This is a genomic window from Haloferax sp. Atlit-48N (genome assembly GCF_003383015.2).
Taxonomy (GTDB): Archaea; Halobacteriota; Halobacteria; order Halobacteriales; family Haloferacaceae; genus Haloferax; species Haloferax volcanii.
The window spans coordinates 486,085-542,187 of sequence record NZ_CP137689.1; the positions used below are offsets into that span (position 1 = coordinate 486,085).

A 56,103-nucleotide genomic window follows, 5' to 3' on the forward strand; every position below is an offset into this window, starting at 1 on the left:
AGACGTTCCCCGGCACGGAGGGCATGTACACGCTCCACATGGACTCGTTCCTCTACCCGGCCGACAACCCGACGCCGGAGGCGTCGAAGACCTGGGCGGCGTTCGTCGGCAGCCCCGAAGCGCAGATCGCGTTCAACCAGTACAAGGGCTCGATTCCGACGCGAACCGACGTGAGCATGGAAGAGTTCGGACCGTACCTCCAGGAGACCGCCGAGGACTTCGCCAACGCGGAGTACCGTCCGCCGAACCTCCAGCACGGCCTCGGTGTCCCCTCCGAGACGATGACGGCGCTCAACGAAGTCATCTCCTCGGAGTTCACCGGCCCGTACAACGTCGACGCCGCGACGCAGGGGTTCCTGGACGCGGTCTCGAACTGAGCCCCAAGAAATGTCGAATTTTTACCAACGAGTGCGCCGCGCGATTACTCCCGGCTCGGCTGACGACCAGCGGGTCAACGATGCCGGCGGCGAGCGCGATGCAGTCCGCACCGACGGCGGCGTCGTGAACGAGGACTCCCGGAGTCCGGACTCCGAATCGGGGCCGTTGGACCGCCTCGCCGCGGGAATCGACGGACGGCTCGGGAGCGACTTCCTCGAATCGTCGATTTTCTGGGTCCCGCCGTTCCTGCTGATGGGGCTTTTCGTCTACGGCGCGGTCATCTGGAACTTCCTCATCTCGCTGACCGACTACCAGCGGTTCGCGAACGCGCCGGACTACTCGAACCTCGACTTCGAGATGTACACGCGGGCGCTCGCGGACTCGGGATTCATCGACGCCGCGGTCAACACGTTCATACTGCTCGTCGCGTTCACGGCGGGGACGCTCGCGGTCGGTCTCATACTGGCGATTCTCATCGACCGCGGAATCCGATTCGAGAACTCGTTCCGGACGATCTATCTGTTGCCGATGAGCCTCTCGTTCGTCGTGACGGCGCAGTTCTGGCTGTGGATTTACAACTACAACAACGGAATCGCCAACCGCGTCATCGGTCTCGTCGGCGTCGGCCCGATTAGCTGGCTCGGTAATCAGGCCATCGTCCTCTGGGCGGTCATCTTCGCGTTGATGTGGCAGTTCTCCGGGTACGCGATGGTCGTGTACCTCGCCGGACTCCGCGCGATTCCGGACGAACACTACGAGGCGGCGAAAGTCGACGGCGCGTCGACGCTGAAGATGTACTGGCGGGTCATCATCCCGCAGTTGAAGGGCGCGACGATAAGCGCCGCCGTCGTGCTGATGGTGTTCGGCATGAAGGCGTTCGACTTCCTTTACTCGCTGGTCGGCGGCTACCGGCCGCCGAACGGTGCCGACATCTTAGCGACGAAGATGGTCCGCGAGGCGTACGCGAACCTCAACTGGGCGTACGGCGCGGCGATTGCTATCGTCCTGTTTGCGATGGCGCTCGGCGTTATCGGCCCGTACCTCGTCTACGAGTACCGGAGGAACAACCTATGACAGACGACACGCTTCGAACGGACGGCGGAACGGCGACGTTCACGGCCCGACTGCGCCGGAACGTCGAGCAGATGACGATAGAGGACGCCGGTCTGTACGTCGTCCTGCTGTTGGCGGCGGGGTTCTATCTCGTCCCCATCGAGTCCGGACTGGTCACGTCGATCAAGACCGGGACCGCAATCGTCGAGACCGCTCCGTTCGCCCCGCCCGGGCCGTCCGGGTTCACGCTGGAGAAGTGGCAGGCGGCGGTCGAAGCCCTGCTACGCGGGATGGGCAACAGCATGCTGTACGCCGTGCCCGCGACGGTCATCTCGGCGTTCGTCGGCAGCATCACGGCGTACGGGCTGACGATTCCCGACTGGAAGCAGTCGTACAAGGCGCTGGTCTTGGCGCTCATCATCGCGGGCATCTTCATCCCGTACCAGGCCGTGTTGGTGCCGCTGACGCAGTTCTGGTCGCAGTGGGCCCAGCTCACCGACCTGCTGTCGTTCGTCTGGGCGCTCGGTGTTCCGAACGACTACGTCGGCATCGTCGAACTCGTGGTGACCCACGTCGCCTACGGGATTCCGATCTGTACGCTCCTGTTCCGGACGTACTACAAGACGATGAGCGAGGAGATGATCGAGTCCGCGCGCCTCGACGGGGCGACGCTCCGGCGGGTGTACCGGCGGATCGTCTTCCCGCTTTCGGGACCGATGTTCGCCGTGGTCCTCATCTACCAGTTCACCCAGATTTGGAACGACCTCCTGTTCACGCTGGTGCTCGTCTCGACGGAGTCGAGTCCGGCGGCCCCCGTCGTGTTGATTCTCGCGGGGCTCGGCACCTCGCTCGAGGGACAGGACTTCGCGCTCCGGATGGCCGGGGCGTTCTTCGCGGCGCTCCCGACGCTCGCGGTGTACATCTTCTTCGGCGACGAGTTCGCCGAGGGGGTGGCGGCGTGACGCGTCGTCACGGCGACGCGACCGCCGTCGAGACCGTCTCGCACGGCGACCGCGGCCACCGGCGGCGACTCCCGGCGCGGCGCGGAACCGACAGCTCACCAACGATACCTACTCAGAGATATGGCAACGCTTGAACTCGATTCGATAACGAAGACGTTCCAGGACGGCGACGACGAAATCGTCGCTGTCGACGACATCTCGATGTCGATTGACGACGGGGAGTTCCTCGTCGTCGTCGGTCCGTCGGGCTGCGGCAAGTCGACGACGCTCCGGATGATTGCGGGCCTGGAGACGATTACGTCGGGCACGATTTCGCTCGGCGACCGCGTCATCAACGACGTGGCCTCTCAGGACCGCGACATCGCGATGGTGTTCCAGTCGTACGCGCTGTACCCGCACATGACCGTCCGCCAGAACATGTCGTTCGGTCTGGAGGAATCGACCGACCTCCCGGACGACGAAATCGGTCGGATGGTCTCGGAGACGGCCGACCTGCTCGACATCCCGAGCCTGTTGGACCGGAAGCCGAGCGACCTCTCGGGCGGCCAACAGCAGCGCGTCGCACTCGGTCGCGCCATCGTGCGCGACCCCGAGGTGTTCCTGATGGACGAACCGCTCAGCAACCTGGACGCGAAGCTCCGCGCGCAGATGCGGACTGAGCTCCAGCGGCTCCAAGACGACCTCGGCGTCACGACCGTCTACGTCACCCACGACCAGACGGAAGCGATGACGATGGGCGACCGCATCGCCATCCTCGACGGCGGGGAGCTCCAGCAGATTGCGACGCCGCTGGAGTGTTACCACGAGCCCGCAAACCAGTTCGTCGCGAGCTTCCTCGGCGAGCCGTCGATGAACTTCTTCGACGTGACTCGCGAGGGCGACCGCCTGGTCGGTGACTCCTTCGAGTACCCGGTCGGCGCGGAGATACGCGACGACATCGGCGACGTGACCGACCTCGTCCTCGGGATTCGACCCGAGTCCGTCGAACTCGTCGAGGCCGCGAGCGGCGACCACGACTTCGAGATGACGGTCGACGTCGTCGAGCCGATGGGCGACGAGAACACGCTGTACCTGTATTTCGAGCCCGACGCGGACCCCGAGACCGCAGAGACGCTGGTCGCGACCACGGACGGCCTCACGCGCATCAGTCCGGGCGAGACGGTCGTCGCGCAGATTCCGGAGGAGGCGATCCACCTCTTCGACGGCAGGACGGGCGAAGCGCTCCACAATCGGTCGATGGAAGAAGCCGCACAGCAGATCGACCTCGGCTAACCGCCCCGTCTTTTTCGGTCGTTCGACCCCGCGCCGTTTCTCTTCTCACCAGGGGGTGGTCCGGCCGACGCCTTCGGCGACGAGCGCCGCGGCGGCGACGTGAGCGTACGCACACCAGCCGAGCGCCAGGAGGGCGGCGACGCTCCGCGAAATCGTCGCCGCGAGCGCGCTCCACGCGAGGACGACGAGGACGGCCGCGCCCACCCACGCGAAGAAGTACGTCCCCGAGGCCGCCCCGCGAAGGGCGTCTCGACGGAGCCCCGCGCGGAGTCCCTCGTGAACGCTCACGGCGGTCGCGGCCGGAAAGAGATACGCGCAGACGACCGTGACGAGCAGCGCGACGGTCGCGAGCATCGCCGTCGTCACGCCGGTCAGCACGGCCGGAATCGAGCCGGTCGCGGTCACGTAGCCGACGGCGACGACGGTGACCGCGGCCGGGAGGAGGTAGACGGCGGCGACGCCGACCACTCGCCCGGCGAGTCTGAGCGTCTCGGTCGTCGCCAGCGGGGGAAAGCCGTCGCCGGCGAGCACGCCGCCGACGAGGCCGAGGAAGACGACGAGGGGGACGACCGCGGCGAGCGCCGGGGCCAGAAACGTGAGGTCTGGCCACAGTCGCGCTGCGAGTCGGAGGAGCGTCCCACCGACCAGCAGCGCGACGAGACACGTCGCGGTGCCGTCCACTCGCGCCCGGTCCGCGAACGGGTACCGGAGGGCGTCGACGAACACGTCACTCACTCCGCGCGCGGTCGGTGACGCCGCGCGCCGGCGAGTCGTCGGCCGGGCTGAACACAGGTCGGAACACGGCTATTCGCTCGACGGCACCGCGCAAAAGGGTGTTGATCGCACGCCTGAGCGCATCCGACGCCGTCGCGCTCGCGGTGCGCGACGAGGGCGGAACGGTCCCGCGAGACTGGGACTCCGTTCGCGGTGACCGCGCCAGCGTGCGAGTGCGCCCCCCTTCTGACAGGCTCCCACGAGGCAGCTCCCGGCCGACGGACAGTATCGTAATGAATATGATAGTTACTGCGACACGGTCGCCACCTCACGGCCGTCTCGACCGAGTCCGTGCTGCCACTTCACACGCTTCAGTCGCCGTTTTAGAAGCGATAATCCGATATCGACAAACGAGATTTTAGGCCACACGAAAAATTGTTCGTTCTCGGATAAGTATTAAGTGGTCGCAGTCCCAACTACCAGTCGAGATGAGCACACAGAAGTCAGTCCTCAAGGAAGCAGGCAGCGTCGGCGACAACCCGGTTCGACTCGACACCGAGAAAGCCGAGCAGATTATCGAAGCGCTGAACACCGACCTCGCGGACGCGTACGTCCTCTATCACCAGCTCCACAAGCACCACTGGAACGTCGAAGGTGCCGAGCACCTCCGCATCCACGAGTTCCTCCAGGAGGCCTACGAGGAAGTCGAGGAGGCCGCCGACGAAATCGCGGAGCGCCTCCAGTCCATCGGCGGCGTCCCCCACGCCAGCATGCCCGCGCTGAGCGAGGCCGCGACGGTCGAGCCCGAAGACGAGGACGTCTACGACATCCGCACCTCGCTGTCGAACGACCTCGAAATGTACGGCGACATCATCGAGAGCTACCGCGAACACATCGAACTCGCCGCGGGTCTCGGGGACCACGCGACGGCGCACATGCTCCGCGAGCAACTCATCGAAATCGAAGAACACGCCCACGTCATCGACCACTACCTCGAAGACGACACGCTCGTTCAGTAAGCGCCGCCGCCGACGCGTCGGAGGACGCCGTTTTCGTTCCGACGTTCGACGCTTTTTCCCGCGGTGATTCCCGCGACGCGTAGCTCCCGTACTCGTCGCGCTCGCGTCCCGAGCGCGCCCGTTCGAACGGGACTACCGCGTCACGTCGATAGTCACGTCGCTCGAAATCCAGCCGTCGCTGTTGCCCGACTCCATGAACACCGACTTCCCCGGTCCACCCTTGCAGACGGATATCTCGGGGGAGTCGGGTCGGTCGGGCTCCGACACGGATTCAGAGTTCGACTGCGTACCAGCGGCCATTGCGATGCTTTAGGGAAACCTAAAACAAAAAGGGTACGGTTCCGTCGCGGCAAATCAGTGCTATTTGTTGACGAGCATCAAGGCTCGTTCGGATTTACGCCGATGCGTTCAGCTCGCGGGGTTGTCCGGGGACGACGTCGATTCCGACCCAGCCGCCTGACGCGCTCCGTCGCGGTCGCCGTCGCCGCGAAGCAGCGTCGCCGAGAGGCGCTCGGCGACCGTCGGGCTGACGTTTCCGACTAGTTGCATCGCCTCGCCTTCGTGGTCGTTGACGCCGAGCACGTCCCGGCAGAACCGCGAGAGGATTTGGTAGGTGTCGTAGAGGTCCGCGGCGGCGTCGCGCCCCTCCGCAGTGAGCGTCGCGCCCTCGTAGGGCTCGTAGTCCACGAGTCCCTTGGCATCGAGGTTCTGGAGGCGCTCTGTCGCCGCGGGCGGCGAGCGGTCGAGCGCGTCGGCGACGTACCCCGGCGAAATCGGTGACTCCTCGTCGTCCTCCCGCTCGGCGATGTACAGCGTGAGGAGATACTGCGGCGCGCCGATCATACGCGGCGGACGAGGTGGTCGCGCACGGCTCGCTGACAGTCCGCGCAGCTGTCGTCCACGCGGGTCGCGGCCGCCAAGACCGGGTAGTCGGTCGCGCGGTCCTCGTAGAGGTACGTCGCGAGGAATCGGTGGTCAACTTCGACCGCCGCGGTGTGGTGGGTCGCCCCGTTGAGGTGTCGCTGTCGCTCGCGGACCAGTCGGTCGCACGCCTCGCGGTGGCCGGCGAGCGTCTCGTGACGCCGCCGGAGGGCGTCGAACCCCAGCTCCGAAAGCGGCGTCTCGTCCGCCCGTGCCACCCAGTCTTCGCACTCGTCCAGCACGGCGAGCGCCGCCCGAAGCGACCGCTCTTCGCCGTCGAGCGCCCGGCACATCCCGTCGAGACCTCGCTGTCGCTCCGTCGCCGCCGACACGACCGCCTCTTTGACCGCCGGCGTGAACCGGCTCCCGGCGTCCGGGGAGAGCGCCGTCGCGACCTCCGGGCCGAACTCCTCGCGTATCGTCACCGCGAGCGGTTCGGATTCGCTCACGTCGGAGACGCTGTGCGGGCGTATCGTCTCCGCGAACAGCTCGCGGACCCGCCGTCGACCCTCGTCGGCGGCGTCGTCTCGTCGGGTCGCCGCCGCCACCGACGCGGCCCCGCACGCGGTCGCCCGGGTGGTCCCGGCCGGGGGGCGCGCCGACTGCGCGGCGAGCTTTCGCACGCGGCGTTCGAACCGCTCGACGGCCCGTCGCTTCGCCAGCACCTGTTCGCGCTCGCTCGCGACGCGGTCAAGCGCGTCTCGGACGCCCGCGGCGCAGTCAGCAACCACGTCTGCACCTCCGAACATCCGGCGCGTCCGACCGCGACAGTACACTCGGACCGGCGGGTTCGACGCCGAGGCACTCGCGCATGGTCAACACTCACCCGCGACGGTTCCGCCACCGCACGCGAGCGCGCCGTGTCGGTTCGGTCTCGACGACCGGTGCGACTCCTTGTCGGCCATACCATTTAGGCCAACCTAAAACAACATAGTGTCTTCGGTTTTTAGGGCATCCTAAACAGAGGTCGCACGGCGGTCACGCGGTCACTCCTCGGGCCCGTCCGGTCGATTCCCCTTCGGGACGCCCCACCCGAGTTCGGTGAGCGACGCCACGCAGACCGCCGCGACGACGACGTGCATCACCATCAACACGAGGACGCCCGGCACGGTCGCTCCGGGGTCGACGTACAGGAGCCCGATGTCGGGGAGGAACGACGCCACGAGCACCGCGACAGCGACCCTGAAAAACGTCCGGTCCGCGTCGGTGACGCGGCCCGTGAGCAGTCCGTAGACGAGCGTCGCCGCGACCGCGCCGGCGGCCGAGAGGAACACGACCGGCGGGTACGAAAGCGGTGCGAACGGCTCGACGAGCCCCGTTCCGAGGACGAGCGTCAACAAGAGCGCGTTCGCGACGCTCGCGACCGCCGCGGTCGCCAGCCCGCGACGCGCGAGGTCCGTCCACGTCGGGCGGACCGAGGGTGTCACGGTTGCCATGCTATGATGTAGCACGCCACGGGTGATGAATCTACGCGTCTTCGGTGACTCGTGACGCTCCGCGAGTCCGACGCGTGGGTCGAACGCGGTCGGGGTGGTACCCCGACTCAGTTCCCCGATTCGGCCCCCCGATGCAGTCCGCTGACTGCCTCCCGGCGTCAGTTCTCGGTCAGGAGCCGACGGAGCACGTAGTGGAGGATGCCGCCGTGTTCGACGTACGTCACCGCGGCGGGCGTGCCGACCTGCGCGGTCACGTCGAACTCGATTTCGGTCCCGTCGTCTTTCGTGGCGACGACGGTCAGTTCGTCGTTGACGTCGAGGCCGTCGTCGAGGCCGCGGATGTCGAACTGCTCGGAGCCGTCGAGGCCGAGCGACTCCCACGAATCGCCGTCTTCGAACTGGAGCGGGAGGACGCCCATGCCGACGAGGTTGTCGCGGTAGATGCGCTCGTAGCTCTCGGCGATGGTCGCGCGCACGCCGAGGAGGTCGGTGCCCTTCGCCGCCCAGTCGCGGCTGGAGCCGGTCCCGAACTCGACGCCCGAGAGGACGACGAGCGGGGTCCCCTCCTCGCGGTAGCGCTGGCTGGCCTCGAAGACGGTCGTCTCCTCGCCCGTCGGGTGGTGAATCGTGTAGCCGCCCTCCACGTCGTCGAGCATCTGGTTTTCGATGCGGACGTTGGCGAACGTCCCGCGCATCATCACCTCGTGGTTGCCGCGGCGGGAGCCGTAGGTGTTGAAGTCCACGGGATCGACGCCGTGGTCCACGAGCCACTGGCCGGCCGGGAGCTTCGACCCGAACGGTCCGGCCGGGCTGATGTGGTCGGTCGTCACCGTGTCGCCGAGCGTCAGGAGACAGCGGGCGTCCTCGATGTCGGAGACGCCGGGTTTCTCCAGCGGGAAGTCCGTGAAGAACGGCGGCTCGCGGATGTAGGTCGACTCGTCGTCCCAGTCGTACACGTCGCCGGTCGGCGCTTCGAGCGCCTCCCAGCGCTCGTCGCCCTCGAACACCTCGGCGTACTTCTCGCGGAACATCGACGGGTCGACGCTGTCGTGGATGGTCTCTCGTATCTCGTCGGCGTCCGGCCAGATGTCCGCGAGGTAGACCGCGTTGCCCTCGTCGTCGGTGCCGAGCGGGTCGGTTTCGAGGTCGATGTCCATCCGCCCGGCGAGGCCGTAAGCGACGACCAGCGGCGGACTGGCGAGGTAGTTCGCGCGAATCTTCGGGTGGATGCGCGCCTCGAAGTTGCGGTTGCCGCTGAGGACGCTCGTCGTCCACAGCCCGTGTTCGTCGATGGCGTTCTCGATGGGTTCCGGGAGCGGTCCGGCGTTGCCGATGCAGGTGGTACAGCCGTAGCCGACCACGTCGTAGCCGAGCGCTTCGAGATGGGGGAGCAGGCCGGCCTTCTTCAGGTACTCCGTGACGACGCGGCTCCCCGGCGCGAGGCTCGTCTTCACGTACTCGGGCACGTCGAGGCCCTTCTCCAGCGCGTTGCGCGCGAGGAGGCCCGCGGCGACCATGACCGACGGGTTCGAGGTGTTCGTACAGGAGGTGATGGCGCTGACGACGACGCTCCCGTGGCCGATTTCGACCGTCTCGCCGCCGAGGTCGACTTCGACGCGTTTCGTCAGCTCACCGAGGTCGGGTTCTTCCGGGGCCGCCTCGGGCGTCTCGGTCAGCGTCCCGCCGTCGCCCGCGAGTTCGCCGTCGTCGCCTCCGCCCCCGCCCTCGCCGAGCCAGCGGACGATGGCCTCCTCGTCCACGTCGGCGACATCGTCCTCGAACTCGCCGTAGAGCAGGTTTCGGAAGTGCGTCTTCATGTCGCCCATGGCGACGCGGTCCTGCGGGCGCTTCGGCCCGGCGAGGCTCGGTTCGACCGCCGAGAGGTCCACGTCGACCGTCTCCGTGTACTCGGGGTGTTGCTCGCCGAAGAGGCCCTGCGATTCGAGGTACTCGCGGACGAGTTCGATGTGTTCGGGCTCGCGGCCCGTGAGTTCGAGGTAGTCCAGCGTCGCCTCGTCGACCGGGAAGACGCTGATGGTCGACCCCTGTTCGGGGGCCATGTTGGAGATGGTCGCCCGGTCGGGGACAGACAAGTTCCCCACGCCGGGGCCGAAGAACTCGACGAACCGGTCGACGACGCCGACCTCGCGGAGCTGTTCGGTGACGTGTAACACGAGGTCGGTCGCGGTCGCGCCCTCGGGGAGTTCGCCGTCGAGTCTGACGCCGACGACCTCGGGGAGCTTCATCGTGATGGGCTGGCCGAGCATCGCCGCCTCGGCCTCGATGCCGCCGACGCCCCAGCCGACGACGCCGATGCCGCCTATCATCGGCGTGTGGCTGTCGGTGCCGACGAGCGTGTCGGGGAGGAGCCAGCGGTCGCCGCGCCACTCGCGGTCGTGGACGACCCGCCCGAGGTGTTCGAGGTTCACCTGGTGGACGATGCCCGTGCCCGGCGGGACGACGCTGAAGTTGTCGAAGGCGTTCTGCGCCCACTTGAGCGCCTTGTAGCGCTCGGCGTTGCGCTCGTACTCCAGTTCGACGTTCTTCTCGTAGGCGTCGGGCGAGCCGAAGAAGTCCACCTGCACGCTGTGGTCGATGACGAGGTCACAGGGAACTTCGGGCTCGACGAGTTTCGGGTCCTCGCCGGCGCGGTCGGCGGCCGACCGGAGCGCCGCGAGGTCGACGACGGCGGGCACGCCAGTCAGGTCCTGCAACACGACGCGAGACGGCGTGAACGGGACTTCGACGTTCGGCACGTCCGGCTCCCACGAGGCGGCGTTTCGCACGTCCTCCTCGGTGACGATGTCGCCGTCGACGTTTCGCAGTACGGACTCCAGGAGGATGCGGATGCTCACCGGGAGCCTGTCGAGTTCGCAGAGGCCCTGTTCTTCGAGTACGGTCAGGTCCGCCATCTTGTACGTGGTTCCGTCGTGTTCGAACTCACGGATGGCGTCCAGTGTCTCAGTATCGCTCATGGTCGACCGATAGGGTCTCCGCGGGCTTGAATGCGGGACTCGTTCTCACACCGTCGGAATCGGGGCGAACGCGGGGCGTCGCGGCTCTCGGAACCGTTTCGACGCCGGGGGTCGGCCGCCGCGACGCCGGCTACTCCTCGGGGACGCCCGCGACGCCGACGAACTCGTCGACCTCGTCTTGGACGTACCGGCGGACGCGCTCGCAGTAGTCCCACAGGAGGTCGTTGAACTGCTCGCGCTCCGGTTCGGTCAGGCTCTCGCCGCCCCGCGACCACGACGACGGAATCTCCGGATGGCGGGTGCAGACGACCGAAATCGGGTGGTTCTTCGGATGGCCCATGACGACGGCGTACTCGTCCGTCCCCCAGAGCCCGTCGTCGCCGTCGCCCGCGAGTTCCGCGTCCACCTCGTCGAGAAGCTGCCGCTCCTCGGCCGTGACGGCGGCGTCGTCACCGGCGAACAGCTCGCGGTACGCCCGGTCGCGGGCCGTGTACGTCCACCCGTCGAGTCGCTCCCGCGCCTCGCGGAGGAGTCGTCTGTCAGCTTCCATGCGTATCAACAGGCGCGCCGAGGCCATAGGCGTACGCCCGCCTGAAGCGCGCGACCCCGGCGTCGGGTGGACCGCACCCGACGACGACTGTGCGTCGCTCACTCCCGCGCCGCGGTCAGCTTCTCCCCGAGTCGGTCGGCGTCGACGCGGAACTTGAACGCTGGTCGGCCGTCGACGTAGACGTAGGGCACGCGCTCCCCGTACTTCTCGCGGAGTTCCTCGTCGCTGTCGACGTTCACGAGGTCGATATCGACCGTGACATCCACCTCGTCTGCGACCTCGCGAACGGTCGCTTCGGCCTCGTCGCAGAGGTGACACTCCGTGCGCGTGTAGATGACGATGGGGACGGCGTCGCTCATCGTCCGATGTCGTCGCCGCGGCCTGTTGAGTCTTCTCGTCGTATCTTATCAGATTACAAATTTGTTTCTAAATCGGGTCTGTTTGAGTTTTTAATCTAACAGTATCGGGTGTCAGAGTTAGAACCCGTCCGAGAAAACGGCTGACTCCGGCGTCGTATACGTCTCATCGAATCGAATATGTTAATTTTTGTCTGTTGATAATACGTCGTAAATTTTCTAACTCAGAACCGAATACATAACGAACGAGTACAATTTATGACAGTCGATACTGACGCACCCGAGGCGGACGGTCGAAACCGGTTCGTCTACGTGACGGCCGCGCTCGCCGCCCTCAACGGACTGCTGTTCGGGTTCGACACGGGCATCATCTCGGGCGCGTTCCTCTACATCAGAGACGCGTTCACGATGACGCCGCTGGTGGAGGGCATCGTCGTCAGCGGCGCGCTGGCGGGCGCGGCACTCGGCGCGGCGCTCGGCGGCTACCTCGCAGACCGATGGGGGCGCAGGCGGCTCATCCTCGTCAGCGCCGTCGTCTTCTTCGTCGGCTCGCTGGTGATGGCTATCGCGCCGACCGTCGAGGTGCTCGTCGTCGGGCGACTCATCGACGGCGTCGCCATCGGCTTCGCCTCCATCGTCGGCCCCCTGTATCTCTCCGAAATCGCGCCGCCGAAGATTCGCGGTTCGCTGGTCTCGCTGAACCAACTCGCGGTCACGGTCGGCATCCTCTCGTCGTACTTCGTCAACTACGCCTTCGCCGACGGCGGGCAGTGGCGCTGGATGCTCGGCACCGGCATGGTGCCCGCGGTCATCCTCGCGGCCGGGATGGTGTTCATGCCCGAGAGCCCCCGCTGGCTGGTCGAACACGACCGGGAGTCGAAGGCCCGCGACGTGCTCTCGCGGACCCGCACCGACGACCAGATTCGGGCCGAACTCGCAGAGATTAACGAGACCATCGAGGCGGAAGACGGCGGCCTGCTCGACCTCCTCGAACCGTGGATGCGCCCGGCGCTCGTCGTCGGCGTCGGCCTCGCCGTCCTCCAGCAGGTCACCGGCATCAACACGGTCATCTACTACGCGCCGACGATTCTCGAATCGACCGGCTTCGAGTCCTCGGCGTCCATCCTCGCCACGGTCGGCATCGGCGTCGTCAACGTCGTCATGACCGTCGTCGCGGTCGTTCTCATCGACCGTCGGGGCCGCCGCCCGCTGCTTTCGGTCGGCCTCGCGGGGATGACGCTCACGCTCGTCGCGCTCGGCGCGGCGTTCTACCTGCCGGGCTTTTCGGGCTTCGTCGGCACGGTCGCCACCGGGAGCCTCATGCTCTACGTGGCCTTCTTCGCCGTCGGTCTCGGCCCGGTGTTCTGGCTTCTCATCTCCGAGATTTACCCGCTGAAGGTCCGCGGGACGGCCATGGGCGTCGTCACGGTGTTCAACTGGGTGGCGAACCTCGCGGTATCGCTCGCCTTCCCCGTCATGGTCGCAGAAATCACGACCGCGGGGACGTTCTGGGTGTTCGCGGCGCTGAGCGCCGTCGCGCTCGCGTTCACCTATCGGTTCGTCCCCGAGACGAAGGGGCGGTCGCTGGAGGCCATCGAATCCGACCTCCGGGAGAATGTGCTCGGCGGGTCGCCGGACGGGTCGTCGGCCGGGACCGTCTCTGACGACGACTGAGGGGACGCCGACGCGCGGCCCGACCTCTCGCGCGCTGGGCGGCGCGCCGCGGTCCGTCCTCAGCCTCGACGATGCCCGTAACGTCGTCGCTCGCAGCACCGAGTCGTCGACGCTCGGGGGTCGCGGGTCGCGCGAATCTCCCAGTAGATGGTTCTTGTGGCCGACGCCCGGCTGACAGCTGTCGCCAATCCGCCCCGAAACGCGGGTGACGGGAGTCCTGTCGGGTGATTCGGTCGCGGTCGACGTTTTTGATTTCGATACCGGAGGCGAACCGTTGATATAGGAGAAGCGACCAGTCACAAACCGATCGAATCCTCGTATGGCGACAACATCCGAACCCGGACTCTCCGAGACGCGTATTCACGAGGTACTGAGTAACGACCGCCGTCGGATGGCCATCGAGTACCTCCAAGACGGCGACCTGACGCTCCGCGAACTCTCGGAGCGCATCGCGGAAGCCGAGACCGGGGAGTCGCCGCCCCCGCGGAACATCCGGCAGAGCGCCTACGTCTCGCTGCAACAGACCCACATCCCGAAACTCGCCGAGCTTGACATCGTGAACTACGACGAGGAGTCGAAAGTCGTCTCGCTGGCCGAGGCGGGCGACGTGACGGTCTACATGGAGGTCGTCCCCGAGGGCGAACTCTCGTGGAGCGAGTACTACGCCGCCCTCGCCGCGCTCGGCATCGTCCTCATGATTGCCGTCGCCGTCGGCGTCCCCGTCATCTCGGCCGTCGGCGCGCCCGGTCTCGGCTCGCTCGTCTTCGCCGTCCTCGGCGGCTCCGCGGTCTACCAGCGCTGGACCCAAGAGGACTGACGCGCCTCGTCGCCCGGCTTTTCTGCCGAGCCCTTCGAACTCGACCGGCCGCCCTCCCGTCGGTATCGGTCGGCGGTGAGATTTAGGTCGCAGCCGCCACGATTCGGCGTATGCGCGACGCTCCCGACCCGGCCGGACCGCCGACGGTCTGCGACGACTGCGGCGCGAGACACTCGTTTCGACGGCGGTTCGTCACCGGCGGCGGCTGGCGAACCGTCTACCGGTGTTCGGAGTGCGGTTCCCGCGCGTCGAGCGACGGCGACGGCGACGAGTGACCGAGTGGACCGCGGCGGGTCGGCGTCGCCGCCCGCGACGCTGCGGCGTCAGCAGTAGGTGTCGCGCATCGTCCGCGCGAACAGCCCTTCGCGGTCGAGCGCGATGGCGACGAGGACGAACTCCTCGTCGAGGGGGCGCAGGACGAACACCTCGCGGGGCGCGTCCGGCGCGTCGGTCTCGTCGTCGAGGCGGTCCAAAAGCGGGTCCACGGGGACGACGCCGTCGCCGAACTCGTCGAACAGGTCGCGCGCGCCGGGCTGTTTCGCGAAGACGTAGAGCACGGCGTTGGGGTCGCCGTCGGTCCCGTAGGTGACGCGCGACCCGATGGCCTCGCCGTCGCCGGTCGCCCGCCACGTCTCGCGGGCGGCCTCGAACAGCCCCGTCGCGGCCCCGACGAACCGGAACCGGGTCCGGTCGCGGACCGACAGTTCCTCGAACCGCGGGTCGCCGTCGTCCCAGCGCAGCGTGGCCTCGATTTCGTTGCCGGGTTCGAGCGCCGACACGCGCGCTGCGAGGTCACCGTCGTAGCCCGTTCGCGGGACGTAGGTCGGAGAGTAGGCGTCGTCGGCGTCGGTCTCGACGGCCGGGTCGGTCCAGTCGACGCGCTCGTCGGGGAGTTCGAGCAAGAGGAGTTCGTCTCCGTCGCGCGGACTGCGATAGACCCGAAATCGGCCGGCCGTCGTGACCTCCATGTCCGCGGCTACTGGACGAACGGAAATACGCCTGCCGGTCGCCCGGCGACCGCGGGGGGTCGTCGTCGGTGGGTCGCCGGGGGAGGTCGCCGCCGGCGGGTCGTCGCCCGCGCACCTCGGCGCTCGCTCAGTCGTCGTCGCCGAAGGACGCGACCGCGCCGCGGAGACCGGCGTCGGTGTCGGAGCCCTGTTCCGTGACTCGCCACCCCGACAGCCCCATCGCCACGAGGATGAGCGGCGAGAGGAAGCCGAGGAAGTAGTAGGGCGCGTACTGGAGCGTCGGCACGCCGAGCACGTCGGCCATGTACGCGCCGCCGGTCCCCCACGGGATGAGCGCGCTCGTGGTCGTCCCCGCGGACTCGATGGCCCGCGAGAGGTTCCGGCTTTCGAGGTCGAAGTCGTCGTAGAGGCCGCGGAAGCTCATCCCGGGGACGACGATGCTCATGTACTGGTCGGCCGCGATGGCGTTCATCGCAAGCGACGAAGCGGCCGTCCCGACCGTCAGCGAGGCGACCGAGGTGAGCACCCGCCGGAGGTGGTGTGCGAGGACGGCGATACAGCCGGTCCGTTCGAGAATCCCGCCGAGCGACAGCGACGCGAGGATGACCGTCATCGTCCACGCCGACCCGAGCAGGCCGTCGGAGGCGAGCAGCGAGTCGACCGTCTCGACGCCCGTCGAGGGCGCGGTGCCCGCGAAGGCGACGTTCCACGCGCCGACGAAGGTGTCGACCGCGACGGAGCCTTGGACGAACAGTTGGGTGAACGTCCCGGCGACAACGCCCGCGACGATAGACGGTAAGGCGGGATACCCCCGGAGCGCGAGGACGAACGTCACGACGAGCGGCGCGAACACCAGCGGGGTCACGGCGTACGACCCGGCGATGGCCGCCTGCATCTCCGCGACGCGCCCGGCCGGGATGCTCCCGCTCGCCGTGAGGCCGAGGGCGGCGTAGGCGACGAGCGAGATTGCCAGCGCGATGGCCGTCCCGACGCGCATCGTCCGGACGTGGGTCAGGAGTTCGGTGTTCGTGACGGCGGCCGCGAGGTTCGTCGTGTCGGAAAACGGCGACACCTTGTCGCCGGTGTACGCGCCCGTCAGAACCGCGCCGGCGGTCATCGCGTCGGGCATCCCCAGCCCCGAGCCGATGCCGATGAAGGCGACGCCCAGCGTCGCGGCGGTCGTCCACGACGAGCCGATGGCGAAGGTGACCACGGCCGAAAGCAGCGTCGCCACGGGGAGGAACACCGCCGGCGACAGGAAGTCGAGGCCGTAGTAGATGAGCGCGGGAATCGTCCCCGCGGCGGTCCACGTCGAGATGAGCATGTAGACGACGAGCAGGATGAGAAGCGCCGACAGTCCCATGTTGATACCGTCGCGGATGCCCGCCGAGAGCCGGGTCCACGGCAGCCCCAGCCAGTAGCGACCCACCGCGCCGGTGAGGATGATGCCCCACAGAAGCGGCAACTGCGGGTCGAGCCCGAGCCAGATGACGCCGACGCTCAGGAAGACGAGCATCCCGACGACGGGGACGAGCGCCTGCGCGAGCGACGGCCGCTCGGCCTCCGGGATGTCGTCGTACGTCAGCGGTTCGAACGAGAGTGTTGCCATTACCGAAAGCGGATATCGTCGTGGCGGGTTTGAATCTGACCCTTCGACTGTGACGGAAAATCGTTATCGTCGGTCGGTCGTCCGATTTCGCTGACGGGTCGGCGCGCGACTGCGAGCTACCGCGGGTGACTGCGCGCTACCGCGAGATGCCGTCGCCCTCCTCCGCGACGACGCGCTCGACGTCCTCGGGGGTGACGACGGCGATGTCGCCCTCGACGGTCCGCTTGAACGACGCCGTCGCCGAGGCCCACTCCAGCGACTCGGTCACGCTCCCGCCGTCGAGGTGCTTCGCGAGGAAACCGCCGACGAAGGCGTCGCCGGTGCCGATGGCGTCGTACGTCTCCGCTTCGTAGACGCCCTGTTCGGACACCGCGCCGTCGGACACCGCGAGCGACCCTTCCTCGCCGCGGGTGACGACGACGGTTTCGATGTCGTAGTCATCGGCGAGCCCGCGGGCGACCGACTCGGCGTCGCCGTCGCGCCCGAGGACGGTCGCCGCGTCGCGCTCGGCGGCGAAAAGCAGGTCGACCGAGTCGAGCAGGTCGCGGTAGACTTTGGCCGCCTCGCCGGGCGACCAGAGTTTCGTCCGGTAGTTCAGGTCGAAGGCGGTCGTCGTCCCGGCGTTCTGGGCCGCGTCGAGCACGTCGGCGGTGGTCTCGGAGAGCGTCTCGGAGAGCGCGGGCGTGATGCCGCTCGTGAAACACACCTCGGCGTCGCGGACGGCGTCGAGGTCGAACTCGCCCGTCTCCAGCGTCGTCACGGCCGCGTCGGCGCGGTCGTAGACGACGTTCGTCGGGCGCGGTGACGCCCCGTGTTCGAGGTAGTAGACGCCCTGTCGGGCGTCCGCGTCGTCGGTCCAGACGACGCCGTCGGTGTCGACGCCGTGGCTCCGGAGTTCGCTGACGATTCGCCGGCCGAGCGGCGAGTCCGGGAGCTTCGAGAACCACGCGGCGTCCCGGCCGAGTCGGGCGGCGGCGACGGCGACGTTCGACTCCGCGCCGCCCGCCTGCACTTCGAGTTCGCGGGCGGTTTCGAGTCGCTCGCCACGCGGCGGCGACAGCCGAAGCATCGTCTCGCCGAAGGTCACGAGTGCTGTCATGGACGGCCGTTCGCGGGCGCGATATAAACGTCCGGCGTTGCCGACGAGGTTCGCGCCCGCGGTTGATTCGGTCGCCCTTCCGGCCGGCTCACGCGGCCGTCAGCCGCCGGACGAGATAGATGAACGCGATGGGGATGCTCAAGAACGGAACCGCAATCAGGTAGTAGACGGGCGAGGGAACCCAGTCGCTCTCGCGGGCGAGGTCCAGTCGGTCGGCGTGCAGCGCTAGCGGGCCGACGACCACGGCGGCCACGGTCCCGTAGAGCCGAATCGCCTGCCCGACCGCGTCGGCCCACGGCGGCACGCTCGGTCCCGTCGCCGCGGTGAAGAGATACGAGACGACGAGCACCAGCGGCCCGAAGCAGACGCCCAGAACGACCAGCGGGTTCATCGCCTCCACCGTCTCGGTGCCCGGACTTGAATCCTCGCCGCGGCTATCGGTTCCGAGAATCGGGATCGGTGGCGAGACCAGCGTCACGAGACGGCCGACCCGACTCGACCCGCCCAACGCGACCCCCTCGGACTACTCCTCGCGTCGCCGCCCGCCGTGACCGGGGTAGTCGCGCTCGAAGCGCGAGGCGATTTCGTCGCGGTCGAACTCGACGATGACCGGGCGGCCGTGGGGGCAGGCGTAGGGGTTCTCGCAGTCGTCGAGCGCCGCGAGCAGGTCGAGCACGGAGCCCTCCCGCAGCGACGTGTTGCCCGTAATCGAGGGGTAACACGCGAGGTCCGACAGCAGTTCGTCGGCGACGGCGTCGACGGTCTTCCGGCCGCCGTCGACCTCCTCGCGGACGAACGCCGTCAGCGCGTCGCGGAGCAGTTCGGGGTCGAGCGCGGCGTCGAACACCGCCGGGACGGTGCGCACCGAGACGGTCCGCTCGCCGGTCCGCCCGGCGTGGAAGCCCACCTGCGCCAGCGCCTCGCGGTACTCCTCGAACAGCGCCGCCTCCCGCGCGGTGAGTTCGAGGGCGACCGGCTCGGCCAGCGCCTGCGTCGGCGTGTCGCCTTCGACCTCGCCTCTCAGGCGCTCGTAGTTCACGCGCTCGTCGGCGGCGTGCTGGTCGACGAGCACCAGTCCCTCGCCGGTCTCGGCGACGATGTAGGTGTCCGCGAGTTGGCCGATGATTCGCATCGACGGCAGCGAGTCGAACTCGGGTGAGAGATCCGCCTCCTCGCCGGAGAGGTCGCGCTGGGTCGTCGGCGCGGCGATGCGCGAGGGAGGGCTTCGGGGCGCGTTGTCGTCCGCCCCCGAGTCGGCCGACGACGCCTCGTCCGGTGTCGACCTCGATTCGCTCCCGTCGTCGGTCGAAAGCGACGACTGCTCGGTCGTCTCCGGCCCCGGCGCGAGGTCGTACTCGCGGGGCGGCGTCGGCGGCGCGGACGACGGCACCGAGGTCGGGCCGGACGACTCCGTAGTCTCGGCGGACGCACCGGAGTCGTCGCCGGCAGCGGGGTCGCCGGACCCGACGCCCGAGTGTCGTTCAGTTGCAGGTGTGGTGTCCGTGTCGGCGTCGTCGGTCGCCTCCGGGCCGTCGGTCGCGGTCGAGTCCGCCCGAGCGCCCGATTCGCGGGCCTCCCGCGCCGACTGCACGTCCCGCGCGGACGGGGCGTCGCCATCCTCCGATTCGTCACCCGACTCCGAGTCGGGGACCTCGTGAGGGTCCAGTTGCGCCGCGTCGGCGTCGCCGCTCGACGAACCGGGTTCGATGGCCGCTTCGTCGGCTTTCGACCGGCCTCGCGGGGCCGACGACCGGACGAGGCCGTGGCTTAACAGGGCGTCTTCGACCGCTTCGGTCACCTCGCGTTTGACGCCGGCCTCGTCGTCCCAGCGGACCTCCATCTTCCGCGGGTGGACGTTCACGTCCACGGCGTCGGGCGCGACCTCGACGAACAGCACCGCGAAGGGGTAGCGGTCCGCGTCGAGTTGGCCGCCGTAGGCGTCGAGGACGGCCTCGCGGAGCACGCGGTCGGTGACGTAGCGGTCGTTGACGAACGTCGAGAGGTAGTCGCGGGTGCTCCGGGTCGTCTCGGGGTGGCTCACGAGCCCCGAGACGGAGACGCCGGGTGGGTCGTGGTCCACGGGGACCATCGACTCCGCGACCTCGCGGCCGTACACCGAGAGCACGGTCGACTGGAGGTCGCCGCGGCCCTCGGTGGCGAACACCTCGCGGTCGTCGTGTTCGAGCGAGACGGCCACGTCCGGGTTGGCGAGGGCGTAGTGGGTGACGACCGCGTTGACGTGGTCGAACTCGGTCGCCGTCGTCTTGAGGAACTTCCGGCGGGCGGGCGTGTTGTAAAACAGGTCGTCGACCTCGACGACCGTCCCCTCGGGACAGCCGGCGGGTCGAATCGACTCGACCTCGCCGCCCTCGTACTGCAACTCGGTGCCCACGTCGCCGCCGCGGGGCTTCGACCGGATGGTCAGCCGCGACACCGCGCCGATGGTGTGGAGCGCCTCGCCGCGGAAGCCGAGGGTGCCGACGCCGGCTTCGAGGTCCTCGATGTCGCCGATTTTGCTCGTCGTGTGCTCGCGGACGGCGAGTTCGAGGTCGTCCTCGCTCATGCCGACGCCGTCGTCGCGGATGCGGACGCCCTCAACCCCGCCGGCGTCGACGGCCACGGAGATGCGCGTCGCGTCCGCGTCGAGGCTGTTTTCGAACAGCTCTTTGACGACCGAGGCCGGTCGCTCGACCACCTCGCCGGCGGCGATGCGCTGGATGGTCTTCTCGTCGAGCTGTTTGATGTCGCTCATTCGCCGTCACCGCCGTCGAGTTTCGACTGCCACGCCTGCACCTTCGCCATCAGGTCCAGCGGCGACGTGTCGTTCACGTCGGTCGATTGCAGTTCGTCGAGGACGGCTTCCGTCTCCGGGTCCAGCGCGGGTTCGGACTCGGAGTCGGACCCGGTCCCGGCGCGGTCCGCTTCAGCACTCCCTTCGACGGCCGCGGCCGCGTCCACCGAGCCGTTGCCGGCCGCACCCGTTCCAGTCGCGCCGTTCGCGGGCGCGCCGGAGCCATCCGAATCGTCGCCGTCGCCGCCAGAGTCGCCGGCTTCGGCAACCTTCATCTGGCCGCTCCCCACGTCGAAGACGGCCTGCACGGGCTCCGAGGTGCCGGAGCCCTTCGCCTCGATTGCCTTCTCCTCGCGGAGTCGGTCCAGCACGTCGCCGGCGCGGTCGACCACCGGGCGCGGAACCCCCGCCAAATCTGCGACGTGAATCCCGTAGCTCCGGTCGGTCGGGCCGTCGACGACGGTTCTGAGGAACGTCACGTCGCCGTCGCGCTCGTCGGCCGCGACGTGGACGTTGGCGACGCGGTCGAGGTGGTCCGCGAGGCTCGTCAGTTCGTGGTAGTGCGTGGCGAACAGCGTCTTCGCGCGCACCTCGTTGTGGAGGTACTCGGTGGCCGCCCACGCGATGGAGATGCCGTCGTAGGTCGCGGTTCCGCGGCCCACCTCGTCGAGGATGACGAGCGAGTCCTCGGTGGCCGAGTGGAGGATGTTCGAGAGCTCTTGCATCTCGACCATGAACGTCGAGCGGCCCTGCGCGAGTTCGTCCAGCGCGCCGACGCGGGTGTAGATGCCGTCGACGACGCCGACGGTCGCGGAGCGAGCGGGCACGAAACTGCCGACCTGCGCGAGGAGCGTGATGAGCGCCGCCTGCCGCATGTACGTCGATTTGCCGGACATGTTCGGTCCGGTGACGATGAGGAAGCCGCGCTCGTCGTCCATGCGGAGGTCGTTCGGGACGAAGTCGGTCGTCGTCTCCACGACCGGGTGGCGACCGGCCTCGATGTCGAGCGCTCCGGCCTCGGTGAGTTCGGGGCGCGTCCACCCGTTGCCGGCGGCGTGGGTGGCGAGCGACGCCAGCGCGTCCACTTCGGCGATGGTCCGGCCCACGTCTTGGAGGAGTTCGGCGTGCCGGGCCACGCGCTCGCGGAGGTCCTCGAACAGTTCGTATTCGAGGTCGCCGCGGGCCTCTTCGAGCCGGAGAATCTCGCGTTCTTTCTCCTCTAACTCCTCGGTGACGAAGCGTTTGGAGTTCTTGAGCGTCTTTATCTGCCGGTAGTGGTCCGGCACCTGGTCCGCGACCGACTTGCCGACCTGGATGTAGTAGCCGTCGGTCTTGTTGCGGTCGACGGTGACGTGCGAGAGGCCGTGGTCCCGCTTTTCGCGGTCAGCGAGCGTGTCGAGCCACGACTTTGCCGACTCGTGGCGCTCGATGAGGTCGTCGAGTTCGTCGTCGTAGCCCGTCCGGAACAACCCACCTTGCGTGACCGTCTTCGGCGGGTCCTCGGCGAGCGCGTCGGCGAGGTCCGTCCGGAGGTCGGCCGCGGCGTCTCGGTCGGGCCGCGAGACGACTTCCGCGAGCGGGGAGTCCGCGAGTTCGGTCCCCTCGATGGCGTCGGCGAGGGCGGGAAGCACCGAGAGCGTGTCGCGGACCGAAAGCAGCTCTGACGCGCCGGCGCTCCCGGACGCCGACCGGGAGGCGAGGCGTTCGAGGTCGTACGCCCCGTCGAGCACCTCGCGGACGCGCTCGCGGGCGAGGGCGGCCGACGCGAGCGACTCCACGGCGTCGTGTCGGCGGGCGAGTTCGTCGCGGTCGCGTCGCGGTCGAGTCAGCCACTCGCGGAGGAGGCGGCCGCCGGGCGAGGTGACGGTGTGGTCTATCGTGTCGAACAGCGACCCCGAGCGGTCGCCGTGCATCGTCTCCGTGAGTTCGAGATTGCGCTGGGTGGTCGCGTCGAGTTCGAGCAGGTCCGACGGGTGGTAGACTTGGAGGCGCGTCATCGACCGGAGGACGCCCGCGCCCGTCTCCTCGACGTAGGCGAGGACGCCGCCGGCGGCGCGGGTCGCGAGGTCGGAGTCGAGGCCGACGCTATCGACCGTTGACGCGCCGAACTGCTCGCGGACGGCGTGGCGGGCGCGACCCGGCGCGAACGCCTCGGTGGAGAAAAGCGAGAAGGAAGCGTCGGTGGCCTCGCGCAGCCGCGAGAGCGTCTCGTCGTCGCTCCGCAGTTCCGGGCCGGGGAGGACCTCGACGGGGGCGAAGCGGTAGAGTTCGGCCGCGGCGTCGTCGACGGTCGCGGCCTCGGTGACGAGGAACTGGCCGGTCGTGATGTCGGAGAACGCGAGGCCGACGCCGTCGCCGTCGGTCACGACGGCCGCGAGGAACTGCGCGTCGGCGCGGGAGGTTTCGAGGAGCGTGCCCGGCGTGACGACGCGCTTTACCTCCCGGCGGAGGTCGCCGGACTCGGTTTCGTACTGGTCGGCGACGGCGACCCGGTAGCCGCGCTCGACGAGCGCCTTGAGGTAGGGCGTCAGGTCGTTCAGCGGCACGCCCGCCATCGGGTACGACGACCCGTGCGAGGACTTCTGGGAGACTTTGAGGTCGAGTTCGCGGCCGACCGTCTCGGCGTCGTCGGCGAAGAACTCGTAGAAGTCGCCGCACTGCATGGCGAGCAGGTCGGCGTCGGTCTCCTCTTTCAACGAGAGGAACTGTCCGACGATTCCCTGAGTAGTCATGTCCGCACGTGGGCGGGCCGGCGGATAAAACGCTACGATGCCCCGGCCGACGGGGTCGCCGCCGCCTCGACTCGCGGCGGCCCGACGCGGCGACGCCTCGATGTGGCGTGTGATACCGCGTCCATACTTCGCGTCTAATGTTGGACGATTCTTCCAAAAATACAGCGTCTGATAATCGGCGGCCCAAAATTATATACGGGAGTTGTCTCGGGCAATCTGTGACAGTCAGGCACGATAGACGAACGTTTCTCCGCACGGCCGCCGGCGCGGTGGGGCTCGGCTCGCTGTCCGGGTGCGTAGGAACGTTCGGAACGGAGTCCGGGGAGCCCGTTCGATTCGGGGCGATGTTGCCCGTCAGCGGGTCGCTGGAGCAGGTGGGAACGCACGGCAAGCGCGCCGCCGAGCAGGCGGTCGAGGACATCAACGGGGCGGGCGGCGTGCTCGGCCGGCCGGTCGAACTGACCGCCGTGGACACGGAGGGGTCCGCGTCGGTCGCGACCGACCGCTACGCCTCGCTGGCCGACGCGGGCGTCGTCGGCTTCGTCGGCGGCCTCGTCAGCGACGTGTCGCTCGCGCTCGCTCCGAAGGCGGCCGACGACGCCGTCATGGAGATGTCGCCGGCGAGCACGAACCCCCGGCTCTCGGACGCCGGGCGGGCCGACGGCCGGAAGTTCTTCGGCCGGACCGTCCCGAGCGACAGCCTCCAGGCGACCGCGATGGCGAAGATTCTCGACGCGCCGCAGTACGCCGACGCCGACCGGGTCGCCCTCCTCACCGTCGACGGGGCCTTCGGCTCCGACCTCGGCACCGCGCTCGGCGACCAACTCGACGCGGAAGTCGTCACCGAGGTCAGCTACGACCCGAGCGCGGAGGCCTTCGGCGGCGTCATAGACGAGGTGTTCGCTGACTCGCCCGACGCGGTCGGCTTCGTCAGCGTCCCCGGACAGGAACGGGGCGTCCTCGACGCCTACGGCGCGTCCGACCACGAGGCCCCCTGGGTCTTCTCGGCGGGCCTGTTCGACGGCGAGATTCCGCCCTACTACGAGGGGTTTTACAGCGCCTCGCTGTCGTCGGTTCGGACCGACGGCTACTTCCATCTCACCCAGCGGCTCTCCGACATCGCGCCGCTCCAGCCCTACGCGGCGAACGCCTACGACGCCCTGTTCCTCATGGCGACGGCGGCGGAGTACGCCGGTGAGGCGTCGGGGCCGGCCATCGCCGACGCTCTCCAGACCGTCTCGGGCGGGACCGGCCACACCGTCTCCGTCGGCGAGTTCGACCGGGTTCGGACCCTCGTCGACGCCGGCCGCGAACTGAACTATCAGGGCGCGTCGAGCGGGGTCGACCTCACGGAAGCGCTCGAACCGCTGAGTTCGTACCTCGTCGAGCGCGTCCGCAACGGCTCGGTCGAGCAGGTCGAACTCCTCCAGCGCCAGTTCTTCGAGTCCGGAGGCGGACGATGAACCCGTTTTCGCGGCTGACGAGCCTGCTCGAACGGGCGCTTCCGAACGTGATTCGCCGGCGCTACGCGGCGAAGTTCGGCGTCGTGCTCCTCCTCATCGCGGTCGTCATGGGCGGCGCGGGCGCGTACATCCACTTCGACACGAAGTCGGTCGTCGAGTCGCAGACCGAATCGCAGATTCGCGGCGCGGCGTCGACGGAGGCCAAGTCGGTCTCCGACTGGGTGACATCGAAGGAGTCGACCGTCTCGTTCCTCGCTGAATCGCTCGCCGACCAGCCGGCGGGCACCTCGGCGGCCGACCACCAGCGGTGGCTCGAAGGGAAGCTCATCCAGCTCTCCGGCGACGTTCGCTCGCTCCACTACGTCGACGCCGACACCGGCGCGGTCGTCGCCAGCACGACCGACAGCGCGACCGGGCAGTCGCTCGACTCGCTGTCCGCGCCGTGGACCGACGACGCCGCGGCGCTGGCGTCGGGCCGGTCCGTGACCGTCTCCGCGCCCTACGAATCCGGCGGCGAGCCGGTCGTCGCGTTCGCCGCGCCCGTCTCCGGGGCCGACGGCGCGGTCGTCCTGACGGCGTCGCTCGAAGCCGGCTCCCACCAGTTCGAGTCGCCCTACGCGACCGGTGACACCAAGGTCGTCACCGAGTCCGGAACCATCCTGTTCGACAACCGCAAGGCGTCCATCCTCGACGAGTACGCGGCCGCCGACGGCTCGTCAATCGAGGCCATCGACGCCGCGATGTCGGGGCAGACCGGCTACGAGGTCGTCTCCGCCCGCACGGGCATGGAGCCCGGCGAGTACGCGATGGCGTACGCGCCCATCACCGGCACCGACTGGGTGGTCACCTACCACGTCCCGGCCGAGCGGGCGTTCGCGCTCCAGTCGCACGTGACGACGAACGTGATGTTCCTCGTCGCGTTCGCCGTCGGCGCGCTGTTCCTCGTCGGGGCGACCATCGGTCGCGGCACCGCGCGGTCCCTCTCGGTCGTCGCCCGCAACGCAGACGACATCGCCAACGGCGAGGTCGACGGCGACCTCCCGAACACCGCCCGCATCGACGAGATGGGCCGGCTGTACGACTCCTTCGAGTCGATGCAGGCGTACCTGACGACCGTCGCCGGGCAGGCCGAGGCGCTCGCGGACAAGCGCTTCGACGACCCCGTCCTCGACGAGGATATTCCGGGGTCGTTCGGCGAGTCGATGGGGCAGACGCACACGGAACTGGAGGCCCTCATCACCGAACTCGAAGCGACGGCCGCCGAGTTCAGCGAGACGATGGCGGACGCCGCCGACGGCGACCTCACGCGCCGGATGTCCGAGGACGCCGACAACGACGCGATGAACGAGATGGCGCGGTCGTTCAACGACATGGCCGACGAACTCGAAGCGACCGTCGCGGAGGTCGTCGAGTTCGCCGAGACCGTCGCCGCGGCCAGCCAGGAAGTCACCGCGAGTTCTCAGGAGATAGAGCGCGCGAGCCGGCAGGTCAGCGAGTCCACGCAGGTCATGGCCGAGGGCGCGCACGAACAGCGCGAGAACCTCCGGCAGACGACGAGCGAGACGAGCAACCTCTCTGCGACCATCGAGGAGGTCGCCTCCTCGGCGAGCGAACTCGAACGCACGGCCCAACACACCCTCGAAGCGAGCGAGGACGGCCACGAGGCGGCCGCCAACGCCATCGACACCATCGAGACCGTCGAGACGCAGACCCGCCGGACGGTCGACCGCATCGAGGACCTCGAAGGCGACATGGCCGAAATCGGTGACATCGTCGAACTCATCACCGACATCGCCGAACAGACGAACATCCTCGCGCTCAACGCGAACATCGAGGCCGCCCGCGCGGGCGAGGCCGGCGAGGGCTTCTCGGTCGTCGCCAACGAGGTCAAGGAGCTCGCCGGCGAGACCAAGGCCTCCGCCGAGGAAATCGAGGCGACCATCGAGGAGGTCCAAGCGAAGTCCGCGGCGTCCGTCTCCGAGATGCGCGAGACGCGCGACGCCGTCGACTCCGGCGTCGACGCGGTCCAGACCGCCCGCGACTCGCTCGACACCATCGTCGAGAACGTCCGCGAGACGACCGACGGCGTCGACGAAATCAGCCGGACCACCGACGAGCAGGCCGCCTCGACCGAGGAGGTCGCGTCGATGATGGACCGCGTCTCGGATATCAGTGACGAGACCGCCGAGCGAGCCGAATCGGTCGCGGCCGCGGCCGAGGAACAGACCGCCTCGCTCAGCGAGGTTTCCGACGGCGCGGACCGCCTCGCCACACAGTCCGAGCGGCTGATGTCGCTCGTCTCCGAGTTCACCGTCGACCACGACGCCGCGGACCGCGACGGTGCGCGCACCGGCGCTGACACCACTCCGTCCGCCGAACTCGACGCGCCGACGACCGACGGCGGCCTCGACGGCGACGGACCCGATGACGATGGCATCGACGACGACGGCCCCGACCGCTCTGCCGACGACCGTTCCGACCGACTCGACTGACGCCGCGACCCGCCGCCGAAGCGCGGCCTCGCGGCCGTCCGAACCGTCGGTTCCCGATTCGGCCCTCCCGCGCGACCACCGTTTTTCTCGACTGTTTCGCGTCCCGCAGCCGGCTGTCGGCTGTGACCGTTTTCGTACCACCTCAGTCTCACAGTTGATAATCCGGAGCGTAGCGTTATACCGGCAATCTGCGTGAGGGGAGATATATGGACCTGCTTTCGCGACTCGCGGCGCTGGTCCCGGGGGTCGGGGCTCGGACGCGGACCGACGGCGGCGCACAGGCTGACGAACGAGGGACGGTCGCGGCGGCGGCCGAGCAGTTGCACGCCGGTGCCCTGCTCGACGGCGTGGGGACGCCGGTGTTCGTCCTCGACGCCGACGGGCGGGTCATCGCGTGGAACGACCCGATTACGACGCTCACGGGCGTTCCCGCGGCGGAGGCGCTCGGGTCGGAGCACGTGAGCGAACTGTTCTACCCGGACGGCCGGCGGGCGAAGACGCTCGCCGACAAGGTGCTCGACGACCCGCGGAGCGCCGACGAGGTCCACGGCCTCGACGTGGTCGACGAGGCCAGTCGGCTCTACCGCGACGCCAGCACGATGACGGACCGACACGGCGCGGAGCGCCACATCGCCTTCACCGCCCAACCGCTGTTCGAGGGCGACGAACTGGTCGGCGTCGTCGAGGCGGTCCACGACCGGACCGACGCGGTGGAGAAACAGCGGGCGTCCGAGGCGCTCGTCGAGGAGGTATCGACCACCATCGGGAGCCTCACCGCCGGCGACCTCTCGGCCCGGGCGTCGTTCACGGACGACCGCGGCGTCCTCGAAGACGAGACGCTGGCGGTCGTCTCGGACCTCAACGAGATGGCGACCCGGTTCGACCGCCTCGCCAGCGAGGTCGACGCTACGACCGCCGACCTCGGCGGGGCGATTCAGCGGGCCGCGACCGCCGCGACCGACATCGAATCGCAGGTCACGGAGCAGGCGGACCTCCTGTCGACGGGCGCGGAGGAGATGCAGGAGCTTTCGGCCAGCATGGAGGAGATAGCGGCCACCTCCGACGAGGTCGCCTCGGCAGCGAACCAGGCCCGCGCGGCCGCCGAGAACGGCCACGAGGCCGGCCAGAGCATCCGGTCCGCGACCGACCAGGTCATCGACATCTCCGACGAACTGCTCGACAGCGTGACCGAACTCCAACAGCGCATGGTCGTCATCGAGGAGGTCGTCGAGGTCATCGCGGAGGTCGCAGACCGGACGAACCTGCTCGCGCTCAACGCGAACATCGAGGCCGCCCGCGCCGGCGAGGCCGGCGAGGGCTTCTCCGTCGTCGCCGACGAGGTCAAACAGCTCGCGAACCAGACCCACGAGCACACCGAAGAAATCGCGGACAGCATCACCGAGATTCAGGAACAGGCCGACGAGACGGTGCTGGCCTCCGAGCAGTCGCACGAGCAGATTCAGGTCGCCTCCGGCGAAATCGAGGACGTGCTCGCCTCGCTTTCCGAAATCGCCGACGCCGCGGATTCCGCGGCCAACGGCATCACCGAGGTCGCTCGCGCGACCGACTCGCAGGCGACGAACATCGAGGAGGTCACGAGTACGATTCAGATGGCCCAAGAGCACGCGACCGCCGCCGAGGCGTCGACGACCGACATCACCGACGCGACCGCCGACCAGACGGTCGCCCTCGACGCGCTCGCTGACCGGGTGGACGCCCTCGTCGGCGGCGACGCGACGGCGGTCGAGGAACTGGACGCGATGGACTTCGACGACGCGGCCGGCAGCGCGGACGCCGACGCGGATGCCGACTCGGTTCGCGCGGCGACCGACGGCGGGTCGGACGACGAGTTCGGCGGGTTCCAGTTCGACCGGTAGCGCACCCGCCGAGTCGGTCACGGGTCGGAGTCCGCGTTTCGTTCCGCGGCCGTCTCTCCGCACTCCGGCACAACGGGTATCCGTGTCGGATTCGTCGGCCAGCACGCTGCGGGTTCTCATCGCCGTCGAAATCATCATCCAACAGATACTTGGTCGATAGCGGAACTCGGTTAGAACGATGTCCGAGTCGAATCTCTCTGGTCGTGTCGCCCTCGTGACGGGAAGCAGCCGCGGTATCGGCGCTGAAACGGCGAAATTGCTCGCTGACCGCGGCGCGAAGGTCGTTATCAACTATCGCGCTAGTGAGACGGAGGCCCACGCGGTGGCCGACGAAATCCGCGACGCCGGCGGTGAGGCGCTCGTCGCGCAGGCCGACGTGACAGACGCGTCCGCGGTCGAGCAGATGGTCGAGGGGGTCATCGACCGCTGGGGGCGAATCGACGTGCTCGTCAACAACGCGAACATGCCGTTCGCGACGAAATCGTTCGAGTCGATGACGTGGGACGAGTTCTCGTCGAAACTCGACGCCGAACTCAAAGCCGCGTTCACCGTCTCGAAAGCGGTGTTGCCGCAGATGGTCGAACAGGAGTACGGCCGCGCGATATACGTCTCCAGCGGCGCCGGACAGAGTCCCTCGCCGGGGTTCATCGCTCACGGCACGGCCAAGAGCGGCCTCGACGCGTTCGCCAAGTACATCGCCCAGGAGTACGGCCCCCACGACATCACCGCGAACGTCGTGGCGCCGGGACTGGTCGAGACCGACGCCACGGCGGGTCACATCGACGACGTACGCGACCAGGTCGCGTCCCAAACCCCGCTGAACCGGGTGGCGCAGCCCGAGGACGTGGCACACGCGATTGCCTCGCTCGCCGGCGAGGGCGCTCAGTTCGTGACCGGGACCTACACGCCCGTCAACGGCGGTAGCGAGATGGAATAACGGAGCCGAACCGCGCTTTTCTCAGTCGAGGCTGATTGCGCAGCTCTCGACGTAGTCGATGTCCTCGATGGAGTCGACCCCGCCCTCGCCGCAGACGGGGCAGTCCGGGTTCGTCCGATACGGGACCGTCTCGAACGTCATGTCCATCGCGTCGTAAAACAGCAGTCGCCCGTCGAGCGCCTCGCCCTCGTCCAGCAGGAGTTTCATCGCCTCCGTCGCCTGAATACAGCCGACCGTGCCGGGGAGGACGCCGAGGACGCCGGTCGTCGCGCAGTCGGGGACCGTCCCCGGCTCGGGCGCTTCGGGGAACAGACACCGATAGCACGGCCCCTCGGGGACGAGCGTCGTCGCCTGCCCCTCGAACTTGTATATCGCGCCGTGGACCAGCGGGATTCCCTCGAAGCGACAGACGTCGTTGAGCAGGTAGCGCGTCGGGAAGTTGTCCGAGGCGTCGACCACCACGTCCGCGCCCGCGACGACCTCGTGGACGTTCGACTTGTCCACGCGGGCTTCGACCGGTTCGACCGACACGTCGGGGTTGAGCCCGCGGACGAACGCGGCGGCGCTCTCGGCTTTCGGCGTCCCCACGTCGTCGTCGCGGTGGACGACCTGCCGCTGGAGGTTGCTCCGCTCGACCACGTCGTCGTCGACCACGACGAGTTCGCCGACGCCGACCGCCGCGAGGTACTGGATGGCCGGCGCGCCCAACCCGCCCGCGCCGACGACGACGACGCGCGACGAGAGCAGTCGCCCTTGGCCCTCCGGGCCGACCTCGTCCATGATGATGTGCCGCGAGTAGCGGTCCAACTGGGTGGCGTCGAGTGAGAGCGTCATATCCCGAGGTTGGCGTCGCCCCCGAATAAAGCCGCGGCACGGGCGCGCCCCTCTCTCCGACCCCCGAACCGTCGCCGCCGGCGACGACATCGCCGGAAGCGACGCGCCTTTGGCGCTCCGCCCGTTCACGTCGGGTATGGTCGCCGAGACGACGCCCGACGAACTACGCGAGAAACTGGCCGACGACGACGAGCTCGCCGTCGTCGATATCCGAGACCCCTCGTCGTACACGTCCGGCCACATCCCCGATTCGGAGAACCTCCCGGCTGCGACGCTCGGCCCCGAGGTGTTCGACCGCGAGTGGCCCGCCGAGGTGGTCGTCTCGTGTTACGTCGGCAAGAGTTCGAAACAGGTCGCCTCGGTGCTGGACAGCAACGTCGACGCCGACGTGTCCAGCCTCCGCGGCGGCTTCGACGCGTGGGACGGCGCGGTCGAAGACGGCACCGAGAGCGAGGGCGAGGCGGACCTCGGTCCCACGTCGCCGTTCTGAGTCACTTCTGCGGACGCTTTTCGACAGCCTGCAAGCGACGCCCGCGCCTACTCACCGGGAACCGTGACGGGCGACCCGCGACGCCGGTTTCGGTTTCGAAGATAGAAGACGAAGACCGCGAGGCCGCCGAGCACCGGCAGGAGGACGAACGCGACGAAGAACCCGACGGCCCACATGTCCGCCGTCTCCATCGCGCGGCGCTTCGCGTCCCGGTATATCCACGCCGCTCCGAGGACCGCGGCGGCGACGAGTAGCGGCCCGCTGAGTTCGATACTGACCATGGGGTCGATTCGATGGTCCGGCCCCGTCCCGATAAGGATGGATGCTTCGAGACAGAGCCGCGGCTCGATGGTGGATAAAGAGAGAAATCGGCGCGGTGCGCGGGGCGTTACTTGCCGCGGCCGTTGCCGGCGCGGATGGAGGGACGGTTGTGTTCCGTGCCCTTGCCGCGGTTCTGGAGACCGCGGTTCTTCTTGCCCGCGTTGGTGAGACCGCGGAAGGCGCGGCCCTCGTGGGTGTCGTCGCAGATCCAGTTGAGGTCGTCGTCGTTCTGGATGGCCGGGTGCTCGGGGTCGACGAGGATGACTTCCTGCCACTTCTGGGAGCCGTCCTGTCCGACGCCGTAGGAGTTCAGCACGCGCAGGTTGGGGTGCTTGCGGGAGGCGCGCTCCTCCGCGATGCGCGGGATGGACTTGCGGCGGCCGATGCGGTTGACGCCCTGGCGCTTCGTGCGGCGGCCGGCCTTGTGGCGCTGTTTGCGCGCGCCGCCCTTGCGGACGGAGACGCGGACCACGATGATGCCCTGCTTGGCCTTGTAGCCGAGCTCACGGGCCTTGTCGAGGCGGGTGGGGCGCTCGATGCGCTCGATAGCGCCCTGGTTGCGCCACTCCTGTTTTCGCTGCCACTGGAGTTCGGCCAGCTTGCCTTCCTTCGGGGTCTTCCACGCTTCCTTGATGTGGGAATAGAAGCTTCGTGCCATTGTGTATCACCGCGGGCGCTTGCGATTCAGTCCGTCGGGGAACTCCCCTGAGACCACATTTCGTCCCGTGCGTGACGGGTGCCCTCTGGCGTGCCCGCGTTGCCAGCGAGTTGGCGGAACTACCAACAGGGGAGGGTTAAGGACTTCGGATTCTCACGGCGCGCGTGCCACCGACTCACGTGGTGAGGCGGCCGAAAAGGACGGTATCGAGGGGGCGCTCGATGCGGCTCAGCCTTCCATCCCGCCGAACGACAGGCCACCTTCGATGTAGCGCTGTGCGAACAGGTAGATGAGCATAATCGGCGCGGCGAACGTGAGTGCGAACGCCGAGAACCGGGCCCACGGGATGGAGTACCGGCCGACGAGCGAGTACAGCCCGACGGGCAGGGTGTAGTTGTCCGTCGAGAGCAACGTCTGGGCGACGACGAACTCGGTCCACCCGGTGAGGAAGGTGAAGATGAACACCGTCGCCAGCCCCGCCTTCGACAGCGGGAGGATGATTTCCGTGACGATTTTCCACGACGGCGCGCCGTCAATCATCGCGGCCTCCTCGTAGGAGACGGGAATCCCGTCCATGTACGTCTTCAGGAGCCACGTGTTGAACGGGACCGCGGTGGCGGCGTAGTACGCCGACAGCGCGAGTTTGCTGTCGTTGAAGCCGAACTGGACGAACAGGGCGTACAGCGCGATGAGGAGCGCGACGCCCAGCCCGCCGCCGATTTGGGTGAACAGCACGTAGCCGTACAGCACCTTCGAGCGGCCGATGAACTGCCGGCGCGACAGCGCGTACGCGCTGGGGACGATGAGACACATCGCGAGCAGCACCGTCGGAATCGCCACGGTGAGGCTGTTCGCGAAGAACCGCTTGAACTCGGAGGTCTCCGTGACCCCGTACTGCGACACGTCGAGGAACGTCAGTTCGGGCGTCTGCAAGAACACCTCGTAGCCGCCGAGGCCGAGGCTGATGCGGTAGCTCGGGACGATGAGGTCGCCGATGACCCACAGGAACGGCTCGATGGTCGGGTCGGCCGGCCACAGGCGAATCCCGCTCGACGAGTACAGCGACGCGCCGGTGCCCGAGAAGGCCCCGACGGCGACCCAGTACAGCGGGAACAACAGGAGCGCGACGACGACCGCGGCACCGAGGGTGATGCCGGCGGTCTTCAGCACCGTCGCGGGGCTGACGCGCCCCTCGCGGATGCCTTCGAGGGTGTACTTGGCGTCCTTGACCGACTCGACGGGAGCCATCGCGGCGGTCCGCGCGTCGGCGGCGAGTTCGGCCGCGATGTCGGAGATGACGCTCATGCGTCGTCCACCCCGTCGGCGAGCTGTCCTTTCTTGACGTTTAGCATCATGAAGACGCCGATGACGGCCACGGCGACCAGCATGATGGCCGCACCCTCACCGTACTTCTGGAAGCGGAACGCCTCGCGGTAGCCGTAGACGATGAGCAGTTCGTTCGTCCGCGACGGCCCGCCCTGATTGAACACGTACGGGATGAGGAACTGCTGGAACGACGCCGCGGCCGTGAGAATCGAGGCGAACAGCACGGGGCGCTTGATAGAGGGAAGCGTCACGTGCAGGAAGCGGGCGAAAAAGCCCGCGCCGTCTATCATCGCCGCCTCGTGGAGCTCCTCGGAGACGTCCTGCAAGGCGCTCACGGTGATGATGACCATGAACGGGTACGCCAGCCACGCCTCGGTGACGTTGTAGGCGAGGAAGGCCATCCAGCGCTCGGAGAGCCAGGCGATGGAGTCGAGGCCGGCCATCTGGAGGAACTGGTTGGCGAGGCCGAACTCGGCCGAACTGAAGATGCCGCGCCAGATGGTGATGGTGAAGATGCCCGGGAGGCCGAGCGGGATGATGATGAGCGCGCGCATGAACCGCTTGCCGCGGACGCGCTCGCCCGTCACCACGAGCCCGAGGCCGAGGCCGACGAGCACCTTGAGCGCGACCGACGTGGCGACGAACAGCCACGTCACGCCCATCGAGTTCCAGAACTGGCCGTCCGAGAGGACCGTCACGTAGTTGGCGAGGCCGACCCACTGCTCTTTGCCCTGGAACAGCGTGGCCGGCTCCGCGTTGGTGAACGAGAGATACACCAGGTACAGGACGGGAAACAGCATGAACGCGAGGAAGACGAACAGCCCCGGCAGTACCAACAGCAAGGGTAGGTCGTCCTTGCTCACCACCGGGCTGTCCGCGACGCGCTCGACGGCGCTGTCGACGACGCTCATCGTCCTTACTCCCAGTTAGACCGGATGTTTTCTTCGGCCTTCGTGAACGCGGATTCGAGCTCCGCGTCGCCGTTTTTCACGCTGTTGAAGGCGTCTTCGAGCGGCCCCCACACGTCGCCCATGTTCGGGTGCGTCGGGATGGGGGTGCCGAGCGAGACGGACTCCGAGAAGCCCTGGACGGCCTCGGGGAGGTCGCTGCTCGAAGCGAGTTCCTTGTGGACCGGGATGTAGCCGAACTCCTCGGCGTTCGCCGAGAGCACGTCGGTGTTCGTGGTGTACCACTCGGCGAACGCGCGGGACGCGGCCGCCGTCGCCTCGTCGCCCTCCAGCGTCGAGGTGAAGTAGAGCTGCTTGACCGTCGTGTACGGCTCGGGCTCGGCGTCGCCCTCGGGGGAGGGAAGCCGGGCGATGCCGGCGTCGATGTCGTTGGAGCGAACGTCGCCGAGGAACCACGGCCCGTTGATGGCGAAGGGCGCGTTGCCCTCGAGGAAGACGGCCGCCTGCGGGTCGTAGCCCGTGTCTTTCGGCTGGTACGGGACGAAGTTGTCGAGGATGAACTGGAACCCTTCGAGGGTCGCCTCGTTCGACAGGCCGAGTTCGACGTTCGACTCGTCGAAGTAGTAGCCGCCGAAGGCGTGCGCCCACGCGCTCATGAAGTAGGCGTCCAGCGGGTAGCTGAGGCCGTACATCCCGTTTTCGGGGTCGTGGTACTCCTCCATGATGGCCGTCATGTCGGCGATGGTCTCGGGCGCTTCGTCCACCAGCTCCTTGTTGTAGATGAGGCCGACGGTCTCCGCCGCGTAGGGGAGCGCGACGGTCGCGCCGTCGAACTGGACCGCCTCCTGTGCGGGTCGGGTGTAGACCGAGAGGTCAACGTCCAACTGGTCGCTCTGGTCCGAGAGGAAGCCGTTCTGGTAGTACTCGCCGGTCCAGTCGTGGGCCCAGTCGAACATGCCCGCGCCCTGTCCGGCCGGGATGGCGGAGGTCGTCTTCTTCCGGAGGTCGGCGATTTCGGCGGGCTTCGCCGTGTGGGCCGTCTCCGAGGTGAACGTCTCGGCGTTGGATTCGAGCGCCTTCTTCTCGGCTTCCGCGCGCTGGTGCCAGAGCGTGAACGCCCCGCTCGGCCCCGCGGACTCGGTCTCCGCTCCGGCGGTGGTCTCCTCGCTACCGTCGTCGCCCTCCGCACCGCTCTGTTCGGACGTCTGCGTCGAATCGGTCTCCGACACGCCCACGCAGCCCGCGAGTGCGCCGACGGCCGTCGTGCCTGCCAGTTGCTTCAGGATTGTGCGGCGGTTCATTGGCATAACGAATCTATGATGAACTATGTGTTCATATATTTAATAGTTCGGAATGACGCCCGCATTCGCGGCGAAAATCGCCAATGAAACGGGAATCGTGAATTCGCGGAAACGACGATAGAGAGGTTCTAAACGGTACTATCGGGTCTTTGAAATTCAATACGAACTATTGCATCACAAATTCAGAAAATAGGAAAACGATTATGGACGATGGGAACAGACGGGGAGTAATGGCACGTCTCACGCTCGAAGCGCTTCGCAAGGAGTACGACCGGGGTCGCGTCGTCGCCGTCGAGGACCTCTCGCTCGACGTCGAGGACGGCGAGTTCATCACCGTCGTCGGCCCCTCTGGCTGCGGGAAGTCGACGACGCTCCGCATGGTCGCGGGGCTCGAATCGCCCTCCGGCGGCACGATTCGAATCGGCGGCGAGGACGTCACGGACCAGCACGCCCGCAAGCGCGACGTGGCGATGGTGTTCCAGAACTACGCGCTGTACCCGCACAAGACCGTCATGCAGAACATGGCGTTCGGCCTGCGGATGAGCACCGACCTCTCGAAGGACGAGCGCCGCGAGCGCGTCCGCGAGACGGCGGCCATGATGGGCATCGAGGACCTCCTCGACGACAAGCCCGACGAGCTTTCCGGCGGGCAGAAACAGCGCGTCGCGCTCGGCCGCGCCATCGTCCGCGAACCCGACGTGTTCCTGTTCGACGAGCCGCTTTCGAACCTCGACGCGAAGCTCCGCACCACGATGCGGACCGAGATTCAGCGCCTCCAGAACGAACTCGGAATCACCTCGCTGTACGTCACGCACGACCAGGAGGAGGCGATGACGATGGGCGACAAAATCGTCATCCTCAACGACGGGAAACTCCAGCAGGTCGGCCGCCCGAAGGACGTGTACGAGAACCCCGCCAACGAGTTCGTCGGCGGCTTCGTCGGCTCTCCCTCGATGAACTTCCTCGACGTGTCGGTCGAACGCGAGGGCGACCGCCTCGTCCTCGCCGGCGACGGTCCCTTCTCGTACCGCCTGTCCGAACCGTTCTCGGCGACGCTCCGCGAGGCGACGGACGCGACCGACCTCCGCGTCGGCGTCCGCCCGGAGGACGTGGTGACTGCCTCCTCCGGCGAGAACGTCGTCGATTCGACCGTCGGCGTCGTCGAGCCCATCGGCTCGGACAACTACCTCCACCTCGACGTCGGCCCCGATTTCATCGCCCGCGTCGACTCGGACGTCGAACCCGAGACGGGCGAGACGGTCGGCGTCACCTTCGACGAGTCGGACCTCCACGTCTTCCACCCGCGGACCGGCGAGTCGCTCCTCTCCCGCGAATCGAAGCGGCGGGCGGCCCCGACGCAGCAGGCGTGAAGAAGTAGTTCGCTGTTTTCTCGCGGTCCCTCGTTGTTCGACAGCCGCGTCGCCGTCGACTTACTCCCCGTCGAAGGCGCCGTCGGCGTCGAGCGTCGCCAGCGTCGCCAGCCGAAGCGCGTGCGGCCAGCCGAGCGGCGTCGCGCTGTCGGGCGTGCCGTCGTCGAAGAACTGCTCCGCGAGGTAGCCCTCGTCGGTACAGAGCGGGCCGTCGGGGAGGACGAGGTCGAGGAGCGCACGACCCTCGTCGGCGAACGTCCCCGCCCGGTCGTCGTCGTGGGCGGCCAGCAGGGCGGCGAGTTCGACGCCGGCGTTCGCGCCCCACGCGGTCGAGACGGTCCAAACCTTCTCCGAGGACTGCTCGCGCATCCGCCAGTCGTCGCCCTCGAAGCGGACCAGCCCCTTCACCTCGCTGTCGTCGGGGTCGTGCCAGAGGCCGTCGAAGACGGACTCGACGTGGTGGACGAGTCGGTCCAGCCGGTCGTCGTCGACGGCTTCGAGTCGGTCGTAGGTCCGGTGGGCCGACGCGAGCGCGAGCGCGGCGGAGTCGTAGCGGTCGTCGAGTTCGCCGTCGGCGACGCGGAGGGCGTAACAGCCGCGGCCCTCGCTCCAGAGGCGGTCGATGCCCTCGTACACCTCGCGGGCGCGCGACGCGGCGCGGTCGGTCAGCGCCGAATCGAGGTCGGACAGCGCGAGCGCGGCGTAGGCTTCGAGGAACGTCGCGGCGGTGTGACTGAACCGGCCGGTCATGTTCTCCCACGCGTTCTGGCAGTCGACGGGGAGGCCGTCGTCGTCGAGGGTGTCGTCGAGGCTGTCGAGGGCGCGCGAGAGCGTCTCCTCGATGTCGGTGCGGAGGCCGTCGTCGGCACAGCGGTCGTGGTAGGCCGCGAGGAAGGCGATGACGCTCCCCGTCTGGTCGGCCTGATAGTCGGCGTCGTCGCCGGATTCGAGGCGGGCGTTCGCCCACCCGGGCGCGAGCGACCCGTCGAAGGGCCAGACGCGGTGGGGCCACGAGCCGTCCTCGCGCTGGGTGCGGCAGTAGGCGCGGGCGCTGCGCTCGTGCCACGCGTCGAGGCCGAGGTCGAGTCGCTCGTCGGACTCGAAGAGGAATTTCGAGATTTCGGCGTCGTCGCGGAACCACGTGTAGCCGTAGCCGCCGGAGTAGGCGTAGTAGGGGTCGAAGTCGGGGCCGGCGATGCGGAGGCCGAGCGCCCCCGAAAGCAGCGAGAGCACGCGGATGTCGTCGCGCATTGCGGCCGATTCGCGGTGGTCGGGCACCGCGCCTTCGACTTCCGTCGCGGCGCGCTCGCGGAGGTCGTCGAGGTCGCGGGCGACGAGGTCGCGGACGCGGTCCAGCGCGTCCTCGCGACCAGTCTCGGTGTCGTCGGTGAGCAGGTGGCCGACCGCGGCCGCGCCCGATTCGAACGGGACCGTGCCGACGACCGCGCCGCTCAGTTGCCCCTCCTCGTAGCAGTCGTCGGTGCGGGGTCGCGGCAGTTCGACCTCGCCCTCCGAGAGCAGTTCGTCGAAGCCCTCGGGCACGCGCCCCTCGACGTGCTCGAAGGCCGGCGACGACGCGAGGAAGTCGTGTTCCTCGGCGTGGTACGCTTCCACCGCGTCGCCGTGGGTCAGTTGTCCGACGAGCGTGTCGCGGCCGTCCGGCTGGAAGTGGACGAAGGCGACGAGTTCCACGTCGGCGTCGGTCTCGAACCGGCCGACGTGGCCGTCGTCGATTGCGAGGTCGTACTGCGTCACGTCGCCGTGGGGCGTCTCGTGGTCGGTGACGACGAGCGCGCCGTCGCCCGCGTACGACTGGCTCGCGCCCTCGTCGAACCAGTGGACGCCGGCGTCGTCGCCGACGGGGCGGACGCCGAACCGGGAGCGCTCGACGCCCCAGAGCCCGGACAGCGGGTAGCCGAAGTCGCGGAGCGAGCCGTCGGTCTCGACGTGGACCAACCGGTCGCCGAGACCCGAAAACAGGCCGCTGGTCGTCCGTCGCTCGCCCGGGAACCGCGTCGGGTGGTCTGCGTGCCGCTTGTAGTCGGCCAGCGCGTCGCGTAGTTGCATTGCTGAGTCGTGGGACCCCCGCAGATAATAATCTTGGTGTAATGTTCCTTCACACTTTCATACGGTTTCGAAACGATAACGACCCCCCTCACCCGAGGTGGGGTATGCATCACCCCGGTCCGCCGCGAGTCACGACGGTCGGCCGCCCCGTCGAACTCGCCCCGAGAGCCCCCGAACGAGACGCAACGTACCGGTGGCGCGTCCTCGACGCGCCCGCGGAGAGCGCCGCGACGGTCGGCTCGGGCCCGGTCGTCCACCTCGCACCCGACGTTCCCGGCACGTACCACCTCGAACTCGACGCGCCCGACGGCCGCCACGAACAGACCGTTCGCGCCTTCCCCGACGACCGCCGCCCGGCGACGATGGCGGTCCCCGCGGCCGCCCTCGAACCCGCGTCGCCCGACGAGGTCGCCGTCATCGGCCCGTTCAACGACCGCCTCGTCGGCCGCGACCGGCCGCGCCGCGCCGGGGACGACTACGTCCTCGACGTGGACCTCCCGCCGGGCACGCACCCGTTCGGGTTCGCCCCGCACGACGACCTCGCGGAACAGGTCCGCGGTGACGTCGAAGTCCCCGGACCGGGCCGCCCGCGGGTTCGACTCGACGGGCGAGTCGGGCAGGAGAACAGTGACGACCTCCTCGTCGTCGCGGACGCGGAGACCGCGCCCGACGCCGAGGAAGCGACGCTCGCCGTCGAGTTCCTGTTCGACGGCCGCGACGCGCTCGACCCGAGTGACTGCGAGGTCCGCGACGACCGCCTGCGCGTCCCGGTCGACACGCTCCGCGGGGTCGACTCGTCGGAGCCGGTTCGGGTCCACGCCGTCGCGGTCCAAACGACGGCCGAGTCGGGCGAGTCGGGCGAACCGTACGTCCGGCACTCGGTTCTCGACACGCTGGTCGTGGACCCCGGCGTCGTCACCGACGAATCCGGTTCCGGCCTCTCCGTCTCGCGGCCCGCGGACGCGCCCGAGTGGGCGCACCACGCGACCGTCTACGAGGTGTTCGTCCGGTCGTTCGCCGGCGAGACGCCCGACCCGACGTTCGACGAACTCGCCCGGCGGGTTCCCTACCTCGAATCGCTCGGCGTGGACTGCCTGTGGCTCACGCCGATACTGGAGAGCCACACGACCCACGGCTACCACGTCACCGACTACTTCGACACCGCGTCGGACCTCGGTTCGCGCGAGGACTTCGAGGCGCTCGTCGAGCGATGTCACGACGCCGGCATCCGCGTCGTCTTCGACCTCGTCATCAACCACACGTCGCGGGACCACCCGGCCTTCCAGTTCCATTCGACCGGCGTCCCCGGCTACGAGGACCACTACGTCCGCGTTCCCGAGCGCGAGGACTCCTCCGACATCGACTGGGGCGGCCCCGGCGCGGCGGAGCACTACTTCAACTGGACGCGCATTCCGAACCTCAACTACGACTCGCCGGCGGTCCGGTCGTGGATGCTCGACGTGGTCACCGAGTGGGCGGCGGTCGTCGACGGCTTCCGCTGCGACGTGGCGTGGGGCGTCCCCCACGGCTTCTGGAAGGAGGTCCGCGAGCGGGTGAAAGCCGACGACCCCGACTTCCTGCTCCTCGACGAGACCATCCCGCGGGACCCCGCGTACCACGAAACCGAGTTCGACGCCCACTACGACACGACGCTGTACGGGGCGCTCCGAGCCATCGGCGCGGGCGAGAGACCGGCGACGGCCCTCCTCGACGCCGTCGCCGACGCCCGCTGGCACGGCTTCCCCGACGACGCCGTGCAACTTCGCTACATCGAGAACCACGACAAGGAGCGCTACCGGAGCGCAGTCGGAGATGACGCGCTTCGGGCGGCCGCGGCCGCGACGTTCACGCTCCCCGGCGCGCCGATGATATACTACGGGCAGGAGACCGGCGTCGCGGACCGGCGCGGGACGATGCGCTGGTACGACGCCGACACCGACCTCGTGGATTTCCACCGGCGGCTCTCCCGCCTCCGCGACGCGCACGAGGCGCTCCGCGCCGGCGACGTCGAACCCGTCTCTGCCAGCGTTGCCCCCGCCGGAGACGATGGTGTCGAGGCCGACCGCGTGGTCGCGTTCGCCCGCGACGACGGCACCGACCGGCTCGTCGTCGTCCTGAACTTCGACGGGGAGCCGACGACCGTCGAACTCGGCGCGGAGACGGCCGAGACCGACCTGCTGACGGGCGAGCGAGTCGGCGCGAGCGGCGCGGCCGCGGGCGATGGGGGCGTCCGCGTCACCGTCGCCGACGCGGTCGTGCTCCGCGCCGTCGGTGATTCGAGCCATTAAGTATCATGGTCGATGACAGTCCGACCATGGACGACCGGGAACTCGCCGACCTCCTGGAGCAGTTCGGGCTCTCAGAGAAGGTCGTCGACACGTATCTGACTCTGCTCGAACTCGGGGAGGCGAAGGCGAGCCAGATCGCCGACGCGGCGGGCGTCTCCAAGCGCTACGTTTACAGCGTGAGCAAGGAACTGGAATCGCGCGGCTTCGTGGAGGTCAACGACCACGTCGTGCCGACGACGATTCGGCCCTTGCCGCCGATGGAGGTCATCGAATCGCTCTCCGAGAGCGTCGAATCCATGCGCCCCGCGCTGGAGGAGCGCTACACGGCCACCGCCCGGGACCAAGAGCGCTTCGAGGTCATCAAGTCCCGCGTGACGGTGCTCAAGCGCATCGGAGAACTCGTCGGCCGCGCCGAGTCCGAAATCACGCTGTCGCTCCCCTACGACGTGCTCGACGAGGTCGAAGACGAACTCCGGGCGGCCCGCGAGCGCGGCGTCCTCGTCTCGCTCGTCGTCAGCGGCGTCGAACCGCACGACGACCTCGCGCTCGACGGCGTGGCCTCGCTGGTGCGCGTCTGGCACGAACTCATGCCCACGATGCTCACCGTCGATTCGCGAACGGGCCTCATCTCCCCCGGCGAGATGGTCGCCCGGTCGAACTCCGAGTCGCAGGCCATCGTCTTCGCACAGCCACACCTCGGTCCGGTCATCGTCGGCTCCTTCTTCGGGAACTACTGGCCGATGGCCGCCGAGGCGTACACGACCGACCCCGACCCGCTCCCGGCGATGTACCACAACTTCCGCCACGCCGTCCTGCAAGCCGCCCTCTGCGAGCGCGCGGGCATCGACCTCGACGTGACCGTCAGCGGGCGGATGGTCCACACCGACGGCCCGACCGAACTTCACGGCCGCGTGGTGGACATCCGGCAGGGCCTCCTCGAACCCGCGAACAACTCCTTCCCGGTCGAGAACGCCTTCGTCGTCGAGACGGACGAGGGGACGTACAGCATCGGTGGCCAAGGCGCGTTCGTCGAGGACTTCGAGGCCGACGCGGTCGAGTTCACGGCGGCCGAGTAGGCGAGCGCGTCGTGCAGTTCCTTTTCGGCAGTTCGGCTGGTCTTTCTGACGCCCGTCTCACCGAGCGACGCCTCGCCGGTCAGCGTCCGTGTTTTCTCGAAAACGACATTTCGTATCGCGCAATTTGGTTTATCGGCGTCGAAACCGAGTCACGACCGGGTCGCTCGGAGACACACGAACAGCGAGAGAAAGCGGAGGGGTCTCGACGGCTCAGACGGCGAACTCGTCGACGCTCTCGAACTCGTTTCCGGCGATAGCGTCGGACAGCGCGTCGATGTCAACCTCGTCGGGCATCTCGCCGGGGTACTTGCGGCGGAAGTAGCCGACGATGTTCTTCGCGTCGCGCGCGAGGAGTTCGCGGGCGTTGTCGTGGTCGGTCGGGACGGCCTGCGGCCAGTCGAACACCGTGACGCCGCGCTCGCCGACCGCGACGTTGTACTCCGACATGTCGGCGTGGACGTAGCCGGCCGCGTAGGCGTCGGCCATCTCGGAGAGAATCAAATCGAGGACGCCCGTCACCTGCTCGGATTCGAGCTTCGCCTTGGCGAGTTCGACGCCGTCGAGCTTCGCCATGATGATTGCGTGGCGGTTGTGGTCGACTGGGCGCGGCACCGACACCTCCGGAAAGAGGGTTTCGAGCGCCTCGTACTCGCGTTCGGCCGCCTTGCGCGCGGTGTAGAGCCACGAGACGTGGTGGTTCTCGGAGGTGTAGTCGCGCTCGCGGCGCACCTCGCGGAAGTTGGTGTACCCCTCGCGGTGGAACTTCAGCGCGAGCGGCTTGAACGACTGCACCTCGAACACGTCGCTTTCCTTGCCGACGCCGAGGGGCGCGCCGAACCCCTGGATGGTGTCTCGCTGGGCGAACGTCCGGAGGGCGAGCGCGTCGTACCCCTCGACGGTGAGCTTGTACCCCTCGTACTGGATGGTCTTGCGCTCGACGAGCTCGCGGGTCATACAGCGGTCGATGCGGTAGTCGACCTCCTCGGCGGTCAGCCCCGAGTTCTTCGGCAACTTCTCCCGGTTGACCCACTCGCTGAAGCGCATGCCCTGCTCGACGCCCGAGAGGAGGTAGAAGTCCTCGGGCTCGAGTTCGGCCATGACGCCGGCGACGTTCCGTACCATGCACGTCCGTCCGTCGGCGAGGCGTAAAAGGCCCGCGAGTCGGCGTATCTCGCCCGCGATAAATCTTATATGACGATACGAAATCCGTGATGTGACGACTCACACCGTTTCGGCGGGGGAGTCTGGAAGATAGGTACCTCGCCGCAGGGCTACGGGAGAGGTGCGACGCATCGAGGATGTATCGTGCATCTCTTCGAGAGTTAATCACCAACCACAGCGTCGAGAGTGGCGAATGTCATCCCAGCAGTAATGCCGTACAAAAGTCCTCTGGAGAGGGGCTGATTCAATACGAATGAGTAGATTAGCCCTCCTACAACCCCGGATGCGACTAAGTACATAACAAACGCTGTCGGGCGTGAATCAACCCGCGAACCAGTACTGTCGCTTGACTCCGGGTCCCCCATGTGACAACCGTTCCATACTTGACAATAACGGATAAAACCTCGTTGACCGACTTGCACATCCGCTGAGCGGCTGATTCAAGCAGTGAAATCGAGCAATAACTCTCGTGTCAGCCGTCTTCGAGGCGCGGATTAGGCCGCGTCGAGGTGGAACTCGACGACCGCGCCCTCGCCGTCGTCGGTCGGGGGAAGGTGGAGTTCGCCGCCGTAGGCCTCCACAATCCATTTCGAGAGCCAGAGGCCGAGGCCGTTGCCGTGGGCGAGGTCGCTCTCTTCGACGTTCTGCTCGATGAGTTCGCGCTGGTGGTCGGGGATGCCGGGGCCGTCGTCCCCGATTCGCACGACGACCTCGCTTCCGACGCGCTCGTACGCGATTTCGACCGTCGGGGCGCTCCCGGCGTGTTCGAGGGCGTTGTCGACGATTTCGCGGAACGCGATTTGCAGCTTCTTCCCGCCGACGACCGCCGCGGAACCGTCGCCGCGGACGGTGATGGTCGCCTCCGGGTTGGCCGCCGAGCGGTCGTCGACGAGCGGGTCGAGGAGTTCGCGCAGGTCGACCGTCTCGCCTCCGTGGTCGTTGTCGACGAGTTGGGTGACGGTCTTCACTTGGTCGCTCATCGTTCCGAGGTCGTCGCCGGTCGCTTTCAGTCGCTCGCCGATGCGGACGGTCTCGTCGTCGCCGCCGTCGGTGGCGAGTCGGTCGCCCCAGCCGAGGAGCAACTGCGCGGTGTGTCGGAGGTTGTGGCGGACGAGTCGGTTGATGACCGCGGAGCGTTTGTACTGCTCCGATAGCTCGCGGGTCCGAATCCGGCGCACGTCGTTGAGGCCGATGAGGACGTGCGCGACGGCGCTCACGCCGACGACCACGGCGGCGCTGAAAAGCGGTTCGCTGACCGTCCCGCCCGCGGCCTGCTGGTAGCTCCCGATGAGCGCGAGGACGAACACGGTGACGACGACGCCGAGGAGGTTCCAGCCGGCGACGCGGGCGACGTGGTTGGTCTTGAGGTCGCTTCGGTAGACGACGGGGCCGACGGCGACGAAGAGCACGGAGATGATGAGGCCGAAGGCCGCGGCGACGAGGCCGGCGAGGTCGGATGCGACCGAAGCGACGCTGTTCGAGACGACGGCGAACAGGGCCACCCCAGTGAGACTGAGCGACCCCGCGCTAACGAGACGAGAGACGTTCACGGTTCGTTGACTCTCCTAGTGCTAATAACGCTTCTCTGAAACGAGTTGTCACTCGGCGTTGACGCGGTAGGGAAGCCCCTCGGGGTCGAAAACGCCGTCGGCGTCGCACTGCGCCGACACCGGGCCGACGGTCGCCTCGCTGTCGGTCGGATACCACGGGCGGCCGACCGGCGAGACGACGAATCGGGCGTCTCGGTCGCCGACGAACACGAGGTCGCCGCCCTCGAACGACTCCAGCGGCTCGATGCCGAGCGCCTCGGTCAGCGAGGCCACGAACGACGCCACGTCGGGGACGGCCATCCCGACCTCGGTCGCGCCGCGGAGGTCGGTCGCCGGGTCGAACTCGCCCGCGGCGTCGCCGTCGTAGCAGACGTACTCGATGACGTTGCCTTCGGGGTCCTCGAAGTAGACGGAGTCGCAGCCGAGGAAGTCGAACCGGACGCTCGGCCCCTCGTCGGTGTCGAGCACGTCCACGTCCGCGCGGTCGTCCAGCCACGCGACCACGGAGTCGACCGCGGCGGCGACGGTGAACGCGAGGTGGCCGGGGTCGGTGTCTCCGAGTTCGAACCACAGGGTCGTCTCCCCGGCGGTCGCAGAGCGCTGCGACCCGGGAACGGCCGCGAAGCCGAGCGTCTCGACGTAGAACTCACACAGCGAGATGGGGTCTGTCGCGGCGAGGGCGACGCGGGTGAACTTCATGGTTCCACGTCACCGCGATGCGGTTTAACGGAATCGCTCGCGTCAGCCGCGTCGGCCGCGTCGGCAGCGCCGGTTGCGTCGGCGGGCGCTCGGCGGAAGACCGTCGCGGCGAGACCGGGCGGCCCCGCGCGGCCGAGCGTCGAAATCGCTTTCCCCCGGTTGGACGAAGCCGACGTATGAACGATTCGCAGGGGTCGATTGCCGACCGCGAGTGGCGGGTGATTCGCGAGGAGGTCCGACCGGGACCGATGCAGATGGCGCTCGACGAGGTCGCGGGCGAGACGGCCGCGGCGGGCGGCCCCCGGACTGTCCGGGTCTACTCGTGGGAGCCGAGTTGCCTCTCGCTGGGCTACGGACAGGACCCCGAGACGGTCGACTGGGACTACTGCGACCGCGAGGGCATCGACGTGACCCGCCGACAGACCGGCGGCGGCGGCATCTACCACGACCGCCACGGCGACGTGGCCTACTCCATCGCCGCGCCGAAATCGGAGCTCCCGGGCGACCTCATGGACTGCTATCACCTGCTGTGCGAGCCGATTCTGGACGCGATTCGCGCGGTCGGCGTGGACGTGAACTTCGTCGACGACGACGTGCCCGTCATCTGGCACCCCGCGTGCTATCTGCGGGCGCTCCACCCCGCCCACGACATGGTCGCCGCGGGCCGGAAAGTCGCTGGCAACGCCCAGTACCGCCGCCGCGACGCCGTCGTCCAACACGGCTCGCTCACCTACTCGGTCGACGCCGAGACCCACCTCGGCGTGTTCGAGGGCCACGACGTGACGCCCGAGGCGTTCCGCGAGCGCGTCGTCGGCATCGACGAACTCGCGGACGCCTCCCGCGAGGCGTTCGTCGCGGCGCTGACCGAGTCGCTCTCGGAGTTCGTCGACGCCGAGGAGGGCGCGTGGACCGACGACGAACTCGACCGCGCGCGCGAGAAAGTCGACGAGAAGTACCGCGCCGACGACTGGGTGCGCCGCCGGCCGGGGTCGCGGTCCGACTGAGCGGCCGCCGACAACTCCGAAGTCCCTTTGTTCGGGTACGCCGTCGGACTCCCCATGCAAGTCGGCGCACACGTCTCGATGTCCAGTTCGAAGGTCTCGTCCGACGACGAGACGCCACCGCACGGTAACGTCGCCAACGCCGTCTTCCGGCAGGTCGCCTTCGGCGGCAACTGCGGGCAGATTTTCACCACCTCGCCGCAGGTGTGGCGCGACCCAGACATCTCCGACGAGGAGGCCGAACTGTTCCGCGAGCAGACCGCCGACAAACTGTCGGGGCCGTGGGTCATCCACTCGTCGTACCTCGTCAACCTCTGTACGCCCAAAGACGGCCTCCGGCAGAAGTCGCTGGACTCGATGCAGACGGAAGTCGACATGGCCGACAAACTCGGCATCGAGTACGTGAACGTCCACCTCGGGGCCCACACCGGCGCGGGCGAACAGCAGGGCCTCGACAACGCCGTCTCCGTCCTCGACGACCTCGATATCCCCGAGGGCGTCACCGTCCTCATCGAGTCCGACGCGGGCTCGGGCACGAAGATGGGCGACGACTTCGCCCACCTCGGCTACGTCCTCGAAGAGTCCGAGCAGGACCTCGACGTCTGTCTCGACACCGCCCACGCGTTCGCCGCGGGCTACGACCTCTCGACGGCCGAAGGCGTCGACGAGACGTTCGCGGAACTCGACGCCGAGGTCGGCTTAGAGCACCTCAAGTGCGTCCACCTCAACGACTCGAAACACGAGTGCGGGACGAACAAGGACGAACACGCCCTCATCGGAGAGGGCCTCATCGGCGAGGAGGGCATGCGCGCGTTCATCAACCACGACGCCATCGTCGACGACGACGTGCCGCTCGTCTTGGAGACGCCCACCGAGGACGGCAAGGGCTTCGCGTGGAACATCGAGCGGGTGCGCGAACTCCGCGCCGACTGAGGGTAAGCCGAGGCGGAGGGCCGCTGAGCCCCGCATCGACCGTTCCGACTGTTTTTTGGGTCGCCACGCCCGACTCCGCGTGTGCGACGTTTCTCCGAATCGTACCTCCGGCGGACGCGAGACGGTATGTGGGACGACTCCCGCGCGGCCCTCGGGGACCTCGACCTCGGCGGGCGGACCCGCATCCTCGATGTGGGCTGCGGGACCGGCGAGTTCACGCGCGTCCTCGCGGAGGCCTCGGACGCCCGCGTCGTCGGCGTCGACGCCGACACCGACCTGCTTTCTGTCGCCGCCGACCGCGCCGGCATCGAGACGGTCGCCGGCGACGCGACCCGGCTTCCCTTCGCCGCAGGCAGCTTCGATTTGGTCGTCTGTCAGGCGCTCCTCGTGAACCTCCCCGAGCCGACAGCGGCCCTCTCGGAGTTCGCCCGCGTTTCGTCGGACCTCGTGGCGACGGTCGAACCCGACAACGCCGCCGTCGGCGTCGACTCGACCGTCGAATCCGAGGCCGCGCTCGACCGCCGCGTCAGAGACGCCTTCCGCGACGGCGTGGCGACCGACGTGGCGCTCGGCGACCGCGTCCGCGGGCTGTTCGACGACGCCGGCCTGTCGGTCGTGGGGACTCGCCGGTACCACCACCGCAAGCTGACCGAGCCGCCGTACGACGACCACGACGTTCGGAGCGCGGCGAAGAAGGCGACCGGCGAGGGGTTGGACCGCCACGAGGCCGACCTCCGTCGGGGACTCGACGACGACTCCTACGAGTCCGTCCGCCGCGAGTGGCGAGAGATGGGCCGCGAGGTCGTCCAGCAGATTCGAGACGGCGAGTACCGTCGGGCCGAGGTCGTCCCGTTCGACGTGACGACGGGGCGAGTGTAGTCGGGCCTGTTCGACGGGCCGAACCGATGGCCGAGTCGCCGGCCGAAAAACGAGACTGTCTGCTCAGTAGCCGACCGCGAGCTGTTCGTGGACGGCGTCGCCGCTCTCCAGTTCGTCAGCGAAGGCGATTGCGAAGTCCTCCATGGAGATGCGGCTTTCGCCGTCCTCGTCGGCGACGAGTTCGCCGCGCGCGGTTCGGAACTCGCCGGTGCGCTCGCCGGGTTCGATGAACGCCGCGGGCGCGACGTAGGTCCACTCCAAGTCGTCGGCGTCTTCGAGCAGGCCGTACGCCTCGATGGCGGCGCTGGCGACGGGCTTCCATTCCTCGGGGAACTCCGGCGAGTCGATGAGTCGCGTGTCGGGGCCGACGTTCAGGATGCCCGCGCCGCCGGTCCAGACGAGGCGGTCGACCGAGGCGCGGCGCATCCCGTCGACGACGGCGTCGAGCATCTCGACGAGGACCTCGGGCGACTCGCCGTCGCTCGGGCCGAGCGCGGAGGCGACCGCGTCGTGGCCCGCGGCGAGTCGCGCGATTTGGTCGGCGTCGGTCGCGTCGCCGGCGACCGCCGAGAAGTCGGGGTCGTCGACGCCGTCGATTTCGCCGCTTCGGGAGACGCCGGTCACCGCGTGCCCGCGGTTCAGGAGTTCGTTGGCGATTCGCGTGCCGATTCGGCCGCTCGCACCGAGGAGGAGTACGTTCATGATGAGATGGTGTGGGTGTGGGTGTGGGTGTGGGTGTTCGTGCGTCGTGTTCGTCGTCCGGTTCGCCGCGACGATGCGGTTACATCGTCATACTTGGTCAAGGAGAGTGAGTTTAATATAGTTAAGCGAACCTCGGTGTGAGTAGGTCACGTCGATGTCACCGCACCAGAACCTCGAAGCGAAGTACGAACAGTGTCCGGTCATCAAGACGCTCGAAGAAATCGGCTCGCGGTGGCGGATGACGGTCATCCACGTACTGCGCGAGGGCGACCTCCGGTTCAACGAACTCAAGCGCGCGACGGGCGCGAACTCCCAGACGCTCTCTCGCGTGCTGGACGACCTCCAAGAGTTGGGCTACGTCGAGCGGGAGGTCGAAGACGGCAGTCCCATCGCGGTGTACTACTCGCTCACGCAGAAAGGCGAGGAACTGCTCCCGGCGTTCGACGACATCTCCGAGTGGGGCGAAAAATGGATGTCCGAGGACGGCGGTGCGGAGTCGTAAGCGGGCTCGGCCGGTAGTCAGCCGAGGAACAGGTCGACGAAGTTCCCGCTCGACTGACCGCGGTAGAGTTCGGAGTAGCCGCAGTTCGCACACGAGACGACGGTGAACTGCCGGTTCTGGATGTCGAACATTTTCGAGAGGCCGCCTCCCGTGGTTGCGATGGAGTCGATTTCGGTCTCGGAGTGGCCGCATTTCGGACAGCCGTCTCGGTCGGCGCTTGGTGGAGGGCTCATGTTGAACCGTTGAACTACCCCGGTGAAAAATGTACCTCCGAAACCACTTCCTTTCTCGCGTTCGCGAGTACGCACATGTCCGTCGGTGGTCTCGTGTTCTTCCTCTTCGCCCTCCTCAGTATCGGTGCCGCAGTCGCCCTCTACGCCGGGATTCAAGCCGAGACGCGCGACCCGCCGACGATGAGTCGCGAGGAGGCGGAGCGTCGCGCCCGCGACGAGGGGCGGCGCTACAACGAACAACGCGGCCGAGGGACCGACCGACGCCCGAGCGGAGGCGGCCGCGGCGACGAGTTCGGCCCCGACGCCGGCCGCACCGACGACCGCGGCCGCAACCGCGACGGCGACCGCGACTGGTAGCCGGGCGGCTCTGACTCGGTTTCGACTTCGAGTCGTCGCGGCCTCGACTCGACTCCGGCCTCAGACCACGTCGCCGCGGACCGACGTGCCGGTCTGTTCGGCCCGATAGGCCCGCATCGCCTCGACTGCCGTCTCGGCATCGTCGTCCTCCAGTCCGAGCATCTCCAGCGCGCCCGAGAGCGTCGGGAAGGCGAACTCGCCGTTTCGGAGCTTCGACATCGCGTCCGACGAGCGCTGGCCGTCGGCGTAGAGACAGACGCCGCGGGGGTCGAGAATCTGCTCGTAGGCCTCGCGTTCGACCGCGCCTTTCAGCCGCTGGGTGACGTTGTCCTCGAAGGAGGCGTTACACACTTCGAGGTGGACCGGTTCGTCGTCGGGGAGCAGGTGGGCGGCGAGACACTTCTCGGGGGCCGCGTAGCCGTTCGCGTTGGCTCGCAGCAGGTCGGGGTGTTCGCGCGCCCACTCGGCGCGGACGCTCTTGCCGACGCCCTTCACGCCGTGGGACCGCTCGAACGATTCGGCCGCGTCGGGGTCGCCGCGGAGGAGGATGTCTTTCGTCACGTACACGTCGAGTCGGTCGAGGGGGTCGAGACCGAGCGCCACGTCGCCGTAGACCCACACCTCGCGGACCGGGACGGGGAGCGTCTCGGACTCGACGGCGTCGACGACGGCGTCGACGCAGTCGAGGGCGGCGTCTCTGTCCATCGACTGTCCGTGGGGTTCGGAGGGTCAAACCGGTTGCGACCGAGCGTGACCGAGTGCGGTCGAGCCGCCGGGCGCGCGAGCGACGCCGCGGTCGCCCCGAGGCGAAACCCGTATCCCTCCTGCCGGGCAACCGACCGGCAATGGAGTGCGACAAGTGCGGCCGCGACGCGGTGATGCACGCGGCCTACTCCGGGGCCCACCTCTGCGACGACCACTTCTGCGCCTCGGTCGAGAAACGCGTGCGCCGCCGCATCCGCGAGGACAACATGCTCCCACGAGACGCCAGTCCCGAGAACCCACAGACGTGGGTTATCGGGCTGTCCGGCGGCAAAGACAGCGTCGTCCTCACACACATCCTCGACGACACGTTCGGGCGCGACCCGCGCATCGAACTCGTCGCCCTCACCATCCACGAGGGCATCGAGGGCTACCGCGACAAGTCCGTCGACGCCTGCGTCGAACTCGCGGAGGACCTCGACATCCACCACGAACTGGCCACCTACGAGGACGAGTTCGGCGTCCAGATGGACGACGTGGTCGAGAAGGACCCCGAGAACATGGCCGCCTGCGCCTACTGCGGGGTGTTCCGCCGCGACCTGCTCGAACGCTTCGCCGACGAACTCGGCGCGGACAAACTGCTCACGGGGCACAACCTCGACGACGAGGCGCAGACGGCGCTCATGAACTTCTTCGAGGGCGACCTCAAGCAGGTCGCAAAGCACTTCGACGCCAGCATCGGTGACTTCGAAAAGCGTCGCGACGCCGGCGAGTTCATCCCGCGGGCCAAGCCGCTGCGCGACGTGCCCGAAAAGGAAGTCGCGCTCTACGCCCACCTGAAGGACCTCCCGGCGCACATCACCGAGTGTCCGCATTCTTCTGAGGCCTACCGCGGCGAGATTCAGCAGTTGTTGTTGAAACTCGAAGAGAACCACCCCGGCACCCGACATTCCATCATGGCGGGCTACGAGGAGTTGGCCGAACTGACCGCCCGCGAGTACCGCGGCGAGGGTCGCGTCGACCTCAACGACTGCGAGCGCTGCGGGTCGAAAACCGCCGGCGACGTCTGTCGGAAGTGCCGACTCATCGAGTCGATAGAAGCGGTCTGAGCGGCTACGGAACGACACGAAACTCGTTTTCTGACGCGTCTTACGGGTCAGACAGAACCGGGTGCGGTCGCGTCGACCGAATCGGCGGCGACGCTCGCGGTCGAAGAAATCCACGTCAGCGAAAAAGAACCCACGAAACCCGACGGGCGCGGCGGCGTCCGCGCGGGTCGGACAGGGCGTTACCGGATGACGTCGAGACCGTTGTTCTTCTCGACTTCGTCGCGGCCGCCGTCGGACCACGTGCCGCTCTGGGCCGTCTGGGCTCGCTCCGAGCTATCGAACTCCGAACCCGAGTGCTGCTGTTGTGACTCTCGGGACTGGATGCTCTGACGCGACTTGTCGGCCTGCTTCTGGGTCGAGGGGCCGAGCACCTGCGCGGACTGGACGCCCGTCATGATGGCCATGACGCGGACTTTCCCCTTGTACTCGTCCTGGATGCGAGCGCCCCAGATGACGTTCGCGGCGGCTTCCAGCCGTTCGGTGATGTTGCTCGCGATTCCCTCGGCCTCCTTCAGCGTGAGGTCGGGGCCGCCCGTGATGTGGACGAGGCCACCGGACGCACCGCGGTAGTCCACGTCCAAAAGCGGGTGGTTCATCGCGTCGTTGACCACCTCTTGGGTCTTGTTTTTGTCTTGGGTCTCGCCGACGAGCATCACCGCGACACCGCCCTGATTCATGATGGTCGACATGTCGGCGTAGTCGAGGTTGATGAGGGACGGCTGCGTGATGGTCTCCGAGATGCCCTTGACGGTCTCGGCGATAATCTGGTCCATGACCGAGAACGCCTTGCCGATGGGCAGGTTCGGGACGTAATCGAGGAGGCGGTTGTTGTCCAGCACGATGATGGAGTCGGCCTCGTTGCGGAGGTTTTCGAGTCCCTCCTCGGCCTTGACCGTGCGGGCGCGCTCGACGTTGAACGGGGTCGAGACCATGCCCACGACGATTGCGCCCTGCTCCTTTGCGATCTTCGCGACGACGGGGGCCGCACCGGTCCCGGTGCCACCGCCCATCCCCGCGGTGACGAACACGAGGTCGGCGTCGCCGAGCACGTCTTTGATCGTGCCCTGTGCCATCTCGGTCGCGCGCTCACCCATCGACGGGTCACCACCGGCGCCGAGACCCTGCGTCAGGGACTTCCCGACGAGGATTTTCGTGTCCGCTTCGATCATCTTCAGGTGCTGCTTGTCGGTGTTGATGGCGACCGTGTCGGCCCCCTCGACACCGATGTTGTACAGGCGGTTGATGGTGTTGTTGCCAGCACCACCGGCACCGACGATGACGATTCGCGGGTCACCGAACTGGTCGTCGCTGTCTTCGAGCGACGACTGCGTCTGACGCTCGGCCTCGTCCCGTTCCATCGCCTCGCGAACGATATCCTGCATAGTTACACCTTTGCCCAGCCGCGCTTGCTGGTAGATTCGCGCTGTCGCTTGTCGGTCGTCTGTTCATTGAGCATATCGCGAACGGCGGAACGGATGGCTTCGGATCGGTTCGGGAACTCTCCCGTCTCGACCATCCGCTCGACCTCCTCGATTTGCTGCTTCGGAATTCGTAGTGTCACACGCTCCATGTTTACATTCCCCCGGTAAGACGGCGCGCCGCACTCGTGTGCGAGTGTCTTACACCCGAAAACCGACGGACGACGCCGGGATACGGGCCGCCGTCGGGTGGCTGTAAGACAACCGTCTTACGCGATAATCACCACAGAGGGATAGAATATAAATGTAACGGCGGTTGTAAGACAGAGGCTGAATATCCCGTATAGGGGGCTTTAATCGCCGGTTATGCTTGTTCCAGAACGTCGGCCGCGGGCGTCCGACGGCCGCAGTCGGGGCAGAACGCCCAGTCCGAGCGGAGTTCGTCGCCGCACTCGCAGAACACGCGGTGGGACGTCTTTTCACCGCAGTTCGGGCAGTAAACATGGTCTGGACCCACGGATTCGCCACATTGGCCACAGGTCATGTCGGGGTCGTCCGCGTCGCCGGACTCCAGTTCGTCCCGTGTCTTACGAACCGTACTCGGGGTCGATTCGGTGTCGACACCCGCGTTTACGCGAGATTCGCCGTTCGAACCATCGACGTTGATGTTGACGTTCAGGTCGGAGGGCGTCGGACGCTCGGACTCGCGGGCCGCCGCGGCTTCCTCGACGAGCGCCGGGAGCCGTTCGTCCAGTCGCTCGTCGACGAGTTCCTCGACCCGCGCGGAGAGCGCGCCGTCGAGACCGGCGGTGTCGGACGCGTCGTCCGCGGCGTCCGCGCCGTCGTCACGTTCCAGTTCGTCGAGGTACTGGCGGAGGGCCTCGCGCATCACCTCGCTTTTCGAGGTGTCGAGGCGGTCCAAGCGCTCGACGAGGGCGTCGTCGGCGCGGAACGTGATTTTACTCATTACTCCGGGATTATCTCGGCGGCATATCAATGTTCGCACCTGTCTGACACACAGCACACGCGGCAGCGAGAATGATAATGGTTAAACGCGTCGACCGGATACGAATCGGTGACCGCTCTTAGCTCAGCCTGGCAGAGCAGCCGACTGTAGATCGGCTTGTCCCCCGTTCAAATCGGGGAGAGCGGATTTTGCTTGCAAAATCCGGTCGAGCCGGTTTGAGCAACGAGCAACGCAACGCGTTGCGAGTGAGTTCAAATCGGGGAACGGCCCTCGTTGATTCCGTCCCGTAGTGTCCCCCGTTCCGTCGCCTCAGACCCTCACGAACAATCGGAGTATATCTCGCCGCGACCCCGTGATTTACCCCCGTCTGTTCGGAAGCAAACGGCATGGATTCTCGACCGCTCGGCACGACCGGATTCGACGTTTCCGAAATCGCGCTGGGGACGTGGCAGCTCGGCGGCAGTTGGGGCTCGGTGACCGACGATGAGGCGTACGACGCCATCGAGGCGGCGCTCGACGCGGGCATCGACTTCCTCGACACCGCGGACGTGTACGGCGACGGCGACAGCGAGCGCCGCATCGGCGACGTGCTCGCGGACCGCGACGACGACGTCACCGTCGCCACCAAGGCGGGGCGGCGGCTCGACCCCCACGAGGCCGACGGCTACAACCGCGAGAACCTCGAACGGTTCGTGGACCGGAGCCGGGACAACCTCGGCGTCGACTCGCTCGACCTCGTCCAACTTCACTGCCCGCCGCGAGAGGTGTACTACCAGCCCGAGGTGTTCGATGCCCTGTCGGAGCTCCGCGACGCCGGGAAAATCGACCACTACGGCGTGAGCGTCGAGAAGGTCGAAGAGGGGCTCAAGGCCATCGAGTACGACGGCGTGGAGACGGTACAGATAATCTTCAACCCGCTTCGACAGCGACCCGCAGAGCTGTTCTTCCGGGAGGCGGCGCGCCGGAACGTCGGCGTCATCGTTCGCGTCCCGCTCGCGTCGGGGCTGCTCACCGGCGCGCTCTCCGCAGACGCAGAGTTTGCCGAGAACGACCACCGGAACTTCAACCGACACGGCGAGGCGTTCGACGTGGGCGAGACGTTCGCCGGAATCCCGTTCGAAGACGGTCTCGAAGCCGCGGATTCGATACAGGAGGT

53 protein-coding genes and 1 tRNA gene (2 of these 54 cut by a window edge) are annotated in these 56,103 nt (G+C 67.8%); 24 read left to right on the plus strand and 30 right to left on the minus strand.

What is annotated here, in order from left to right:
* The 4 genes from DEQ67_RS02765 to DEQ67_RS02780 form a co-directional block, all read left to right on the plus strand.
* Nucleotides 1–377, plus strand: partial view of an ABC transporter substrate-binding protein gene (locus DEQ67_RS02765; protein ID WP_004044400.1) — the 3' portion only. 781 nt of this gene lie to the left of the window's left edge; 377 of the gene's 1,158 nt are visible here — the last part of the coding sequence; its start codon lies beyond the left edge, outside the window; it ends in the stop codon at nt 375–377.
* Nucleotides 378–408: 31 nt separating this feature from the next.
* Complete coding sequence (locus DEQ67_RS02770) at nt 409–1,452, plus strand: carbohydrate ABC transporter permease (RefSeq protein ID WP_115891373.1); 1,044 nt, start codon at nt 409–411, stop codon at nt 1,450–1,452.
* Entirely contained in the window at nt 1,449–2,393 is a 945-nt protein-coding gene (locus DEQ67_RS02775; protein ID WP_004065238.1) for a carbohydrate ABC transporter permease, read from the plus strand. The genes DEQ67_RS02770 and DEQ67_RS02775 overlap by 4 nt, the downstream gene beginning before the upstream one ends.
* Nucleotides 2,394–2,513: 120 nt before the next feature.
* The gene (locus DEQ67_RS02780) at nt 2,514–3,665 is read left to right on the plus strand and encodes an ABC transporter ATP-binding protein (protein ID WP_004065237.1); all 1,152 of its coding nucleotides are present in this window, start codon (nt 2,514–2,516) and stop codon (nt 3,663–3,665) included.
* A gap of 45 nt (nt 3,666–3,710) precedes the next feature.
* Here the strand turns inward: DEQ67_RS02780 and DEQ67_RS02785 are convergent, their stop codons facing one another.
* Nucleotides 3,711–4,400, minus strand: a complete 690-nt coding sequence (locus DEQ67_RS02785) for a hypothetical protein (RefSeq protein WP_004065236.1) — start codon at nt 4,398–4,400, stop codon at nt 3,711–3,713.
* 467 nt (nt 4,401–4,867) lie between these two features.
* On the opposite strand from DEQ67_RS02785, the gene dpsA reads away from it, so the two are divergent.
* Nucleotides 4,868–5,398, plus strand: a complete 531-nt coding sequence (gene dpsA, locus DEQ67_RS02790; protein WP_004065235.1) for a DNA starvation/stationary phase protection protein DpsA — start codon at nt 4,868–4,870, stop codon at nt 5,396–5,398.
* A gap of 132 nt (nt 5,399–5,530) precedes the next feature.
* Here dpsA and DEQ67_RS02795 read toward each other — a convergent pair whose 3' ends face one another.
* From DEQ67_RS02795 to DEQ67_RS02825, 7 genes are all read right to left on the minus strand, one after another.
* Complete coding sequence (locus DEQ67_RS02795; protein ID WP_004065234.1) at nt 5,531–5,698, minus strand: hypothetical protein; 168 nt, start codon at nt 5,696–5,698, stop codon at nt 5,531–5,533.
* 108 nt (nt 5,699–5,806) lie between these two features.
* Nucleotides 5,807–6,241 (minus strand): metal-dependent transcriptional regulator, encoded by a 435-nt coding sequence (locus tag DEQ67_RS02800; RefSeq protein WP_004044393.1) that lies wholly within the window; start codon nt 6,239–6,241, stop codon nt 5,807–5,809.
* The gene (locus tag DEQ67_RS02805) at nt 6,238–7,068 is read right to left on the minus strand and encodes a DUF7260 family protein (RefSeq protein ID WP_223173877.1); all 831 of its coding nucleotides are present in this window, start codon (nt 7,066–7,068) and stop codon (nt 6,238–6,240) included. Before DEQ67_RS02805 ends, DEQ67_RS02800 begins: the two co-directional genes overlap by 4 nt.
* Nucleotides 7,069–7,305: 237 nt before the next feature.
* Nucleotides 7,306–7,755, minus strand: a complete 450-nt coding sequence (locus DEQ67_RS02810; RefSeq protein WP_004065231.1) for a DUF6069 family protein — start codon at nt 7,753–7,755, stop codon at nt 7,306–7,308.
* Nucleotides 7,756–7,913: 158 nt separating this feature from the next.
* Nucleotides 7,914–10,730: an aconitate hydratase gene (locus tag DEQ67_RS02815; protein ID WP_115860426.1), complete on the minus strand. Its 2,817-nt coding sequence runs from the start codon at nt 10,728–10,730 to the stop codon at nt 7,914–7,916.
* Between the two features lie 130 nt (nt 10,731–10,860).
* Nucleotides 10,861–11,280 (minus strand): DUF7539 family protein, encoded by a 420-nt coding sequence (locus DEQ67_RS02820; protein ID WP_004044389.1) that lies wholly within the window; start codon nt 11,278–11,280, stop codon nt 10,861–10,863.
* A gap of 98 nt (nt 11,281–11,378) precedes the next feature.
* Entirely contained in the window at nt 11,379–11,639 is a 261-nt protein-coding gene (locus DEQ67_RS02825; protein WP_004044388.1) for a glutaredoxin family protein, read from the minus strand.
* Nucleotides 11,640–11,894: 255 nt separating this feature from the next.
* Here DEQ67_RS02825 and DEQ67_RS02830 point away from each other — a divergent pair, with 255 nt between their 5' ends.
* The 3 genes from DEQ67_RS02830 (at nt 11,895) to DEQ67_RS02840 (ending at nt 14,402) form a co-directional block, all read left to right on the plus strand.
* Nucleotides 11,895–13,310, plus strand: coding sequence for a sugar porter family MFS transporter (locus DEQ67_RS02830; protein ID WP_115802176.1), 1,416 nt, complete (start codon nt 11,895–11,897; stop codon nt 13,308–13,310).
* Between the two features lie 319 nt (nt 13,311–13,629).
* On the plus strand, nt 13,630–14,127 hold the full coding sequence (locus DEQ67_RS02835) for a DUF7344 domain-containing protein (protein ID WP_004065228.1): 498 nt from the start codon (nt 13,630–13,632) through the stop codon (nt 14,125–14,127).
* A gap of 110 nt (nt 14,128–14,237) precedes the next feature.
* On the plus strand, nt 14,238–14,402 hold the full coding sequence (locus DEQ67_RS02840) for a hypothetical protein (protein WP_004044385.1): 165 nt from the start codon (nt 14,238–14,240) through the stop codon (nt 14,400–14,402).
* Between the two features lie 48 nt (nt 14,403–14,450).
* Here the strand turns inward: DEQ67_RS02840 and DEQ67_RS02845 are convergent, their stop codons facing one another.
* The 6 genes from DEQ67_RS02845 to mutS all read right to left on the minus strand — a co-directional run bounded on the left by DEQ67_RS02845 (nt 14,451) and on the right by mutS (nt 23,326).
* Nucleotides 14,451–15,095, minus strand: a complete 645-nt coding sequence (locus DEQ67_RS02845; RefSeq protein WP_115802177.1) for a DUF6663 family protein — start codon at nt 15,093–15,095, stop codon at nt 14,451–14,453.
* Between the two features lie 127 nt (nt 15,096–15,222).
* Nucleotides 15,223–16,704 carry a Na+/H+ antiporter NhaC family protein gene (locus DEQ67_RS02850; protein ID WP_115860424.1) on the minus strand — a complete coding sequence of 494 codons (1,482 nt, stop codon included), beginning with the start codon at nt 16,702–16,704 and terminating at the stop codon, nt 15,223–15,225.
* Between the two features lie 136 nt (nt 16,705–16,840).
* Nucleotides 16,841–17,803 carry a bifunctional 2-dehydro-3-deoxygluconokinase/2-dehydro-3-deoxygalactonokinase gene (kdgK1, locus tag DEQ67_RS02855; RefSeq protein ID WP_115891372.1) on the minus strand — a complete coding sequence of 321 codons (963 nt, stop codon included), beginning with the start codon at nt 17,801–17,803 and terminating at the stop codon, nt 16,841–16,843.
* 88 nt (nt 17,804–17,891) lie between these two features.
* Nucleotides 17,892–18,194, minus strand: a complete 303-nt coding sequence (locus DEQ67_RS02860) for a hypothetical protein (RefSeq protein WP_115802712.1) — start codon at nt 18,192–18,194, stop codon at nt 17,892–17,894.
* A 132-nt stretch (nt 18,195–18,326) separates the two neighbouring features.
* Nucleotides 18,327–20,555, minus strand: a complete 2,229-nt coding sequence (gene mutL, locus DEQ67_RS02865) for a DNA mismatch repair endonuclease MutL (protein WP_115860420.1) — start codon at nt 20,553–20,555, stop codon at nt 18,327–18,329.
* A complete protein-coding gene (mutS, locus tag DEQ67_RS02870; RefSeq protein ID WP_115891371.1) occupies nt 20,552–23,326 on the minus strand; it encodes a DNA mismatch repair protein MutS in 2,775 nt (924 codons plus the stop codon). The genes mutL and mutS overlap by 4 nt, the downstream gene beginning before the upstream one ends.
* 284 nt (nt 23,327–23,610) lie before the next feature.
* On the opposite strand from mutS, the gene DEQ67_RS02875 reads away from it, so the two are divergent.
* The 4 genes from DEQ67_RS02875 to DEQ67_RS02890 all read left to right on the plus strand — a co-directional run bounded on the left by DEQ67_RS02875 (nt 23,611) and on the right by DEQ67_RS02890 (nt 30,095).
* Nucleotides 23,611–24,789, plus strand: a complete 1,179-nt coding sequence (locus DEQ67_RS02875; RefSeq protein ID WP_206043113.1) for an ABC transporter substrate-binding protein — start codon at nt 23,611–23,613, stop codon at nt 24,787–24,789.
* Entirely contained in the window at nt 24,786–27,281 is a 2,496-nt protein-coding gene (locus DEQ67_RS02880) for a methyl-accepting chemotaxis protein (RefSeq protein WP_006600686.1), read from the plus strand. The genes DEQ67_RS02875 and DEQ67_RS02880 overlap by 4 nt, the downstream gene beginning before the upstream one ends.
* Nucleotides 27,282–27,487: 206 nt before the next feature.
* Nucleotides 27,488–29,158, plus strand: coding sequence for a methyl-accepting chemotaxis protein (locus DEQ67_RS02885; protein WP_115860417.1), 1,671 nt, complete (start codon nt 27,488–27,490; stop codon nt 29,156–29,158).
* Nucleotides 29,159–29,372: 214 nt separating this feature from the next.
* Entirely contained in the window at nt 29,373–30,095 is a 723-nt protein-coding gene (locus tag DEQ67_RS02890; RefSeq protein WP_233505991.1) for an SDR family NAD(P)-dependent oxidoreductase, read from the plus strand.
* A 21-nt stretch (nt 30,096–30,116) separates the two neighbouring features.
* Here the strand turns inward: DEQ67_RS02890 and ubaA are convergent, their stop codons facing one another.
* Nucleotides 30,117–30,929, minus strand: a complete 813-nt coding sequence (ubaA, locus tag DEQ67_RS02895) for an SAMP-activating enzyme E1 (RefSeq protein ID WP_115860416.1) — start codon at nt 30,927–30,929, stop codon at nt 30,117–30,119.
* 136 nt (nt 30,930–31,065) lie between these two features.
* Between ubaA and DEQ67_RS02900 the strand changes: the two genes are divergently transcribed.
* Nucleotides 31,066–31,419, plus strand: a complete 354-nt coding sequence (locus DEQ67_RS02900; RefSeq protein ID WP_115860414.1) for a rhodanese-like domain-containing protein — start codon at nt 31,066–31,068, stop codon at nt 31,417–31,419.
* A 47-nt stretch (nt 31,420–31,466) separates the two neighbouring features.
* Here DEQ67_RS02900 and DEQ67_RS02905 read toward each other — a convergent pair whose 3' ends face one another.
* The 5 genes from DEQ67_RS02905 to DEQ67_RS02925 all read right to left on the minus strand — a co-directional run bounded on the left by DEQ67_RS02905 (nt 31,467) and on the right by DEQ67_RS02925 (nt 35,933).
* On the minus strand, nt 31,467–31,700 hold the full coding sequence (locus tag DEQ67_RS02905) for a hypothetical protein (protein ID WP_115860412.1): 234 nt from the start codon (nt 31,698–31,700) through the stop codon (nt 31,467–31,469).
* 107 nt (nt 31,701–31,807) lie between these two features.
* Nucleotides 31,808–32,398 (minus strand): 50S ribosomal protein L15e, encoded by a 591-nt coding sequence (locus tag DEQ67_RS02910; RefSeq protein ID WP_004044372.1) that lies wholly within the window; start codon nt 32,396–32,398, stop codon nt 31,808–31,810.
* Between the two features lie 228 nt (nt 32,399–32,626).
* The gene (locus tag DEQ67_RS02915) at nt 32,627–33,703 is read right to left on the minus strand and encodes a sugar ABC transporter permease (protein WP_004044371.1); all 1,077 of its coding nucleotides are present in this window, start codon (nt 33,701–33,703) and stop codon (nt 32,627–32,629) included.
* A complete protein-coding gene (locus DEQ67_RS02920; RefSeq protein ID WP_115860410.1) occupies nt 33,700–34,635 on the minus strand; it encodes a carbohydrate ABC transporter permease in 936 nt (311 codons plus the stop codon). The genes DEQ67_RS02915 and DEQ67_RS02920 overlap by 4 nt, the downstream gene beginning before the upstream one ends.
* Nucleotides 34,636–34,640: 5 nt before the next feature.
* A complete protein-coding gene (locus DEQ67_RS02925) occupies nt 34,641–35,933 on the minus strand; it encodes a substrate-binding domain-containing protein (protein ID WP_115802185.1) in 1,293 nt (430 codons plus the stop codon).
* A 230-nt stretch (nt 35,934–36,163) separates the two neighbouring features.
* Here DEQ67_RS02925 and DEQ67_RS02930 point away from each other — a divergent pair, with 230 nt between their 5' ends.
* Complete coding sequence (locus DEQ67_RS02930; protein ID WP_115802186.1) at nt 36,164–37,303, plus strand: ABC transporter ATP-binding protein; 1,140 nt, start codon at nt 36,164–36,166, stop codon at nt 37,301–37,303.
* A 60-nt stretch (nt 37,304–37,363) separates the two neighbouring features.
* On the opposite strand, the gene DEQ67_RS02935 is transcribed toward DEQ67_RS02930, so the two are convergent.
* Nucleotides 37,364–39,370: a glucan 1,4-alpha-glucosidase gene (locus DEQ67_RS02935; protein WP_115860408.1), complete on the minus strand. Its 2,007-nt coding sequence runs from the start codon at nt 39,368–39,370 to the stop codon at nt 37,364–37,366.
* 104 nt (nt 39,371–39,474) lie between these two features.
* Between DEQ67_RS02935 and DEQ67_RS02940 the strand changes: the two genes are divergently transcribed.
* Nucleotides 39,475–41,658: an alpha-amylase family glycosyl hydrolase gene (locus DEQ67_RS02940; RefSeq protein WP_115860406.1), complete on the plus strand. Its 2,184-nt coding sequence runs from the start codon at nt 39,475–39,477 to the stop codon at nt 41,656–41,658.
* A gap of 5 nt (nt 41,659–41,663) precedes the next feature.
* Nucleotides 41,664–42,734, plus strand: a complete 1,071-nt coding sequence (locus DEQ67_RS02945; RefSeq protein ID WP_004044365.1) for a TrmB family transcriptional regulator — start codon at nt 41,664–41,666, stop codon at nt 42,732–42,734.
* A 210-nt stretch (nt 42,735–42,944) separates the two neighbouring features.
* Here the strand turns inward: DEQ67_RS02945 and DEQ67_RS02950 are convergent, their stop codons facing one another.
* The 3 genes from DEQ67_RS02950 to DEQ67_RS02960 all read right to left on the minus strand — a co-directional run bounded on the left by DEQ67_RS02950 (nt 42,945) and on the right by DEQ67_RS02960 (nt 46,144).
* Nucleotides 42,945–43,856 (minus strand): serine/threonine-protein kinase RIO2, encoded by a 912-nt coding sequence (locus tag DEQ67_RS02950; RefSeq protein ID WP_006600682.1) that lies wholly within the window; start codon nt 43,854–43,856, stop codon nt 42,945–42,947.
* Between the two features lie 533 nt (nt 43,857–44,389).
* Nucleotides 44,390–45,445, minus strand: coding sequence for a sensor histidine kinase (locus DEQ67_RS02955; protein ID WP_115860404.1), 1,056 nt, complete (start codon nt 45,443–45,445; stop codon nt 44,390–44,392).
* A 48-nt stretch (nt 45,446–45,493) separates the two neighbouring features.
* Nucleotides 45,494–46,144, minus strand: coding sequence for a VOC family protein (locus DEQ67_RS02960; RefSeq protein WP_115802190.1), 651 nt, complete (start codon nt 46,142–46,144; stop codon nt 45,494–45,496).
* Between the two features lie 176 nt (nt 46,145–46,320).
* Between DEQ67_RS02960 and DEQ67_RS02965 the strand changes: the two genes are divergently transcribed.
* The 3 genes from DEQ67_RS02965 to DEQ67_RS02975 all read left to right on the plus strand — a co-directional run bounded on the left by DEQ67_RS02965 (nt 46,321) and on the right by DEQ67_RS02975 (nt 48,957).
* Nucleotides 46,321–47,148: a lipoate--protein ligase family protein gene (locus DEQ67_RS02965; protein WP_004065206.1), complete on the plus strand. Its 828-nt coding sequence runs from the start codon at nt 46,321–46,323 to the stop codon at nt 47,146–47,148.
* A 54-nt stretch (nt 47,149–47,202) separates the two neighbouring features.
* The gene (locus DEQ67_RS02970; RefSeq protein ID WP_115860402.1) at nt 47,203–48,078 is read left to right on the plus strand and encodes a deoxyribonuclease IV; all 876 of its coding nucleotides are present in this window, start codon (nt 47,203–47,205) and stop codon (nt 48,076–48,078) included.
* A gap of 81 nt (nt 48,079–48,159) precedes the next feature.
* Complete coding sequence (locus tag DEQ67_RS02975) at nt 48,160–48,957, plus strand: class I SAM-dependent methyltransferase (RefSeq protein WP_233505989.1); 798 nt, start codon at nt 48,160–48,162, stop codon at nt 48,955–48,957.
* 63 nt (nt 48,958–49,020) lie between these two features.
* Here DEQ67_RS02975 and DEQ67_RS02980 read toward each other — a convergent pair whose 3' ends face one another.
* Nucleotides 49,021–49,659 carry an NAD(P)-dependent oxidoreductase gene (locus tag DEQ67_RS02980; protein ID WP_008605661.1) on the minus strand — a complete coding sequence of 213 codons (639 nt, stop codon included), beginning with the start codon at nt 49,657–49,659 and terminating at the stop codon, nt 49,021–49,023.
* 154 nt (nt 49,660–49,813) lie between these two features.
* On the opposite strand from DEQ67_RS02980, the gene DEQ67_RS02985 reads away from it, so the two are divergent.
* A complete protein-coding gene (locus tag DEQ67_RS02985) occupies nt 49,814–50,161 on the plus strand; it encodes a winged helix-turn-helix transcriptional regulator (protein WP_004044357.1) in 348 nt (115 codons plus the stop codon).
* A gap of 17 nt (nt 50,162–50,178) precedes the next feature.
* Here DEQ67_RS02985 and DEQ67_RS02990 read toward each other — a convergent pair whose 3' ends face one another.
* Complete coding sequence (locus DEQ67_RS02990; RefSeq protein ID WP_004044356.1) at nt 50,179–50,394, minus strand: zinc ribbon domain-containing protein; 216 nt, start codon at nt 50,392–50,394, stop codon at nt 50,179–50,181.
* A gap of 75 nt (nt 50,395–50,469) precedes the next feature.
* Between DEQ67_RS02990 and DEQ67_RS02995 the strand changes: the two genes are divergently transcribed.
* The gene (locus DEQ67_RS02995; protein WP_115860400.1) at nt 50,470–50,751 is read left to right on the plus strand and encodes a hypothetical protein; all 282 of its coding nucleotides are present in this window, start codon (nt 50,470–50,472) and stop codon (nt 50,749–50,751) included.
* Nucleotides 50,752–50,811: 60 nt separating this feature from the next.
* Here DEQ67_RS02995 and DEQ67_RS03000 read toward each other — a convergent pair whose 3' ends face one another.
* Entirely contained in the window at nt 50,812–51,456 is a 645-nt protein-coding gene (locus DEQ67_RS03000; protein WP_115860398.1) for a DUF7095 family protein, read from the minus strand.
* 140 nt (nt 51,457–51,596) lie between these two features.
* Here DEQ67_RS03000 and ncsA point away from each other — a divergent pair, with 140 nt between their 5' ends.
* Nucleotides 51,597–52,562, plus strand: a complete 966-nt coding sequence (gene ncsA, locus DEQ67_RS03005; RefSeq protein ID WP_008605664.1) for a tRNA 2-thiolation protein NcsA — start codon at nt 51,597–51,599, stop codon at nt 52,560–52,562.
* Between the two features lie 179 nt (nt 52,563–52,741).
* Here ncsA and ftsZ read toward each other — a convergent pair whose 3' ends face one another.
* From ftsZ to DEQ67_RS03020, 3 genes are all read right to left on the minus strand, one after another.
* Nucleotides 52,742–53,944 (minus strand): cell division protein FtsZ, encoded by a 1,203-nt coding sequence (gene ftsZ, locus DEQ67_RS03010; protein WP_004044352.1) that lies wholly within the window; start codon nt 53,942–53,944, stop codon nt 52,742–52,744.
* Between the two features lie 2 nt (nt 53,945–53,946).
* Nucleotides 53,947–54,132, minus strand: a complete 186-nt coding sequence (locus DEQ67_RS03015; RefSeq protein ID WP_004973176.1) for a ribbon-helix-helix domain-containing protein — start codon at nt 54,130–54,132, stop codon at nt 53,947–53,949.
* Between the two features lie 212 nt (nt 54,133–54,344).
* Nucleotides 54,345–54,947, minus strand: coding sequence for a double zinc ribbon domain-containing protein (locus DEQ67_RS03020; RefSeq protein WP_008605665.1), 603 nt, complete (start codon nt 54,945–54,947; stop codon nt 54,345–54,347).
* Nucleotides 54,948–55,059: 112 nt separating this feature from the next.
* Here DEQ67_RS03020 and DEQ67_RS03025 point away from each other — a divergent pair.
* Nucleotides 55,060–55,133 (plus strand) — tRNA-Tyr (locus DEQ67_RS03025).
* 200 nt (nt 55,134–55,333) lie between these two features.
* Nucleotides 55,334–56,103: the 5' portion of an aldo/keto reductase gene (locus DEQ67_RS03030; RefSeq protein ID WP_006600676.1), read on the plus strand. It continues 214 nt past the right edge of the window; only the first 770 of its 984 coding nucleotides appear in the window; the start codon lies at nt 55,334–55,336; its stop codon lies off the right edge, out of view.

Coding starts and splice junctions, on each gene's coding strand:
- DEQ67_RS02775 (WP_004065238.1), top strand. CDS start 1,449: ATGACAGACGACACGCTTCGAACGGACGGCGGAACGGCGACGTTCACG.
- DEQ67_RS02780 (WP_004065237.1), top strand. CDS start 2,514: ATGGCAACGCTTGAACTCGATTCGATAACGAAGACGTTCCAGGACGGC.
- dpsA (WP_004065235.1), top strand. CDS start 4,868: ATGAGCACACAGAAGTCAGTCCTCAAGGAAGCAGGCAGCGTCGGCGAC.
- DEQ67_RS02795 (WP_004065234.1), bottom strand. CDS start 5,698: ATGGCCGCTGGTACGCAGTCGAACTCTGAATCCGTGTCGGAGCCCGAC.
- DEQ67_RS02800 (WP_004044393.1), bottom strand. CDS start 6,241: ATGATCGGCGCGCCGCAGTATCTCCTCACGCTGTACATCGCCGAGCGG.
- DEQ67_RS02805 (WP_223173877.1), bottom strand. CDS start 7,068: ATGTTCGGAGGTGCAGACGTGGTTGCTGACTGCGCCGCGGGCGTCCGA.
- DEQ67_RS02810 (WP_004065231.1), bottom strand. CDS start 7,755: ATGGCAACCGTGACACCCTCGGTCCGCCCGACGTGGACGGACCTCGCG.
- DEQ67_RS02815 (WP_115860426.1), bottom strand. CDS start 10,730: ATGAGCGATACTGAGACACTGGACGCCATCCGTGAGTTCGAACACGAC.
- DEQ67_RS02820 (WP_004044389.1), bottom strand. CDS start 11,280: ATGGAAGCTGACAGACGACTCCTCCGCGAGGCGCGGGAGCGACTCGAC.
- DEQ67_RS02825 (WP_004044388.1), bottom strand. CDS start 11,639: ATGAGCGACGCCGTCCCCATCGTCATCTACACGCGCACGGAGTGTCAC.
- DEQ67_RS02830 (WP_115802176.1), top strand. CDS start 11,895: ATGACAGTCGATACTGACGCACCCGAGGCGGACGGTCGAAACCGGTTC.
- DEQ67_RS02835 (WP_004065228.1), top strand. CDS start 13,630: ATGGCGACAACATCCGAACCCGGACTCTCCGAGACGCGTATTCACGAG.
- DEQ67_RS02840 (WP_004044385.1), top strand. CDS start 14,238: ATGCGCGACGCTCCCGACCCGGCCGGACCGCCGACGGTCTGCGACGAC.
- DEQ67_RS02845 (WP_115802177.1), bottom strand. CDS start 15,095: ATGGAGGTCACGACGGCCGGCCGATTTCGGGTCTATCGCAGTCCGCGC.
- DEQ67_RS02850 (WP_115860424.1), bottom strand. CDS start 16,704: ATGGCAACACTCTCGTTCGAACCGCTGACGTACGACGACATCCCGGAG.
- kdgK1 (WP_115891372.1), bottom strand. CDS start 17,803: ATGACAGCACTCGTGACCTTCGGCGAGACGATGCTTCGGCTGTCGCCG.
- DEQ67_RS02860 (WP_115802712.1), bottom strand. CDS start 18,194: ATGAACCCGCTGGTCGTTCTGGGCGTCTGCTTCGGGCCGCTGGTGCTC.
- mutL (WP_115860420.1), bottom strand. CDS start 20,555: ATGAGCGACATCAAACAGCTCGACGAGAAGACCATCCAGCGCATCGCC.
- mutS (WP_115891371.1), bottom strand. CDS start 23,326: ATGACTACTCAGGGAATCGTCGGACAGTTCCTCTCGTTGAAAGAGGAG.
- DEQ67_RS02880 (WP_006600686.1), top strand. CDS start 24,786: ATGAACCCGTTTTCGCGGCTGACGAGCCTGCTCGAACGGGCGCTTCCG.
- DEQ67_RS02885 (WP_115860417.1), top strand. CDS start 27,488: ATGGACCTGCTTTCGCGACTCGCGGCGCTGGTCCCGGGGGTCGGGGCT.
- ubaA (WP_115860416.1), bottom strand. CDS start 30,929: ATGACGCTCTCACTCGACGCCACCCAGTTGGACCGCTACTCGCGGCAC.
- DEQ67_RS02900 (WP_115860414.1), top strand. CDS start 31,066: ATGGTCGCCGAGACGACGCCCGACGAACTACGCGAGAAACTGGCCGAC.
- DEQ67_RS02905 (WP_115860412.1), bottom strand. CDS start 31,700: ATGGTCAGTATCGAACTCAGCGGGCCGCTACTCGTCGCCGCCGCGGTC.
- DEQ67_RS02910 (WP_004044372.1), bottom strand. CDS start 32,398: ATGGCACGAAGCTTCTATTCCCACATCAAGGAAGCGTGGAAGACCCCG.
- DEQ67_RS02915 (WP_004044371.1), bottom strand. CDS start 33,703: ATGAGCGTCATCTCCGACATCGCGGCCGAACTCGCCGCCGACGCGCGG.
- DEQ67_RS02920 (WP_115860410.1), bottom strand. CDS start 34,635: ATGAGCGTCGTCGACAGCGCCGTCGAGCGCGTCGCGGACAGCCCGGTG.
- DEQ67_RS02925 (WP_115802185.1), bottom strand. CDS start 35,933: ATGAACCGCCGCACAATCCTGAAGCAACTGGCAGGCACGACGGCCGTC.
- DEQ67_RS02930 (WP_115802186.1), top strand. CDS start 36,164: ATGGCACGTCTCACGCTCGAAGCGCTTCGCAAGGAGTACGACCGGGGT.
- DEQ67_RS02935 (WP_115860408.1), bottom strand. CDS start 39,370: ATGCAACTACGCGACGCGCTGGCCGACTACAAGCGGCACGCAGACCAC.
- DEQ67_RS02940 (WP_115860406.1), top strand. CDS start 39,475: ATGCATCACCCCGGTCCGCCGCGAGTCACGACGGTCGGCCGCCCCGTC.
- DEQ67_RS02945 (WP_004044365.1), top strand. CDS start 41,664: ATGGTCGATGACAGTCCGACCATGGACGACCGGGAACTCGCCGACCTC.
- DEQ67_RS02950 (WP_006600682.1), bottom strand. CDS start 43,856: ATGGTACGGAACGTCGCCGGCGTCATGGCCGAACTCGAGCCCGAGGAC.
- DEQ67_RS02960 (WP_115802190.1), bottom strand. CDS start 46,144: ATGAAGTTCACCCGCGTCGCCCTCGCCGCGACAGACCCCATCTCGCTG.
- DEQ67_RS02965 (WP_004065206.1), top strand. CDS start 46,321: ATGAACGATTCGCAGGGGTCGATTGCCGACCGCGAGTGGCGGGTGATT.
- DEQ67_RS02970 (WP_115860402.1), top strand. CDS start 47,203: ATGCAAGTCGGCGCACACGTCTCGATGTCCAGTTCGAAGGTCTCGTCC.
- DEQ67_RS02980 (WP_008605661.1), bottom strand. CDS start 49,659: ATGAACGTACTCCTCCTCGGTGCGAGCGGCCGAATCGGCACGCGAATC.
- DEQ67_RS02985 (WP_004044357.1), top strand. CDS start 49,814: ATGTCACCGCACCAGAACCTCGAAGCGAAGTACGAACAGTGTCCGGTC.
- DEQ67_RS02990 (WP_004044356.1), bottom strand. CDS start 50,394: ATGAGCCCTCCACCAAGCGCCGACCGAGACGGCTGTCCGAAATGCGGC.
- DEQ67_RS02995 (WP_115860400.1), top strand. CDS start 50,470: ATGTCCGTCGGTGGTCTCGTGTTCTTCCTCTTCGCCCTCCTCAGTATC.
- DEQ67_RS03000 (WP_115860398.1), bottom strand. CDS start 51,456: ATGGACAGAGACGCCGCCCTCGACTGCGTCGACGCCGTCGTCGACGCC.
- ncsA (WP_008605664.1), top strand. CDS start 51,597: ATGGAGTGCGACAAGTGCGGCCGCGACGCGGTGATGCACGCGGCCTAC.
- ftsZ (WP_004044352.1), bottom strand. CDS start 53,944: ATGCAGGATATCGTTCGCGAGGCGATGGAACGGGACGAGGCCGAGCGT.
- DEQ67_RS03015 (WP_004973176.1), bottom strand. CDS start 54,132: ATGGAGCGTGTGACACTACGAATTCCGAAGCAGCAAATCGAGGAGGTC.
- DEQ67_RS03020 (WP_008605665.1), bottom strand. CDS start 54,947: ATGAGTAAAATCACGTTCCGCGCCGACGACGCCCTCGTCGAGCGCTTG.